At 71.7% G+C, this 57671-nt stretch carries 48 protein-coding genes and 1 pseudogene (1 of these 49 running past the window's edge); 19 read left to right on the forward strand and 30 right to left on the reverse strand.

Annotated elements, in window-relative coordinates:
• Together AB0B86_RS22265 and AB0B86_RS22270 are read left to right on the forward strand one after the other, a co-directional pair.
• Positions 1–3573, forward strand: a 3573-nt coding sequence (locus tag AB0B86_RS22265) for a DUF6531 domain-containing protein (RefSeq protein ID WP_357408359.1), incomplete at its 5' end; no start/stop codon positions are given.
• Between the two features lie 39 nt (positions 3574–3612).
• Positions 3613–3990 carry a hypothetical protein gene (locus AB0B86_RS22270; RefSeq protein ID WP_357408357.1) on the forward strand — a complete coding sequence of 126 codons (378 nt, stop codon included), beginning with the start codon at positions 3613–3615 and terminating at the stop codon, positions 3988–3990.
• Between the two features lie 7 nt (positions 3991–3997).
• On the opposite strand, the gene AB0B86_RS22275 is transcribed toward AB0B86_RS22270, so the two are convergent.
• Genes AB0B86_RS22275 through AB0B86_RS22285 form a run of 3 tightly spaced genes read right to left on the reverse strand, consistent with a single transcriptional unit; the run spans position 3998 to position 9766 of the window.
• Positions 3998–7372 (reverse strand): S8 family serine peptidase, encoded by a 3375-nt coding sequence (locus AB0B86_RS22275; RefSeq protein ID WP_357419732.1) that lies wholly within the window; start codon positions 7370–7372, stop codon positions 3998–4000.
• 34 nt (positions 7373–7406) lie between these two features.
• Complete coding sequence (locus AB0B86_RS22280) at positions 7407–8609, reverse strand: hypothetical protein (protein WP_357419733.1); 1203 nt, start codon at positions 8607–8609, stop codon at positions 7407–7409.
• On the reverse strand, positions 8606–9766 hold the full coding sequence (locus AB0B86_RS22285; protein ID WP_357419734.1) for a ThiF family adenylyltransferase: 1161 nt from the start codon (positions 9764–9766) through the stop codon (positions 8606–8608). Before AB0B86_RS22285 ends, AB0B86_RS22280 begins: the two co-directional genes overlap by 4 nt.
• A gap of 419 nt (positions 9767–10185) precedes the next feature.
• Here AB0B86_RS22285 and AB0B86_RS22290 point away from each other — a divergent pair, with 419 nt between their 5' ends.
• On the forward strand, positions 10186–12825 hold the full coding sequence (locus AB0B86_RS22290) for a tetratricopeptide repeat protein (RefSeq protein WP_357419735.1): 2640 nt from the start codon (positions 10186–10188) through the stop codon (positions 12823–12825).
• A 74-nt stretch (positions 12826–12899) separates the two neighbouring features.
• Here AB0B86_RS22290 and AB0B86_RS22295 read toward each other — a convergent pair whose 3' ends face one another.
• The 7 genes from AB0B86_RS22295 to AB0B86_RS22325 all read right to left on the reverse strand — a co-directional run bounded on the left by AB0B86_RS22295 (position 12900) and on the right by AB0B86_RS22325 (position 18529).
• The gene (locus AB0B86_RS22295) at positions 12900–13760 is read right to left on the reverse strand and encodes an oxygenase MpaB family protein (RefSeq protein ID WP_357408348.1); all 861 of its coding nucleotides are present in this window, start codon (positions 13758–13760) and stop codon (positions 12900–12902) included.
• The gene (locus AB0B86_RS22300; protein WP_357419736.1) at positions 13757–14971 is read right to left on the reverse strand and encodes an MAB_1171c family putative transporter; all 1215 of its coding nucleotides are present in this window, start codon (positions 14969–14971) and stop codon (positions 13757–13759) included. Before AB0B86_RS22300 ends, AB0B86_RS22295 begins: the two co-directional genes overlap by 4 nt.
• Positions 14972–14978: 7 nt before the next feature.
• Positions 14979–15551 (reverse strand): hypothetical protein, encoded by a 573-nt coding sequence (locus tag AB0B86_RS22305; RefSeq protein WP_357408344.1) that lies wholly within the window; start codon positions 15549–15551, stop codon positions 14979–14981.
• Positions 15552–15553: 2 nt separating this feature from the next.
• Positions 15554–16069: a hypothetical protein gene (locus AB0B86_RS22310; protein ID WP_357419737.1), complete on the reverse strand. Its 516-nt coding sequence runs from the start codon at positions 16067–16069 to the stop codon at positions 15554–15556.
• A gap of 293 nt (positions 16070–16362) precedes the next feature.
• Positions 16363–16794, reverse strand: coding sequence for a hypothetical protein (locus AB0B86_RS22315; RefSeq protein ID WP_357408340.1), 432 nt, complete (start codon positions 16792–16794; stop codon positions 16363–16365).
• Positions 16795–16900: 106 nt separating this feature from the next.
• Positions 16901–17761 carry an ATP-grasp domain-containing protein gene (locus tag AB0B86_RS22320; RefSeq protein ID WP_357408338.1) on the reverse strand — a complete coding sequence of 287 codons (861 nt, stop codon included), beginning with the start codon at positions 17759–17761 and terminating at the stop codon, positions 16901–16903.
• Between the two features lie 123 nt (positions 17762–17884).
• Positions 17885–18529 (reverse strand): methyltransferase domain-containing protein, encoded by a 645-nt coding sequence (locus tag AB0B86_RS22325; RefSeq protein WP_357408336.1) that lies wholly within the window; start codon positions 18527–18529, stop codon positions 17885–17887.
• Between the two features lie 150 nt (positions 18530–18679).
• On the opposite strand from AB0B86_RS22325, the gene AB0B86_RS22330 reads away from it, so the two are divergent.
• Positions 18680–19276: an XRE family transcriptional regulator gene (locus AB0B86_RS22330; protein ID WP_357408335.1), complete on the forward strand. Its 597-nt coding sequence runs from the start codon at positions 18680–18682 to the stop codon at positions 19274–19276.
• Here AB0B86_RS22330 and AB0B86_RS22335 read toward each other — a convergent pair.
• From AB0B86_RS22335 to AB0B86_RS22365, 7 genes are all read right to left on the reverse strand, one after another.
• Positions 19273–21957 carry a bpX6 domain-containing protein gene (locus AB0B86_RS22335; RefSeq protein ID WP_357419738.1) on the reverse strand — a complete coding sequence of 895 codons (2685 nt, stop codon included), beginning with the start codon at positions 21955–21957 and terminating at the stop codon, positions 19273–19275. The two genes, AB0B86_RS22330 and AB0B86_RS22335, sit on opposite strands and share 4 nt — an antisense overlap.
• A complete protein-coding gene (locus AB0B86_RS22340) occupies positions 21954–23609 on the reverse strand; it encodes a hypothetical protein (RefSeq protein ID WP_357419739.1) in 1656 nt (551 codons plus the stop codon). Before AB0B86_RS22340 ends, AB0B86_RS22335 begins: the two co-directional genes overlap by 4 nt.
• Entirely contained in the window at positions 23606–24016 is a 411-nt protein-coding gene (locus AB0B86_RS22345; RefSeq protein WP_357419740.1) for a hypothetical protein, read from the reverse strand. The genes AB0B86_RS22340 and AB0B86_RS22345 overlap by 4 nt, the downstream gene beginning before the upstream one ends.
• Positions 24013–25164, reverse strand: a complete 1152-nt coding sequence (locus AB0B86_RS22350) for an AAA family ATPase (RefSeq protein WP_357419741.1) — start codon at positions 25162–25164, stop codon at positions 24013–24015. Before AB0B86_RS22350 ends, AB0B86_RS22345 begins: the two co-directional genes overlap by 4 nt.
• Before the next feature lie 66 nt (positions 25165–25230).
• A complete protein-coding gene (locus AB0B86_RS22355; RefSeq protein WP_357419742.1) occupies positions 25231–25872 on the reverse strand; it encodes a hypothetical protein in 642 nt (213 codons plus the stop codon).
• On the reverse strand, positions 25869–26618 hold the full coding sequence (locus AB0B86_RS22360; protein ID WP_357419743.1) for a hypothetical protein: 750 nt from the start codon (positions 26616–26618) through the stop codon (positions 25869–25871). Before AB0B86_RS22360 ends, AB0B86_RS22355 begins: the two co-directional genes overlap by 4 nt.
• Positions 26615–27328: an ATP-binding cassette domain-containing protein gene (locus tag AB0B86_RS22365; protein ID WP_357419744.1), complete on the reverse strand. Its 714-nt coding sequence runs from the start codon at positions 27326–27328 to the stop codon at positions 26615–26617. The genes AB0B86_RS22360 and AB0B86_RS22365 overlap by 4 nt, the downstream gene beginning before the upstream one ends.
• A gap of 112 nt (positions 27329–27440) precedes the next feature.
• Between AB0B86_RS22365 and AB0B86_RS22370 the strand changes: the two genes are divergently transcribed.
• Entirely contained in the window at positions 27441–28289 is an 849-nt protein-coding gene (locus tag AB0B86_RS22370) for a histidine kinase (protein WP_357408319.1), read from the forward strand.
• Positions 28286–28951, forward strand: coding sequence for a response regulator transcription factor (locus AB0B86_RS22375; RefSeq protein WP_357419745.1), 666 nt, complete (start codon positions 28286–28288; stop codon positions 28949–28951). Before AB0B86_RS22370 ends, AB0B86_RS22375 begins: the two co-directional genes overlap by 4 nt.
• Before the next feature lie 42 nt (positions 28952–28993).
• On the opposite strand, the gene AB0B86_RS22380 is transcribed toward AB0B86_RS22375, so the two are convergent.
• Positions 28994–31174 carry a UvrD-helicase domain-containing protein gene (locus AB0B86_RS22380; protein WP_357419746.1) on the reverse strand — a complete coding sequence of 727 codons (2181 nt, stop codon included), beginning with the start codon at positions 31172–31174 and terminating at the stop codon, positions 28994–28996.
• Between the two features lie 191 nt (positions 31175–31365).
• Here AB0B86_RS22380 and AB0B86_RS22385 point away from each other — a divergent pair.
• Positions 31366–31833: pseudogene (locus tag AB0B86_RS22385) on the forward strand (NADAR family protein); the annotation flags it as partial.
• Here AB0B86_RS22385 and AB0B86_RS22390 read toward each other — a convergent pair.
• From AB0B86_RS22390 to AB0B86_RS22410, 5 genes are all read right to left on the reverse strand, one after another.
• The gene (locus AB0B86_RS22390; RefSeq protein WP_357408314.1) at positions 31817–33409 is read right to left on the reverse strand and encodes a serine hydrolase domain-containing protein; all 1593 of its coding nucleotides are present in this window, start codon (positions 33407–33409) and stop codon (positions 31817–31819) included. The pseudogene AB0B86_RS22385 and the gene AB0B86_RS22390 sit on opposite strands and share 17 nt — an antisense overlap.
• Positions 33410–33427: 18 nt before the next feature.
• Positions 33428–33703, reverse strand: coding sequence for a hypothetical protein (locus AB0B86_RS22395; RefSeq protein WP_357408312.1), 276 nt, complete (start codon positions 33701–33703; stop codon positions 33428–33430).
• A gap of 3 nt (positions 33704–33706) precedes the next feature.
• Complete coding sequence (locus AB0B86_RS22400) at positions 33707–34045, reverse strand: winged helix-turn-helix domain-containing protein (protein WP_357408310.1); 339 nt, start codon at positions 34043–34045, stop codon at positions 33707–33709.
• 664 nt (positions 34046–34709) lie between these two features.
• Positions 34710–34856, reverse strand: coding sequence for a hypothetical protein (locus tag AB0B86_RS22405; RefSeq protein ID WP_357408308.1), 147 nt, complete (start codon positions 34854–34856; stop codon positions 34710–34712).
• Between the two features lie 585 nt (positions 34857–35441).
• Positions 35442–36506, reverse strand: coding sequence for an SMP-30/gluconolactonase/LRE family protein (locus tag AB0B86_RS22410; protein ID WP_357419747.1), 1065 nt, complete (start codon positions 36504–36506; stop codon positions 35442–35444).
• A 344-nt stretch (positions 36507–36850) separates the two neighbouring features.
• On the opposite strand from AB0B86_RS22410, the gene AB0B86_RS22415 reads away from it, so the two are divergent.
• A complete protein-coding gene (locus tag AB0B86_RS22415) occupies positions 36851–37234 on the forward strand; it encodes a hypothetical protein (RefSeq protein ID WP_357408365.1) in 384 nt (127 codons plus the stop codon).
• A gap of 78 nt (positions 37235–37312) precedes the next feature.
• On the opposite strand, the gene AB0B86_RS22420 is transcribed toward AB0B86_RS22415, so the two are convergent.
• The 4 genes from AB0B86_RS22420 to AB0B86_RS22435 all read right to left on the reverse strand — a co-directional run bounded on the left by AB0B86_RS22420 (position 37313) and on the right by AB0B86_RS22435 (position 41673).
• Positions 37313–38398, reverse strand: coding sequence for a glycosyltransferase family 2 protein (locus AB0B86_RS22420; protein WP_357419748.1), 1086 nt, complete (start codon positions 38396–38398; stop codon positions 37313–37315).
• 54 nt (positions 38399–38452) lie between these two features.
• The gene (locus AB0B86_RS22425) at positions 38453–40237 is read right to left on the reverse strand and encodes a hypothetical protein (protein ID WP_357419749.1); all 1785 of its coding nucleotides are present in this window, start codon (positions 40235–40237) and stop codon (positions 38453–38455) included.
• Positions 40238–40409: 172 nt separating this feature from the next.
• On the reverse strand, positions 40410–41165 hold the full coding sequence (locus AB0B86_RS22430) for an enoyl-CoA hydratase/isomerase family protein (protein ID WP_357419750.1): 756 nt from the start codon (positions 41163–41165) through the stop codon (positions 40410–40412).
• Between the two features lie 52 nt (positions 41166–41217).
• Positions 41218–41673, reverse strand: a complete 456-nt coding sequence (locus tag AB0B86_RS22435; protein WP_357419751.1) for a MaoC family dehydratase — start codon at positions 41671–41673, stop codon at positions 41218–41220.
• A gap of 260 nt (positions 41674–41933) precedes the next feature.
• On the opposite strand from AB0B86_RS22435, the gene AB0B86_RS22440 reads away from it, so the two are divergent.
• The 11 genes from AB0B86_RS22440 (at position 41934) to AB0B86_RS22490 (ending at position 53755) form a co-directional block, all read left to right on the forward strand.
• Positions 41934–42785 (forward strand): SDR family NAD(P)-dependent oxidoreductase, encoded by an 852-nt coding sequence (locus AB0B86_RS22440; RefSeq protein ID WP_357419795.1) that lies wholly within the window; start codon positions 41934–41936, stop codon positions 42783–42785.
• A gap of 53 nt (positions 42786–42838) precedes the next feature.
• Complete coding sequence (locus AB0B86_RS22445) at positions 42839–43099, forward strand: acyl carrier protein (RefSeq protein WP_357408296.1); 261 nt, start codon at positions 42839–42841, stop codon at positions 43097–43099.
• On the forward strand, positions 43096–44298 hold the full coding sequence (locus tag AB0B86_RS22450; protein ID WP_357408294.1) for a beta-ketoacyl-[acyl-carrier-protein] synthase family protein: 1203 nt from the start codon (positions 43096–43098) through the stop codon (positions 44296–44298). Before AB0B86_RS22445 ends, AB0B86_RS22450 begins: the two co-directional genes overlap by 4 nt.
• Positions 44299–45324, forward strand: a complete 1026-nt coding sequence (locus AB0B86_RS22455; RefSeq protein ID WP_357408292.1) for an AfsA-related hotdog domain-containing protein — start codon at positions 44299–44301, stop codon at positions 45322–45324.
• A complete protein-coding gene (locus AB0B86_RS22460) occupies positions 45321–46301 on the forward strand; it encodes a beta-ketoacyl-ACP synthase 3 (protein ID WP_357419752.1) in 981 nt (326 codons plus the stop codon). The genes AB0B86_RS22455 and AB0B86_RS22460 overlap by 4 nt, the downstream gene beginning before the upstream one ends.
• Before the next feature lie 65 nt (positions 46302–46366).
• Positions 46367–47860 (forward strand): radical SAM protein, encoded by a 1494-nt coding sequence (locus AB0B86_RS22465; protein ID WP_357408288.1) that lies wholly within the window; start codon positions 46367–46369, stop codon positions 47858–47860.
• A 130-nt stretch (positions 47861–47990) separates the two neighbouring features.
• Positions 47991–49361 carry an FAD-dependent oxidoreductase gene (locus AB0B86_RS22470; RefSeq protein ID WP_357408286.1) on the forward strand — a complete coding sequence of 457 codons (1371 nt, stop codon included), beginning with the start codon at positions 47991–47993 and terminating at the stop codon, positions 49359–49361.
• 75 nt (positions 49362–49436) lie between these two features.
• Entirely contained in the window at positions 49437–50546 is a 1110-nt protein-coding gene (locus AB0B86_RS22475) for a thiamine pyrophosphate-dependent dehydrogenase E1 component subunit alpha (RefSeq protein WP_357408284.1), read from the forward strand.
• Positions 50547–50599: 53 nt separating this feature from the next.
• Positions 50600–51568 (forward strand): alpha-ketoacid dehydrogenase subunit beta, encoded by a 969-nt coding sequence (locus AB0B86_RS22480; protein WP_357419796.1) that lies wholly within the window; start codon positions 50600–50602, stop codon positions 51566–51568.
• Positions 51565–52191, forward strand: a complete 627-nt coding sequence (locus tag AB0B86_RS22485; RefSeq protein ID WP_357419753.1) for a biotin/lipoyl-containing protein — start codon at positions 51565–51567, stop codon at positions 52189–52191. The genes AB0B86_RS22480 and AB0B86_RS22485 overlap by 4 nt, the downstream gene beginning before the upstream one ends.
• A complete protein-coding gene (locus AB0B86_RS22490) occupies positions 52184–53755 on the forward strand; it encodes a succinic semialdehyde dehydrogenase (RefSeq protein ID WP_357419754.1) in 1572 nt (523 codons plus the stop codon). The genes AB0B86_RS22485 and AB0B86_RS22490 overlap by 8 nt, the downstream gene beginning before the upstream one ends.
• 66 nt (positions 53756–53821) lie before the next feature.
• On the opposite strand, the gene AB0B86_RS22495 is transcribed toward AB0B86_RS22490, so the two are convergent.
• The 3 genes in view from AB0B86_RS22495 to AB0B86_RS22505 are tightly spaced (at most 10 nt apart) and all read right to left on the reverse strand, a layout consistent with a single transcriptional unit that may run on beyond the window.
• Positions 53822–56140, reverse strand: coding sequence for an acyl-CoA dehydrogenase family protein (locus AB0B86_RS22495; RefSeq protein ID WP_357419755.1), 2319 nt, complete (start codon positions 56138–56140; stop codon positions 53822–53824).
• Positions 56137–56445 carry an acyl carrier protein gene (locus AB0B86_RS22500; RefSeq protein WP_357408276.1) on the reverse strand — a complete coding sequence of 103 codons (309 nt, stop codon included), beginning with the start codon at positions 56443–56445 and terminating at the stop codon, positions 56137–56139. Before AB0B86_RS22500 ends, AB0B86_RS22495 begins: the two co-directional genes overlap by 4 nt.
• A gap of 10 nt (positions 56446–56455) precedes the next feature.
• On the reverse strand, positions 56456–57671 hold the 3' portion of the coding sequence (locus AB0B86_RS22505; protein ID WP_357419756.1) for an acyl-CoA dehydrogenase. 485 nt of this gene lie beyond the right edge of the window; only the last 1216 of its 1701 coding nucleotides appear in the window; its start codon lies off the right edge, out of view — the gene reads right to left on this strand; its stop codon occupies positions 56456–56458.

The raw sequence follows: 57671 nt of genomic DNA on the forward strand, positions 1-57671 counted from the left end.
CCCAGGGTGCGGGCGGCGCTGCCGAACCTGCCGCGTCCGAGCATCCCCATGGGTGCGCGCAAGGTCGCGGCCGACCCGATCGACGTGGCCAGCGGTGAGGTGGTGCTCACCCAGACCGACGCGGAGTTGCCCGGCCTGCTGCCGCTCGTCCTGGGCCGTAGTCACCTGTCGTCGTACCGCGCCGGCCGGTGGTTCGGGCCGTCCTGGGCATCCACCCTGGACCAGCGCCTTGAGGTCGACGACCAGGGGGTCTGTTTCGTCGCCGAGGACGGCATGGTCCTCACCTACTCGACACCCGCGGGGGTGCCGTTGATGCCGGAGACCGGCCCTCGCTGGCCGCTCACGACGACCGCCGACGGCTACCGCGTCGATCAGCCCGACCTCGGCCGTGCCCTGCACTTCCAGGCGGTGCCCGACCTGCCCGAGCCGGCGGGCGAGGGTGAGCCCGTCGAGGTGCTGCCGCTGGTGGCGGTGACCGACCGTAATGGTCATCGGATCGATCTGGACTGGCGCGACGGTGTGGTCGTCGAGGTGCGGCACAGTGGTGGGTATCGGATCGCTGTCGACACCCTGCACGGGCGGGTCGCGGCGTTGAGTCTGCTCGACGCGGAGCCCTCGGGTGCGGCCCGGACGCTTGTGCGGTTCGGTTACGACGAGGCCGGTCACCTCGCCGAGGTGGTCAACTCGTCGGGGTTGCCGTTGCGGTTCGGCTATGACGACGAGGGTCGGTTGGTCCGCTGGCAGGACCGCAACGCGCAGGAGTACCACTACACCTACGACGAGCAGGGCCGCTGCGTGGCCGCCACCGGCTCCGGCGGGCACCTCTCCGCGCGGCTGCACTACCACAAGGCCGACCGCAAGACCAGCGTGGTCAACTCGCTCGGCCACACCACGATCTATGACCTGACCGAACGCGGCCAGATCGAGCGGGTCACCGACCCGTCGGGCCGCGCCACGGCCTTCACCTGGGATCGTTTTGATCGGAAGTTGTCCCAGACCGATGCTCTCGGGCGGACGACTCGTTGGTCCTACGATGACGACGGCAACCTGGTCGAGCTCACCCGCCCGGATGGGGCGCGGGCGTCCGCGTCGTACGACGAACTGCGTCAGCCGCTCGTGGTCACCGACGTCGACGGTGCGGTCTGGCGACGTGAGTACGACGAGCGCGGCAATCTGACGATGGTCACCGACCCGATCGGCGCGGTCACCCGCTACCGGTACGACGAGGCCGGCCACCTGGCCGGGGTGACCGACGCCCTCGGCCACACACTGGCGGTGGCCACCGATCCGACCGGGTTGATCAGTCAGGTCACCGAGCCCACTGGTGCGGTGATGACCTACCGGCGGGACTCGGCCGGACGCCTTGCCGAGGTGATCGACCCGCTCGGGAACACCACCCGGCTGGGCTGGACCGCCGAGGGACGCCTGGCCTGGCGGCGGGGTCCGGACGGGGCGAGCGAGGAGTGGACCTACGACCCGGAAGGCAACCTGGTCAGCCACACGGACCAGACCGGGGCGACCACCGAGTTCGAGATCGGGGCCTTCGATCGACCTGTGGCGCGAATCGGCCCGGACGGCGGTCGACTCGCGTTCGCCTACGACACCGAGTTGCGCCTCACCACTGTCACCAACCCGCAGGGGCTCGTCTGGCGCTACGACTACGACCCGGCCGGGCGGCTGGTCGCCGAGACCGACTTCAACGGCCGGACCCAGACCTACACGCACGACGCCGCCGGTCAGGTGGTGGCCCGCACCAACGGCGTCGGACAGAGCACCGAGCTGGTCCGAGACCTCCTGGGCAACGTCGTGGAGAAGCGTACAGCCGAGGGCGTGACCACCTTCGGCTACGACCCGGCCGGCCGGTTGCGGCACGCCACCTCACCCGAGGTCGATCTCCAGTTCGAGCGGGATCCGGTAGGCCGGGTGCTGGCCGAGATCCGCGACGGCCAGGTGGTCACCTCGACCTACGACCTGCTCGGTAGACGGACGCACCGGCGTACCCCGTCGGGAGTGGAGAGTGTCTGGGAGTACGACGCGGGGCATCAGCCGGTGGCGCTGCACACCGGTGGTGCGACGGTCAGCTTCACCCACGACGCGGCCGGCCGGGAGACCCGGCGCGCGGTCGGCAGCCTGGCGCTGACGCAGACCTGGGACGCCAACCACCGGTTGCTCTCCCAAATCCTCACCGCGAGCCCCACGGAAACAGCCGCGGTCCCGGATCTGGTCGCCCACCGGTCCTACCAGTACCGGGCCGACGGATACCTGACCGGCGTCGACGACCAGCTCACCGGTCAGCGTCGGTTGGAGCTGGACCGGGCCGGCCGGATCACCGCAGTGCAGGCCGCCGACTGGACCGAGCGGTACGCCTACGACGACGCCGGCAACGTCGCCCACGCCACCTGGGCCGGCGCCGGAGTGGGCGGCGACAACCGGCCCGGCGCCATCGGTGGCAACCTGGACGGCGATGTCCTCGGCGAACGGGAGTACACAGGCACCCTGATCCGCCGGGCCGGGAACATGCGCTACGAGCACGACACCGCAGGCCGAGTGGTGCTGCGGCAGCGCAAGGAACGCTCGACCAAGCCCTCTACCTGGCGTTACGCCTGGGACAGCGAGGACCGGCTGGTCGCTGTGACCACGCCGGACGGCACCCGCTGGCGCTACCGGTACGACGCGCTTGGCCGCCGGGTCGCCAAGCAGCGCCTCGGCGTCGACGGTGCCGTGGTCGAGCAGGTCGACTTCGCCTGGGACGGCCCACGTCTGGTCGAGCAGACCCGGCGCGACAGCGACAGCGGCGCTGGCGGTGGCGGTGGCGGCAAGACCAGCACCTGGGAGTACCTCCCCGGCACCTTCACCCCGATCAGCCAGAGTGACGCGCTGAGCGATCAGGACGAGGTGGACCGCCGCTTCTACGCGATCGTCACCGACCTGGTCGGCACACCCACCGAACTCGTCGATCCGGACGGTGCGATCGCCTGGCAGCAGCGGACCACCATCTGGGGCATCCCGACTCACCAGAGCACGGGCGGCGTGGATTGTCCGCTGCGTTTTCCCGGCCAGATTCACGACCCGGAAACCGGCAGCTCGTACAACTACCACCGTTACTACGACCCGGACACCGCCCGCTACGCCTCCACCGACGTCCTGGGCCTCAGCCCTGGTCCCAATCCGCACAGTTACGTCGCGAATCCTGGCACTCAATCCGACCCGCTGGGCTTGGCACCGTACACGCACGTCACCGGCAAGGGCGACGATCCGTTGGTCCCGGACCTTGTCGACGCCATAAACGCCCGCTATCCCGGGCATGTCAAGGCGCAGGGGATAGAAATAATAGGGCCCGACGGTAAGGCCCTGACCGACTTCGACATTGTCACGCGGAATGCCGTCATTCAGGTGAAATCCGGCAGTGGAAAGGGCGCGCTCAAGCAGGCACTGACGACACAAAGCCTTACCGACTATCCAGTAATAGCGTACCTTCCGCAAGCCCGCGGCAGTGTTATCAAGAGTCTGGAGGCTGCCGGAATCATGGTCACGCGAGACAAGAATCTGCTGCTCGATGTGCTGGCACCCTAGCTGCCCGTCCCTGCGTCCGCCGAGAGGAGAGCGACTGCTGTGCGCCCCACAATTGTGCTCCTGACCCCCACCAGCAGGAGCGCCGAACTGATCGCGCGGCTCCGGACTTCCGGCTCGTACCAGCCGGGAGAGATTTTCGACTACCTCGATCGGGCGACGTGCCGCTTCGGGCTGGACTTCTCTGGCGACGTCATCCAGGAGTTCGAGGAGGAAGAGATCGCCCAGATCCAGGACGCACTCGGGGACTTCAATGGCATAGTTGTCGAATACTCGGGCGTCTCCTGCATCCGTGATCTCCTCGACGAGGTCACGGAGGGAATCGACGGTATGATCGACACGAACTTCGGCGAGATTCTGCGCTTCAGTGAGGTTCGCGAACGGTTTGCCGCAGATCCTTCGTGGGACTGGCGGCACTGACAGCGACCTATCGCGCCGTGTACGAGTAGGGCACCGCCGCAACCTCCGTGCCGAACCCGGTACGTGCGTCGAGAGTGGTCACCGTCAACGACCCGGTGACCTGTTCCCCCTCCGGTTCGTCCGCCGCGAAGGTTACCGTCACGGTGCCACTCTGCCCCGGCGCCAGCGTCAGCGGTGTGGACGGCTCGGATGATCCTTCGACCACCCGCCGCCAGTGACTGCCCGTGGACGAGGTGATCCGCTTGTCGACGAGTCGGGTCAGGGCTGTCGCCGCGCAGTCCACCCGGGCCGGCGGTTGGGGAGCGCTGCCGAACGGGCCGACCCGGTTGGCGTTGCAGATCCAGGTAGTGGCCGCCACCTGCGCGGAGGAGACCTCCACCTCGGAGCGTCGACCCGCGGTTCCGGCCAGGTCCGGGTCACCGACGTAGTAGCCGTTCTCGCCGTACGGCTGCGTGTCCAGCACGTGCGGCACCGCCGAGTCGGCCGTCATCCGCAGCCGGGTCGTGCCGGTCGGAACCGCGAAGCGCGGGTAGACGTCGACTGCGGACACCGGTGTCTGGTAGGTGGCGGACGCCACAGGTCGCAGCGGCACGTCGCCCATGGCGTCCAGCCGGCCGTCCACCAGGTACGACGCCGGTGCCGTACCGGTGTTGGTGATGGTCAGGGTGGCCTCGGCCGGGCGGCCGAGCGGCAGCACAGCCCCCGCCGGCACACCTGTCGCCACCACCGACGCCGGGGCGAACCCCACCCGGCCGTGGAACGGTTGGCTGGTCCTGGCCGTGGCGTTCGGCGCGGTGAGCACCAGCACCACGCTCCATCGACCTGGCTGCGGAGCACGCCGCACCAGGTCCAACCGGGGCGCCGCCGCAGTCCCCGCGTTGCGTGAGCTGCTGGCCGCGAGTGGCATCCCGGCCGGGTCGACGAGCAGGCCCCACACCTCAAGCCCCGGGTCGTCGCCGGCCCGCACCGACACGGCCAGCGCCGGCTGCCCGGCGGGCACGTCGAACTGGAAGCTGCGCCGCTGCCCGAGCAGCGCCCACCCGGCGAGCGCGCCGTTGCCGCCGGAGAAGGTGCCGGCGAAGCTGCCGCCGGCGGGACCTGTCGCCACCAGCGCCCGCAGTCCCAACGGAAGCGCCGCGTCGCCGGTCGCGCCGGCGGCGACGGTCACGGCGGCCGACGAGTCACCTGCCGCGTTCGGCAGGCGGACCGGTAGCCGTGCGGTCCGCGTGGCGCCGGGCGGCACGACGATCGACGGGCCGTTGCGCGTGGTCAGCCGCAGTGCGGTGACGTCGTACCGAACCGCACCCACTGCCGGTGACCCGTCGTCGCGGGTCCAGATCGCCACGCTCCAGCGACCCGGCTGCGGCCGGGCCACCGTCACCCGCCCGTACCCCCCGTTGCCGAGCGGCAGTGAGTAACCAGCGAGCCGGCCGGCGGGGTCGAAGATGCTCACCGCGACCGGCGCGGCATGCGACCGGGGGTCCCAGGCCACCGCGGCCTGGAGCTGGTCGGTCCCGCCGGGCACGGTGACCGGCACCCGGCGCGCGTTCGCCGGTACGCCGTCGGAGTCGACGAAGGTCGTGCCCGCTCCTGCGGCCGGCGGCACCTGGCCGGCGGCGAGGCTGCGGGCCGGCGCGGCGGACCGCAGGCCGACTGTGACGCGACGGGCGTGGCCGCCCGGATTGGTGAGGCGCACCGTGACCGGCGTGTCCTGCCCCGTCGCGCCGGTCACGCTCGCCGTCGAGGTGGCGACGAGCAGCCCCGTCGCATCCCCCGGGGCCGGCCTGCCAGCGGATCCGGCACCGGTGCCGGCGGGCCGGGCGGCGGAGTCCGCGTGGTCGGTCAGGGCGGCGGCCAGCCGCACCGCGGCGAGGGTGTCCACCCGCCCGGCGCCCTGCTGGTCGGCCGGCTGCCGCAGGTCCGTCGCGGTGCTCAGCAGGATGCGTTTGACCTGTTCCGGGGTCGGTGTGCCGCCGGTGTGCCGGCGTACCGTCTGGATCACCAGCGCCGCCGCCCCGGCCACGAACGGTGCCGCCGCGCTGGTGCCGCCGAACAGGAAGAACGGGCTGGGGGTGCCGCCGTCGAAGAAGGAGACGCAACTCTGGTAGCGCGCGGTGTCGGTCGAGCAGGCCGCCCACCCGGTGTCGCCGGGCGCCACGAGGTCGACGGTGCGCGGCTGCTCCTGCGCGGTGCCGCCGGAGCTCAACGCGGACACCGAGTCGGAGCGGTGGCCGCCGTCGCCGAGCGGCGACCCGCCGTACCCGAGTTGGCCGTACGCGCGTAGTTGCGTGCTCGCGCCGACGGCGATGACGTCCGGGTCGCTGGCCGGCGAACCCAGGGTTCCGTCCGGGCCGGCGTCCCCGGTGGCCACCACCACTGTCACTCCCGCCGCGACGGCCGCGTCGTTCGCCAGCCGCAGGGCGTTGGCGGCCGTGTCCGGATAGCCGAAGCCCACAAGCGACTCGTTGAGCACGTCGACGCGTTCGTGCAGCACCGCCCACTCGATGCCCTGCAGGACGACAGACGTGGGCGCCGCGACGTTGCTGAACACCTTGGCGACGTGCACGGTGGCGGCCGGTGCGACGCCGAGGATCCGCATCGGGCACGGTCCGTCGGGGCGGTGCGCCGGGTGCGCGTACCGGCCGGCGTCGTAGACGCCGACGCCCTGGGCCGCCACGACGCTCGCGTCGCCGAAGGATTCCAGGATGTACGAGGGGGCGTCCAGACCGTCGCCGGTGAAGTCGGCGTAGCCGGCCACCACCGACCGCCCGTCGCGGACGAACTCCGCCGCCATCGGGTCGATCGCCCCGCCGAGCACGCCGACCCGCACCCCCGACCCGTCGGCCAGGTCGTGCGCGCCGGGTCCGTGGGCCGATCCGACGGTACGCGTCAACGCCAGCCCTTCCGGATCGGTGAGCGGCGGCTCGTCCGGCCCGGCGCAGCCGCGGTCCCCCGTCGTGGCGCTGCCGGCCGTTGGCGCGGGTGGGTTCGGGGCGACCGGTTGGCGCAGGCGCAGCGGGGTGTCGGGCAGTACGGCGCGTACCCCGGGTCGGGTCGCCAACTCCGCGACGGCCCGCTCCGGCACTGTCGTGGCGATGGCGTTCACCAGGCGCAACGGCGCCACCCGGGTGGCGCCGACGCGGCGCAGGTCGGTGAGCACCGGCTGCTGGTCGGTGGTGATCCGGGCGGCCCGGTCGGTGCGGCGGCCCCCGGCGGTGGCGTCGTGCTGGTCGGCGAGGACGACGATGACGGCCCGGTCCGGACCGGCGGCGACCGGCGTCGGGGCGGCCACCACGGCGACCGGTGTGGTGGCCAGGGCCGGTGTCAGGAGGGCGGCCAGGAATCGGTGCGGCGCGGTCAGTGGCACGGGAGGCGTCCTCACGTCGTGGTGTGTGGCGGTGTGGTGGACGAGCCGATCAGGTGGCGCTGCGGCGTTCGGTGACGAGGACCCAGCCGAAGGTGGCGAGTTGCAGGGCGACGAGCGCGAGGAAACCGACGCCGTTCCAGAAGGCGAGCCCGTCGACGGGAGCGTCGAGGCCGTCGATGGCCAGCCGGACCATAGTGGCCATGGCGGGCACCGTGAGGGCCAGCAGCGCCGCGGTGACGGCGAGCGAGCCCAGCAGGTAGAACGGCGCGTACCAGCGGATGATCCGCAGTTCCCGGGCCGGCACCCCGCCGAGGTCGGATCCGGGGTCGCGGCCGACCAGCCGCCGCACCTGGTTGGCCAGCCACCGCCGGGTGTCGCCCATCAGGTCGCCGAGGCGCAGCCAGTTGCCCAGGACGTAGTAGATGTCGGTGCGCATGAACACCAGAAACTGGTAGACCACCGACAGCGTGAGCGTGTAGACGACGCCGCGCACCAGCCGTTCGTGCACCCCGGCGAGTTGCAGCACCAGGCAGGCCGACATGAGCAACAGGTCCCAGGTCAGCCCGGCCAGGTACGGGGCGTAACGGCGACGCCGGGGCACGGAGCGGACGGCTGACATCTCCGTCTGCGCGACCAGGAACCACAGCCTTCGGCTGATGGAGAGCCGCCCCGTGACGTCCAACGCCCGCACGGTCGCCGCGTGCGCCAACTCGTGCAGCAGCACCAACACCCAGGCCACCATCGCGACGACCAGGGCGTTGGCCAGCACCCCGTCCAGCAGGAACGCGTCGGCCGGGGTGGGCCGCAGCGAGGGGACGAGCGCCAGCAGCAGCGGTGCGGTCAGCCAGCCGCCGACGTAGAGCACCCGCATCGGTGGTGCGAGCAGCCAGGAGACCCGCCGCGGCGACAGGTTCGCCAGCACCGCCACACCCCGGCGGGGCGCCTCGGCCCCGGTCGCCGGTGCGCCTCCGTCTCCCGTCGTGGCGTCCAGCCGCAGGAAGCCGCAGGACGCGATCCCGTCGAGGAAGTCGGCGAGGTCCGGCTCGGTGCCGTACCGGTCGGTGAACCGCCGGCGGACCTCGCCGAGCGGCAGTCCCGCGCCGAGCCACCGGACGAGGTCGACGCCCTCGGCCGGCAGCTCGACGAATTCGCCGGTGTCGACCCGGCCCACCTCGCACACACCGTCCTCGCTCTCGCCGATGTGCAGCGGATACAGGCGGACGACTGTGGTGTCGGCGAGCGTGCTGGTCACGGCGCGGACCCGGACGCGACAGTGGCCCGCAGGTCGTCGGGGCGGGGGACCCGACCGTCCGGGCCGCAGGCGGCGCAGTCGTCGAGCATCGTGCCCTCGGCGAACTGCGTCTCCATCCGGTGCACGTCGACGACGAGCTTCCGGCCGACGATGACCGGCTCCGCCATGCCGGTGAGGTGCTTGACGGCCTCCAGGGCGGCCAGATTGCCAATCATCCCGGCCATCGGCGCGTTGCACGGGTTGATGGTCCGGTCGCCGATCACCCCGACCACGTACTCGGCCATCGGCGTGTACTCCGGGTGGTTGGCCGCGGCGTCCTGCTCGACGCACTGGAAGCAGGCGGTCTGGTAGGGCACGTGCAGGAAGAGGCTGACCGTGAGCCCGTCGTTGGAGCCACGCATCCACGCGGTGCCCTCCCGCAGGGCCGCCTCGTTCAGCCACTGGTAGAGCGTGAGCCGGGGCCGGTCAGCAGCACAGATCACCAGGTCTCGGCCGGTCATGCAGGCCCGGGCGGCCTCCACCCCGTCGACCCGCGCGTTGCGCGCGCTGATCCGCACGTGCGGGTTGATCTCGGTCAGCCGACGGACGGCGGCGCTCACCTTGGGCTGCCCGACGTCGGCGTCGGTGTAGAGCACCTGACGGTTGAGGTTCATCAGTTCCACGTCGTCGTCGTCGACGAGCAGGATGTCGCCGACCCCGATGGCGGCCAGGCTCATTGCCACGTACGACCCGAGGCCGCCGATCCCGAGCACCGTGACCCGGGCGTCGCGCAGCCGTAGCTGGAAATCGGCAGCGGTCAGTGGCGGCTTGTGGAAGTAGGAGAAGAACTCCAGGTTGCGCCGGTACCGCTCGCGCTCCACCGCCGGCAGCCGGTCCGGCGGGGGTACGGCGGCATCCTCCACGAAGCCCATGTCGACAAGCGCGTCGACGGACTCGTCGACCTCGGCGGCGGTGATGCCCGGAGCGTGCTCCGCCATCGCCTGCGCCAACTCGGGCCGGGTCCGGGTACCGTCCAGCAGGTTCAACAGGTGCCAGGTGTTGCCGTGCTCGTCGTCGACCATCTCCGAGGCGATGCCGTAGTCGCCGCCGCCGATGCGGATGCGGCCGTCGCCCAGCGGGATGGGGGGAAACACGCTCTTGATTCGGGGTCGCCTCATCCGTACTCGCTCCTTCTGGTCCTGGGGGTCGACAGTCGCCCCGGTCGTCGTGGCGGTCCTGGTCACCGCCCGGGCGGGCGGTGACCAGGACACTCGGGTCAGCAGTCCGTGCAGGGGCTGCAAGCGCAGATGACTGTGGTCTCGATCTTCTCGAGACGACGGATCTGGATCTTCATGGCGACACCTCCCTCCCGGGTCTCACGGCCGACCTGACCGCGGCCGGCGGTGCCCGGACCAGCACCTCGGTGAAGTGTGTGACGGGCCGCCGGGCCGTTGGTGAATCCCGGACGATCCCGGACGGCAGCCATCGGTGTCCTCCGTGTCCACTCGGCGGATCAAGGACAGATCCGGTGACCCTGCCGGACAGCAGGGGTCTAGTAGGAGCACAAGCCCGAGATCAGCACCGTCCAGGAGCCGCCGTGACCGAGTCGCCGTCGAGTGGAAGCGGGATGGTGGCACCGCCGGATCCCGGGCTGGCCGGCTCACTTGACGAGGTGGCCCAACGACTACGGCTGTTGAAGCTCTGGGCCGGTGACCCGTCCTACGACACGATCAAGAATCGGATCAACGCGGTCGGGAAGGCGACGGGCCGGCCCGGTGGTGTGACCGCCAGGAGGACGACTGTCGCCGACTGTTTCAAGGGCGGCCGAAGGCGGCTCAACACCGATCTGGTGATCGCCGTTGTCGAAGCGTTGCATCCGGACGTCGGATACGTGGCGCAGTGGCGGCAGGCGCTCCGAGTCGTCGGCGGGGAGGCCCGGGCGGCGTCGCAGGTGCGGGTCCAGGACAACCTGCCGCAGGATCTGCCTGGCTTCGTCGGTCGGAGCGCCGCGCTCGACTGGCTCCGACGGGAGCTGGACCGGGGCGACCGGGCCGGCGAGCGGGTCGTGTTGGCGATCCAGGGCATGGCCGGCGTCGGCAAGACCCAACTCGCCGTCCGGGCCGCACACGCCCGGCACCGGCGGACACCGTTCGACCGGATCCTCTTCGTCAACCTGCGGGGATTCCACCCGGACCCCGGCCAGCCGCCAGCCGACCCGGCCTCGGTCCTGGAAGGCTTCCTGCGCCTGCTCGGCGTCGCCGGGCAGCAGATCCCGTACGACCTGCCCGCCCGGGTCGCCACCTACCGCCGCCTCCTGGTCGGCACCCGCACGCTTGTGGTGCTTGACAACGCCAGCGACGCCGAACAGGCCCGCCCGCTGCTGTCCGACACCCCGGGCTGCCCGGTGCTGATCACCAGCCGGCGCGATCTCAGCGAACTGCCGCACGCCACACCGCTCACCGTCGACCTGTTCACTCCGGACGAGTCGGCTGCGCTGCTCGCCGGGGGCGGGCCGCCCCTACCCGGCGGCCCCGACCCGAACGCGGTGGCCCGGATCGCGCACCGGTGCGGCCATCTCCCGCTCGCGCTCGGGCTGGTCAACGCGCACCTCAGAAGCACCTCCGGCTGGACCTTGACCGATCACGCGGACCGGCTCGACGAGCGTCACCACCAGCGGCGACTCGACCTCAGCGTGGAACTCGCCTTCGATCTCTCCTACCGGGAGCTGTCCACCGAGCGGCGACGGCTGCTGCGTTTCGTGGCGGCACACCCCGGCGACGATTTCGACGCCCGCGCCGTTGCCGCCCTCACCGGCATCGACGCGTCCGACGCGGCGGTCCACCTGCACCACCTGCACCGGGACCACCTGCTGCAACAGGCCACCCCCGGCCGGTACGCCCTGCACGACCTCATTCGCGCGTACGCCGCCAGCCGGTGCGGTGACGAAGACCCACCACCCGAACGGCGGGCCGCGCTGACCCGGCTGTTCGACTACTACGTGGACACCGCTGCCGCCGCCACTGACGTCCTGTACCCGGCCGGGTCGGACCGTGCGGCGTCACCAGGTGCCGTGCCGCTCGCGGCTCCGCTCGAACCGGACGCCGCCCGCGACTGGCTGGACACCGAACGTCCCGCGCTCGTCGCCGTCGCCGCGTACACCGCCGCCCACGGCTGGTCCGCCCACGCCACCCGACTGTCGGCAAGCCTGTTCCAGTACCTGCACGGCGGGTATTCCACCGACGCCCTCGCCATTCACGAGCACGCGCGTACCGCCGCCCGCCGTGGCGGGGACCCCGCCGGACAGGCCCACGCCTCGACCAGCCTGGGCGCCACCTACGCCCAGCTCGGCCGATACGGGCCGGCCATCGAGCACCTCCAGCAGGGCCGGACCCTGTTCCGGCAGGTCGGTGACCAGGTCGGCGAAGCCCGCGCGCTTGTCAACCTCGGCGTCATCGAGTCGCAGCTCGGCCGCAACCGGTCCGCTGCCGCCAGCTACGGGCAGGCCCTGGCCCTGTTCCGGCGCGCCGGCCACCAGGCCGGGGAGGCGCACGCGCTCAACAACCTCGGTGAGGTCGAAGCGCACCTGGGTCAGTACGGGCTGGCCACCGAGCACGTGCAACGATCCCTGACGCTGTTCAAGCGGATCGGCGGCCGCACCGGCGAAGCCTGGACGCTCAACACCCTCGGCGACATCGAGATTCGGCTGGGTCGGCACCAGGCCGCCGGGATCCATCTGGAGCGGGCCCTGGCCATGTACCGCCAGCTCGGCAACCACACAGGTGCGGCCTGGACCCTGAACAGTCTCGGCACCCTGCACACCCGACTCGGCCAGCTCAGCTGCCACCACCAGCAGTCGCTCGACATCTTCCGCGAGACCGGCGAACGGTACGGGGAGGCCAGCGCCCTCAACGGGATCGCCGAGGCCGCCCGCGTCGCGGGCAACGTCGCCGACGCCCTTGCCCAGCACAGCGCGGCACACGCGATAGTGGTCGAGATCGGCGCGTACCACGAGCACGCCCGCAGCCACGCCGGCCTCGGTCACGCCCACCGTGTCCTCGGTGCCATCAGCTCCGCCCGCGATCACTTCCAACGGGCACTCGCCCTCTACACCGACCTCGACATGCCCGAGGCCGAACAGATTCGTGCCCACCTCGCCGCCCTGGACAGCAACGGCGCCGGGCACCCGAGCCCGGACCTGACGGCACAGCTGCTGGTGGGCACGATGAGCTGCGGGTGACCGTCGGCCCCCGGGCTTTTCCGCCGCGCCGCGCGGCCGGCGAGGCGACCGACCGGCCGACGCCTCGGTACGCGTTACCCGGGCCCGCCGCCGGGCCGCGGACCGAGCTGACTGATCTCGTACCCGTCGGGGTAGCTCTTGGCGTTGATCCCGTCGGCGAACAGCGCCGTCCTGCGGGGCGCGCCGAACCACAGCTGCGCTCTCGCCCGCGTCTTCAACGCCACGTGCAGGCCCGCCCGGATCGGCCACCCCGGCGGGTCGACCCGCATCGCGCGGCGCAGTGGCGCGTCGTACATCGCGCTGACAAGCGCGTTTCCCAGCGGTGCGAGCGGCCGGGGGAGGCGGGCGAGCATCAGCATCCGGGTGGCCCGCTCGATGGCCGCCGCGTCGTCGTTGGGCTGTAGGTGTGCGGTGTCGTGGGCGTCGAACCAGGTCTCGAAGTCGTCGTACGAGCCGGGGATGTCGGTGATGCCCATCCGTCGGCCCAACTCCCGGTAGAACAGGAAGGTGGCCTGCCGCTCGTGGCAGCAGGGCGGTCGCCAACCGTAGCTCTGCAACCACCGCGTCGGGATCACCACGAGGCAACCGAGGACGTAGCGGAAATCGTCGTTGCTGATGTCGTAGGGGCGGTGGATCTGGTTGACGCGCCGCACCGCGTCCCGGCCGCGGGGCTGCTCGAACCCGTTGAGCACCATCTCGTACATCAGCAGGCCGGTGTCGTCGAGCCGCTTCTGGGTGCGGTCGGTCAGCTCACCGGTGGCGGTGTGCACGGCGGCGATGGCGGGGATGGAGAAGGACCTGTTGAAGGCCAGGTTGAGCCCGAGTTTCAGGTCCCACGGAAACTCGTACCGCAGCATGGTCTGGTAGATGTCCAGGTAGTCGCGCTGCGGGTCCAGCGCACGGATACGCGTCAGGTTCGCGTGGCGGCCTCTCATCGGCGGGCGTCTCCAGTGGTGCGGTTGCGGGTCGCGGCGAGCGTCTGCGCCACCACCGGCGAGCGGGCGTAGGCGTCGGTGACGAGCGTCAGCCACGCCACCTCGCCGGCGTAGCCATCGTCCGGGCGGTGCAACTCGTCGGCGGGCTGGGGGGTGTCGGCCGCGAGCCCGGCGTCGTGCCGGCGCAGCGCGCAGGCCAGGTGGGCCGCCTCGATGGTCGCCCGCCGCTGCTCGGCGGTCAGTCCGGCCCGCTCGGCGAACTGCTCGGCAAGCGCCGTCACGCTGACGTCGCTGTACGGACGCAGCGCCAGACGGCCGTCGCGGATCTCGGCCACCCGGCGGGTCAGCGCGTAGTCGATGTCGCGCGCCGCCGTGAGCGGCCGGCGCAGGGCGCTGTCGAGTTCCAGCTCGGGCAGGGCCGCGACGAGGTCCCGCCAGAGCGGCTCGAGCCGCCGGTAGGAGTGCAGATCCTCCCACCGTCGCGTGATCCGCAGAGTGGGCCCCCAGGCCGGCATGGTGAGGCCGACAGTGATGAGCAGCGCGCCGATGGTCACCAGGACCGCGGCGATCTGCCGCTCGCCGGTGGGTTGGTAACCGGCCCAGTAGGCGACGAGATACACGATCTTGTTGGTGCTGTAGAGCAGTGCGAAGGCCGCACCAACCGCCGTGATCCGTAGGCCACGGCGCAACCAGGGCCGACCGCAGATCTTCGCGAAGCCCCAGCACAGCCGGGCGATGTCGAAGCAGTAGGCGAAGAAGCCGAGCACCAGGAAGACCAGCAGGTAGGCGGTCACGACGGGGTCGGTCGCGTACTCGACTGTCAGCAGCACCGGGTCGTCGTAGCTGAGGGTGTAGGCGAAGAGGCCGGCCATGACGAGGAAGGCGAGCCCGGTGACCCGCACCCAGACGCGGGCGCGGGCGGCGGCCCTCGCCGGGGGAAGTGCGAAGTGCAGGAGCATGATCTCGGCATTCGCCGAGATGGTGAGCGCACAACCGTGAGAGATGACCTTCGCCAGATTGGGCAGGCCGGACGCCTCATCGACAGCTGTCGCGATCGGCGGGATGGCGGCGGTGATCCCGGCGGCGAACGCCCCGAGGCCCACACAGATCGCCCGGCGGGCCCGGCTCGGGTGGCGGCGCTGCAGGCGCACCATGTAGCCGAAGGCGACCCAGCCGGCTACGGCGCACAGGGTGTACAGGGCGGCTTCCATCGCTCGACTACCAGTGGGGTTGCTCGAGGGAGTGCCGCAGCCGGCCGTACAACTCGGCGTCCTGGCCGTCGAGCGGTTCGTCGTCGACGTCGCCGCGCCGGCCGCGGAGCCGCCGCAGGAGCAGCGATCCGATCATCTCGGCTTCGCGTTCCTCGGCCGCGGCATAGTTGCTGCGGCCGAGGCTGCGCTGGACCAGCTGTGGGTCGAGGTCCGGCAGCAGCAGTCGGGACGCGTCCGCGTCGAGCACCTCGGTCGCCCGGTGTCCGGCGAGCAGATGACCCAGTTCGTGGCCGATGATCAGCTGTTGGTGCAGCGGTGAGGTGTCCTGCTCGAAGAAGATGGCGTCGAAGTCGCGGGTCGGCACGCACATCCCGCAGACGGTCTGCGCCGGCAGCCTGATCGGCATCAGGTGGATGGGTCGGCCGCGACGGGCACCGAGTGCGTCGCACAGCGTCTGGATGTCGAACGGCTCCGGCACCTCGAGCTCGTCGAGAATCCGCTCGCAGCGCCTGCGTAGTCGGTGCAACTTCACGTAAGCGTTCTCCTGCTCGTCGGCGTACTCCCACCGGAGGATGTGCACTGTCAGCTGCGATCGTCGGGCGCGGAACCGGTCGTAGCGGTGCCCTCGGCCACCGCCCGCAAGCGGACCACCATCTGCTCGATGAGCTGCGTGTCGGTCGCGGAGAGTCCGTTGTCGGTGAGCACCTGACGCAGCGCCACCTGCTTGACGTCCATCCGGCGCAGTTCGCTGAGCAGGGTGATCTGGTCCTGTATCCGGCGGGCCGCCGCGTCGTCGACGAAGTAACCCGAGTTGACGCCGAAGGCGGCGGCCAGGGCACGGACGTGTGAGGTACGGGGATCACTCGCCACACCGCGACGTAACTCGCCGATGTAGGCGGCGCTGATCGTGACACCGGTCTCCGCCGCCGCTTCGTTGATCTTGTCGGCGATCTCCCGGTTGGTGTACTTGCGCCCCGGCTCGTCGGAGTCGCCGAGCTCCTCCCGGGTGGGGCGGATCTCGTCGAACAGATATTCGAGCCGCGCGGCCAGGGTGTCGAAGGGCGGCAACGCCTGCTCCGTATGCCGATCGTCGGCCATGATTCTTCACCCTCCAAACACCGAAACGACAGTGTCGCAGATGCATGCCGCAACGAAACAGATGTTGACACGGGCACGGAACGTGAGCGTATGCTCGCTCCTGTTTGGAGCAACGCGCGTTGAGCGGTCAGCCAATCTGCTCAACGCCCGTTGCGTGGCGGGCAGCCCCGAGGTCCGCCGGCCGAATGGGGAGGAGCCGTGGGAGGGGTCAGCTCCGCAAGGAGCACGACGGGGGGACTCCTCCTGCAGCACTGCCACCGCGGCAGCCCGCCACCCCGCCCGGCGGCCGGGCGTCAGATCCACCGCCAGGGGCGGACCGCCCTCCGGACCCGTCCGCGCCACCGGGCCCGTCGCGGGTGCAGGAAACTCCGGACGTCGTCGAGCGCATCATCGGCGGTGCCGCTGACGTGCGGCAGCGCGCGAGCGCGGCGCAGGGCGGCGACCACCCGGCGTTCGTCCAGTTGACGGTGGACCCTCGCGAGGTGCCCCAGGCAGATGGCAGCGACAGCGGAGACGTCGTGGTCCTCGTGTTCGAGCAACCGCAGATGCAGCTCCTGCGCCTCTCGCCAGTCTCCGTCGCCGTACAGCGCGGTGCCGACCATGGCATCCAGCGCGGCGGGCAGATCGCCGCGGTCGAGCGCGGCCCGCACCTCGGCCGGTGTCGACGACGGCGGGTTGCCGAAGACGCGCTGCGGCGGCACCGGGGCGTCATCAGTTGATGTCATCCACGGCACCCTACTGGCGGCCGGTGGCCTCGGACAGCGGCGCAGCCTCGATCGGTTCGGGTTGCGGGAAGGCCGGGGTCGCGCCCGGGGCGACGGCGGGCTCGGTCTACTGCTGGCCGGACGGCCCGCCGGCCCAGAGCGCGGTGACGAATTCGTCCGCGCCGATGCTTGTCGGTCGGTCGCTGACCTGGCCGTCGCCAAGTTCGATCACGCGCCAGACGCCGTCGTCGCGGCGGGCGAGGTCGACGGAGACGAACGGCAGGTCGAGGGCGGCGACCAGCGGGGTGAGCGTGGTGAGGTCGAAGCTGGTGGGTGAGAGGTCGTCGGGGCTGTCGGGGTGCGCGCCGATGAGCACGCAGGTGCCCCCGATCCACCAGGTGCGGTATTCGGCGGTGGTGAAGCGCTCGAAGGTACGCAGGACGAAGCCGCCGGTGAAGTCGTCGGCGCGCAGTTCCCGGAAACGGCTGGCGACCCGCCAGGCGGGGGAGGGGTCGGTGAGGTCGGGGATGAAAGCCGCCTCGTGCCAGTGGTGTTTCATCGACTTCGTGTAGTCGCGCAGCACGGCGGCACCGCTACCGAGCCGGATCCGGGCCTGGTCGAACGCGGTCCGCTCCGCGCTCGTCGTCCAGGCGGAGGTGGGGGTGACCGGGGCGAGGCCGTCGTACCAGCCGGGGAGTTCGTGGGCGCGGCGGTACTGCTCGGCGCTGGTGCGCAGGGTGACGCCACGGGCGGCGAGGGCGTCGGCGAAGCCCGCGTACTGGTCGCTGCGGAGCATCCACCCGCGGTAGACCGCGACGCCGCCGGCGGGCACGGCCCTGACCGCGGCCTGCGGATCGCCGCTGGCCAACGCATCGTGGTCGACCACCGCGACGTCGAGCCCGGCGGCGCGGGCCGCGTGCGCTTCGGGCGCGAAGTGGTCGTCGGGCCGGCGCGGCCGTAGCGGATTCGCGGGGACCAGCAGCATCATCCGAGCATCCTGCCGCAGCGACGTCAAAGATTTCCGCCCCGATAGTCGGATCTGCGGGGCGCAGTTCGTGTTCTTCCGTGCGGGTGAGTCCGTCGCCCAGGTACTGGGCGTCAGGTGGTCGGGTCAGCAACGGCGGCTGGCCCTGACGACCACGTCGTGCATCGAGACGGCTCGGCCACCGTGACCGGTCAGCGCCCGGTGTGACTCCCGAGCGGTAGTGACGTCCCAGCGGAGCGGGTCGAGGCGTGCGGTGATGTCGGCGGCCGTCACCGAGGCTGCGGCGGGCGGCACGGACTCGTCGTGCCCATGCCCGGTGGCGCGGGCGTGGTCCTGGTGGTGGAGGTGCCCGACGATGAGCAGGGTGCCGGCGGGGGCGACCCAGGTCGCGATGCGGTCGTAGAAGTCCAGCTGTGCCATCGCGGGGTGCGCGTAGTGGGTGGTGACCAGGTCGTACTGTGCGTCCGGCTGCCATGTTGACAGGTCCGCCTGGACCCAGCGCACCCGATCCGCGACGCCGCTGGCGGCGGCGCGTTCGGCCGCGTGGGCGAGCGCCGCGCTGGCGATGTCCGCCGCGGTGACCTGCCAGCCAGCGGTGGCGAGCCAGATGGCCTCGGCCCCGGCGCCGCAGCCCGCGTCGAGGGCCGTTCCGGGCGCCAGGTCGCTGACCTCCCGCACCAGGTGCGGGTTGGGCTGGCTGGTGGCCATGGCGGTGGCCCGATCGCCGTCCCAGATCTGGTCCCAGTAGTCCCTGTCGAACGAGTGCGTCATCGAGCGCCTCCCTTGTCGGCAGGGGCACGGCCACAGCCGCCCCCGGCCCGCCACTGCCGATCATGGCTACCCGGAGGGCAGCCGGCTGTTCAACAGTGACCAGCGGTGGACGCGACCGCAAAGTTCTTTGCCAAATGGCAAACTGGCACCATGGACGAGGCAACGGACCGCACCCTCGACGCCGTCGGGCCGCGGCTCAAGCAGTTGCGGCAGCGGCGCGACATCACCCTGACCGACCTCGCCGGGGAGACCGGCATCTCCACGAGCACCCTGTCCCGGCTTGAGTCCGGGCTCCGGCGTCCCACCCTCGAACAGCTGCTGCCGCTGGCCCGCGCGTACGGGGTCACCCTCGACGAACTCGTCGACGCGCCACCGACCGGCGACCCACGGATCAACCTGCGTCCGCTGCCCACCAGCGACGGTTCCACGATCCTGCCGTTGACCCGCCGGCCCGGCGGCATCCAGGCCTACAAGTTCGTCCTCCCCGCCGGCCGCGACGACGCCGAGCCCGACCTGCGCACCCACGAGGGCTACGACTGGGCCTTCGTCCTCAACGGCCGACTCCGCCTGGTGCTCGGCGAGCACGACCTCATCCTCGAACCGGGCGAGGTTGCCGAGTTCGACACCCGCACCCCGCACTGGTTCGGTGCCACCGGTTCGGGTCCTGTGGAGTTCCTCAGCCTCGTCGGCAAGCAGGGCGAACGCGCGCACGTCCGGGCCGCACCCCGGCGGCCCGAAGCCCGTTAGAGACGGGTCCGCAGCCGGGCGACGGCTTGACGGCGGGTGAGGTCGACCACGACCAGCCGGCCGTTCTCCTCCCACACGGTGAGGGTGTCGGCGTGATGGCGCATGCCGATCGCCCCGGCGGCGGCCGGAAACACGACGCGCAGGTGGCTGCCGCCGATCTCCACAGTGGTGTCGGTGGGCCGGTCGATACGCACCGCGGACATGGTCCCGCCGGTCAGCAGGGTCGGCTCCGCCGCCACCGTTCGGGCCGCCGCGTAGTTTTCTTTCACCCGGTACGTGTCGGTGGCCTCGTCTCGGCTGGTGGTGATCAGCGCCGAGGAGGCGAGCAGCACGACGCTGGCGAGGCCGTCGAGTTCGGCAGGTCGGCGCGTCCGCAGCATGAGTCCGGGCAGGTCCCAGCGCCACACCTCGGTGTGGTCCGCGTCGGAGCCCGGTTGACCGGTGATCCGGAGCAGTGCGGCGAGGCTGGTCGGGCTCCGGGCGATGTCGAGCACCGCGACGTCGGAGTCCAGTTCGCGCCACGCGACGCGGGGTACGTCGGCGCTCAGGTCGACGAACGCGATGCCGTCGTCGTCGACCACGGTGAGCAACGCGCCGTCGTAGCTGGGCAGCACACGGTGCGCCCTGATCGCGACGGTCGGCCGCAGCCGGCGGGTGCTCAGGTCCAGGCCGCGGACCGTGCAGGCGGAGCCGCGCCGCGCGACGAGCAGCACGTTCGCGCCGTGATCGGCGACGACAAGCTGGTGTGCGGGCACGTCCCAGCTGGCCCGGGTCTGGCCGTCCAGGCCGATCAGGCGTACCCCGAAATCGCCGTGCGCGGTCAGGATGGCGCGGCCCGAGAGCAGCACTGCGTCGTGGATCGGCAGTTGTCCGGGCTCGCCGGCCGCCGAGATGTCGACAGGGGTGTCCGGGCCGGCGATACCGCTCGCGGGCAGTGGTGGCAGGTCGGCGGCGGCCAGCCGGTCGGCCCGGTCCCGCAGCCGGCCGGCGAACCGCCAGCGCTCGCCGGCGTCCGGGCCGGGACCACCCGCCGGGTCGCGGACCAGGAGCCGCAGCGCGGCGGTGCACAGCCGCCGGTCCGTTGCCCGGTCGGTGCAGCGCAACCCGGCGAGCGCCGCCACGAAGCCGCGCTGGGCCGGCGCCAACTCCTTGTCGCGACCGTCGAGCAGGGCTATCGCGGTGCTCACGCTCGTGCTGCTCGGGCGCCAGGTGACCAGGTGTGCGAGAAGGTGACCCGCGGTGGGGCCGCCGAGCGCCATACCGGCCTGGATGTTCGTCACCACAAGCGGACGCAGCGTGTCGTCGGGCCAGGCCGCCTCGACGGCACCGAGATGATCGTCGGCGGCCTGCCGGGCGCGTACCCACTCGGCACGCAACTGCCGGGCCGCCGCAGCGTCGACGCGGGCAAGGCGCTCGACGGCGGCGGCGAATGCCCCCCGGGTCCGCGCCACGAGCAGCGCGCGGTCCCGGTCGCCGGCCCGCCACCACAGCCGCACCGCCATGCCCGGATCGAGTTCCCGTCCCTCGGCGAGCGTCGCGGCGAGCTGGTACCTGCGGTGTCGCTCCAGCAGCGCGACCGCCTCGGCCGGCAGGTCCAGCAGATCCGCGAGGACGAACGCGGATTCCGCGACCCGGCCGGCCCGGTCGAGCTCGGTGGCCGCCCGCCGGTAGAGCGTCCGTAGGTGTTGCTGGGCCCCGACGTCGAACGGGACCCCGGCTGCCCCCGGCAGCTGCGGGTGCGGCACCAGATCACCGGTGCGCGGCCGGGGGAGCCGAAGGGTGGGACGCCCACCCGGTCCACCCACCGCGATCGCCGCCCGCAGGGCACGGTCCCAGTCCCGACGCTCGAACGCGGCGGTGAGTCGCCGGACGTAGCGGTGCTGCGCGTTGCGGGCCAGCCGGACGGCGCTGCTCGCCCGCACGAGCCGGGCGAGCAGCGCGTCCCACCAGCCCCCCGACGACCTCCCGCGACCGGACTGCCCGCCACCACCCGCCGCGCCTGCGGTGCTCCGGGCGAGCATCGAGTTGATGACCCAGAACAGGCCCGTACCGAGGGCGAGCACAAGCGTCGGGTGCGGTGCCGCGACGAGCGCGGCGAGGCCGTACCCGACGATGGCCGCGACGATCTTCGCGACGAGGGTGTCGGGGAGCCGGCGCCGCCGGCGCGATCGGGTGGCGGCGGACCGCAACCGACGGGTCCGCCGCGGCGGTGGCCCGACAGCGGCCACCGCCCGCAGGTCAGGTGCCGGTGGGGGTGGCTGCCAGGGTGCCGGCGTCGCCGCGGCGACGACCGCGCGGTCAAGTGCCGCGAGCGGCTCGATCCGCAGGTCGGTCAGGTCGAGCCACGAACTCCGGTCGACGCGGGGCAGCGCCGCCCGGCTGAGCCGGGTCGTCGTGCCCGCTGTGGGAACCAGCACGTCCCCGGGCTGGGCACCCTCCACCGAGGTGCCGTGTGGGTGCAGGACGCCACCGGTCTCGACGAGAACGAGACCGGCAGCCAGCTCCGCGCGTACCGCGACGGCCTGGTCGAACTCCAACAACCACGCCCCGGTGGGCAGGTCGAACAGCGCCGCACCCGACTGCCAGGTCTCGACCACCCGCCGGCGTGCCTCGACCTCCCCGACCAGGGGTACGTCGACAAGCAGGGCGCGGGCCGGTAACTGGCCGCGGAATGCGCTCATCCGCTGCTCCGGACCGTGCCCAGAACCTGGTTCGCGGCCAGGTCGGCGATCTCGATCAGCCCGCCCGGCCGTGGCACGGCCAGCCACGGCTGGTTCGGGTGCAGCGCCGCCGCGCCCACGCCGCCCGACCAACGGGTCAGTGTCTGGGTCCCGGCCGGCGAGACCAGGCGGACGATCAGCCCGCCGCCGGACAGGGTCACCAGGTGCGGGCCGTCGAGGTCGACCAGACCGATGACCGTCGTACCCCTGTCGATCGTCACATCGCCCACCAGCCCGGACGCCCCGTGGATGCGCCAGGTGGTGTCCCCGAGCGACCAGGCCGTCCTCGCCCCGACGCCGAGGACCACACGGGCGGTGGCGGGGATCCGCACCGCGTCGGGCAGACCGGTGCCCCAGATACGGGTATCTCCCCGCCGGGCCAGCCGCGGCTGGCCCGGTTGCCGGCCGGGGGCGACCGTCACGACGTCGGGCAGCGGGCAACCGGCGGACAGGTTCCACCAGCCGCCACCGAACTCGCACAGCAGGTTGCCGCCCTGAAAGTAGAGTGGCGACAGCGGTCCCGTCGTCGCCGCGTCGACAGCGGAGACCGACAGTCCGAGGGTGGCCAGCGGCACCGCGAAATGCTGCGTCTGGCCCAGCGGTTTACCGATCACGACCGGCCGCAACGTCTCGTCGACACAGGTCACCATCACGAGTCGGCGACCGAACCGGGCGGCGGCCACGGCCGGGCCGGGCAGGTGATGTCGTCGCGGCCGGCCGGTCGGCACCCGCACCGAGACGACCTCGGCCGGTCCGTCGCCGCGGGCGATCAGGTACGGCGCACCGCTCGGGAACACCGGTGCCCGCAACGGCCCCGCGCCGGTGCTGGCCGGGGCCGCCCGCAACGCGGTGCCGCGCAGGATCCGCAGCGCGATGTCACCAGGCGGCAACGGGAGATCAAGGTGTCGGTCGCCGACGCGGGCCCGTACGACGCTGGCGCCGTCGACACCCCACTCCTGCTCGTGACTCACCAGCACCCGGTGCCGGTCGGGCAGCTCGCTCGCGAGGTGTGGTCCGGTCAGCACCCAGGCCTGATCGGCGGCGTCCAGCTTCTCGGTCCACTCCCGTACGGTCGACGGGTCCGGTTCGGTGGTCCGGCGGGCGACCAGCCAGCCGGCGAGCTGTCTACTCAGGTCACCGTCGCGCCAGCCGCCCGGTCGTTCACCAAGCACGCCCAGCACCAACGACCGCCCCTGGCCCGCGGCCCGGCGATGCAGCACGACGAGCGCGGCGAGCTGCACCAGCCGGGCGGCGCCCAACTGCCCCGGGCCGGTGTCCACGAGGACGACCACCCGGCCGCGGGCCGCCGGGGACCGGGTCGCCGGCGCCAGGTACAGCAGCTCCCCGTCGGCGGCGCGGCGGACGAACTCGTCAGGTAGTTCCTGCCACAGCTGCAACTGCGAGGGAAGTAGCCGCTCGATGGTGCCGCGCGGGGCCAGTCCGTCGTAGCCGTCGGGTTGGCCGCCGTCCGTGCCGCTGTCCTCCGCCCCGGCGAACAGTTCGTCGATCCGTCGTACCAGCGGACCGATGGCGAGCGCGACGTCACCCGTCAGCGCCGACAGTGCCGACGCCCACGGCACCAGCGACGTCGGGAGGGTCCGGTGGTCGCTCATGCGGGCGCCAACCATCGGGCATCGACCGGCTCCCGCGGCAGCGGGCCGGCCAGGACCAGCCCGGGCAACAGGGCGATCAGTCCGGCCCGCTCGTCGGTGAGGTGGCGCAGCGGCTCGCGCAACAGATCGGCGCACGGCCAGGGCTGGGCGAGGGTCGGAACGAGCACGCCGCAGTCCCAGCCGAGGTAGACAGCGCCATCGGCCCACGGCAGATCCGCCCGGTCACCGAGCACGATCAACCAGCGCTGCAGCCGGCCCGCGCAGGCGCGCAGGCGGGCCCCGGCGGCCACCCGCAGCAGCGTGTCCGCGCGTAACTCGGGCACCACCGCGTCGGCCGCGACGACGGCGGCGGCGGGCAGCGGGACGTCGCGCTGCCGCCACCGCAGGGACATCCGCGGTGCGCTCACCGCTTGATCGCGGCGACCAGGAGGCCGCGGATGTCCCGCACCGCAGGCGGGGCATCGGCCAGCACGAACCCCGCGTCGATCTCCCGCAGTGTCGCCTCCAGGCGCAGCCGGTCCTCCTGCGTCAGCGGCGCGCTGCCCACCTCGTCGAGCAGTCGACGGCCGGCGTCGACAAGCCGGGCCGCCTGGGCCTGCCGGCCCCTGGCGAACTCCTGCGCCGCGTACACCAGACTGCCGTTTCGTCCCTGCGCCAGCAGGTCGGAGAGCACCTCCCGGGCCGACGCCTGGGCGTCCAGGGTCGGCGCGATCAGCGGAAGCACCCAGAGGTCATCGGCGCTCGCCGTGGTGCGTCCGTCCAGGGCCGCCGCGGCGGCCACCAGCCGCTGCGAGCGCACCACCCGGCGGTCACTGAGCGGTACGCCCGCCTGGCGCAGTTGGCGGATCGCGGTGGCCAGTGGGCCGCGCACTCCCTGGAGGTCACAGCCACCGGCCGCCCGGGACAGCCGGTCCACCGCCGCCAGCAGCGATCCGGGCGGCTCGGCCGGCTGGGCACCCGTCTGCCAGCCCACCTCCAGCAGCTCGTCAAGTCGCGCGTCCGGGACCGGAGTGACGAAGACGCGGGCCAGGAACCGGTCCGCGAAGGCGGCAAGCGCCGGATCATCGGGCAGACTGTTGGCGGCGCCCACGCAGACCCGCAGCGGGCACGGCAGGAGGGTCGAGCCCCGTCGGAACACCCGCTCGTTGAGGATTCCCAGCAGGGTGTTGAGCACCGCCGTCGAGCCGAGGAAGACCTCGTCGAGGAAGGCCACCTCCGCTTCGGGCAGCATGCCCGCCGTCTCGAACTCCACAGTCCCCTCGCGCAGCCGGCGCAGGTCGACCGGGCCGAAGATCTCGCTCGGCTCGGTGAACCGTCCGAGCAGGTACTCGAAGTACCGGCCGCCGAGCTGGTCGGCGGTGCGCCGTACCGCTTCCGACTTGGCCGTACCGGGTGCGCCGATGACGAGCACGTGCTCGCCGGCGACGGCGCTCAGCGCCACCACCTCGGCGACCACCTCCCGGCCGACAAGACCGGTTCGGGCCCGCGCGACGGCCTCCCGCACGACGGCCGCGTCCGTCGACAGGGGAGCCAGCTGCCTGGAGATCGTCTGCACCGGCGAAGTCTACGAAAACAGCACGTCCACCGCCCTCCCCATGTGATGCCGTTCGAGCCGCGGGACTCACGCGTCGCGGTAGCGGAACGTCAGTGCGGCAAGCGTCAGGGCGGCGAACGTCCACGCGACCGTGGCGACGGCGCCGTGCGCCGGGTCGAGGACGGCGGTGTCCGGCAGGTACGCGGCGCTTGCGGTGGACCCGGCCCGCAGCAGCGGGCCGGCGACGAAGTACAGACCGAGCAGCAGGATCGCGGCGGGCACGGCGCTGCGGACGACGGTGGCGAACGCCGCCGCCAGCACTGTGGTCAGCGTCAGGTACGCGGTCGCGGCGGGCGTCCAGGTCGCCCCGTCGGCCGGCAGGGTGCTGGTCGCCGCCGTCGCGGCGGCCACCGGGAGGGTCAGGGCGGCCAGCGCGAGGGCTTTCGCCACCTGTAGGGGCAACCGACGGGGCATCGCGAGCACTGTGGTCCGGATCTGGTCGCCCTCCTGGTACTCGGACGTGGCCGCCAGCACGCCGAGCACCAGGAAACCGGCCTGGGTGTAGCCGAGCGGGGCCAGGGCGGCGTCGTCGCCGAGCGGCTCACCGTGGGACTCGGCGGACGCGTACGCGTACGTCAGCAGGACGGTGGCGGCCCAGGTCAGCAGCGCGGTCCGGCGCAACGACGGCAGGGTCAGCAGTTTGCGCAGCTCGGCGCGGGCGGTGTTCACGCGTCGCGCCGCTGGAACAGGACGGCGCCGACCGCGAGCAGCGCGACGATCCAGGCCGTCATCACCAGGCCGGCGGTCACCGGGGGGACCTCGACGGGGAAGTCGGTGCCACGGATGAACATCTGCGCGCCGACGATGTCCGGCAGGTAGGAGGCGAGGTCGGTGACCTTTGTCAGCAGGTACGACACGGACACCACGGAGCTGTTGATGATGAGCAGGGTCAGCGGCACGATGCCGTTGCGGGTGATCAGCGTGATCGCGTACGCGAGCAGTGCGGTGAGCGTCCAGTAGAGGATCGCGGCGGCGATCCGCGCCGGGGCGGGTAGGGGAGCGTGTGCGCCGTGCAGCAGCTGGGTGAGGGCCAGGGTGGCGGCGGTGGTGACAGCCGCCTGTGCCGCGACCACAAGCACCAGCGCGGTGGTCTTCGCCCCGAGCAGACGCAGCCGGTGCGGGACCGCGACGAGCGTGGCGGTGAGCTGGCGGGCGCCGGGGGCATCCCGGGCGGTGGACGTGTACTCGCTGCTCACCACGATGACACCGAGGACCATCGGACCGATCAGTCCGATCCCCAGGTCACGCAGACCCAGGTCGGACAGGTCGGTGAGGGTGCCGTCGGCGATCGCGCGGCGGGTGTACGGCGCGTTGAGTAGGACGATCACCGGTGCGACAAGCGTGCCCAGCACCAGACCGACCCAGGCGGTGGGCAGGCCGAGCAGCTTGCGTAGTTCGGCGCGGACCAGGTTCACCACGGGCCACCCGCCTCGGTGGCGGTCAGTGCGAAGAAGGCGTCCTCCAGGGTGCGGTGGGCGCCGGTGACCTCGGCGAGTCCACCGTGGGTCACCACCCGGCCCTTGTGGATCACGACGACGTCGTCGGCGATCTCCGCCAGTTCGCCCATCAGATGGCTGGAGAGCAGCACCGTGCGGCCCTGCTCGGCACTGTCGCGCAGGAATCCGCGTATCCAGCGGATTCCGGCCGGGTCGAGCCCGTTCACCGGCTCGTCCAGGACCAGCACCGCCGGATCACCGAGCAGCGCGGTGGCGAGCCCGAGCCGGCGGCTCATGCCGAGGGAGAAGCGGCCGGCGCGCTTGCGGGCGTCGCCGGTCAGGCCCACGGCCTCGAGGACCTCGTCGGCGCGTGAATCCGGCAGGCCGTTGCTGGCGGCCACCCAGCGCAGGTGGGCGCGGGCGGTGCGGGCCCGGTGCGCCCCGCTGCCGTCGAGGAGGGCACCGACTGTCGTCAGCGGGCGGTCCAGTTCCCGGTACGGGCGTCCGCAGATCAACGCGGTTCCGCTCTGCGGGCGGTCCAGGCCGAGCAGGATCCGTAGCGTCGAGGTCTTGCCGGCGCCGTTCGGCCCGAGGAAACCGGTGACCCGGCCGGGTCGGGCCTCGAACGTGACGTCGGACAGGGTCCGCGTTCTGCTCCTGGTCTTGTTGACGCGATCGATGGTGATCATGCGTCGAGTCAACAGGTGCTCCGACCGGCACACATCGGACCGTTCTCGGATCCCGCCGGCCGGCTCGGCCCACGGACCGTCAGACCCTGGTCTGAGAACTACAGTCGGGCTGATGAACGCCCACCCGCGCCCCTGCGGGCGGTCCAGGACCGTGCCGGTGGCCGCCGTGGTGGTCAGCGTGCTGGTGATGTCCCTGTGCACCGTCGGCACGCAGGGCCCGCTCGCGCTCATCCTGCCGCCGCTGATCGTCGGCGGCGCTGTCGCGACAGCGGTGTGGGCGGTGCGGCGGTCCCGCGCCGACCGCATCGCCTACGAGTCGCGGCTGACCGCCTGGGCCGCCGCCGAGGCGGTGCTCGCCGAGCGGCTACGGATCGCCCGCGACCTGCACGACATCGTCTCGCACGGCCTGGGTCTGATCACGGTCCGCGCGGCGGCCACCCGGCACCTGCCCAAGTCGACCGAGGTGCAGGCGGCGCTCACCGACATCGAGGACGCCAGCCGGCACGCGACAGCCGAGCTGCGCCGCATGCTCACCGTCCTGCGTGAGCCGGCCGCCGACGGCCGCCGTGCGCCGGTGGACAACCTCGACGACCTGCCCGGCATCGTGCACGGGGCGTCGCTGGCCGGGATCCGGGCCCGGCTGACTGTCGAACCGCTCGGCGCGGTGTCGCAGGGCGTGCAGGTGGCCGTCTGCCAGACCGTGCGGGAGGCGCTCAGCAACGCCGCCCGGCACGCGGGACCGACTGACGTGCGGGTACTCGTGTACCGGGACGGGAGCCACGTGGTGGTCACGGTGGCGGACACCGGCCCGTCGGCCGACGGGTGGCGGGCGTCACCGGGCGCCGGACACGGGCTGGCCGGGTTACGGGAGCGGGTCGGCAGTCTCGGGGGCACCCTGTCGGCGGAGCGCGTCGACGCGGGTTTCCGGCTCACCGCGCGGATCCGGGACGAGGCGGCGTGAGCGTCATCCGGGTGCTGTTGGTGGATGACCAGGCGCTGCTCCGACACAGCCTCGCCATGATCATCAACAACGAGCCGGACCTGGCCGTCGTCGGCGAGGCGGGCGACGGCGCGCGGGCCGTGGCGTGCGCCCGTACCGCCCGCCCCGACGTCGTGCTGATGGACGTCCGGATGCCGCACCTGGACGGCCTCACCGCCACCCGGCGCATCTGCGCCGACCCCGCCCTGTCCACCGCCCGCGTCCTGGTCCTGAGCATGTTCGAGCTGGACGAGTACGTCTACGAGGCGTTGCACGCGGGAGCGTCGGGGTTCCTGCTCAAGGACGCCCGCCCCGAAGAGTTGATCGAGGCGATCCGGCGCACCCACCGGGGCGAGTCGCTGTTCGCGCCGTCGATCCTCACCCGGCTCGTCGCGCACTACGTCACGGCGCCGCGACCGGACCGGCCGACACCGGCACTGCGTCGGCTGACCGGACGTGAGGTGGAGGTGCTCACCCTGATCGGCGGAGGCCTGTCCAACGACGAGATCGCCACCGCGCTGGTGATCTCGGTGAAGACGGTGAAGACGCACATCACGCACCTGATGGCGAAGCTGGCCGTGCGGGACCGGGCGCAACTCGTGATCGCGGCGTTCGACGCCGGCCTGGTCCGGCCACGCCGCTGAACCCGACCACGGCGCACGCGGCTCGCCCGGGTGCTCCGTCAGCTACCGCGCCGGGGTGAGGATCACCTGCCCCAGTTCCTGGGTGCAGCGGGTGAGCGCGACGTAGAGGCCGTTCCAGCCGCGCGGTTCGGCCGCGATGCCCTGCGGGTCGACCAGGAGCGTCGCGTCCCACTCCAGGCCCTTGGCCTGGGTGGCGGTGAGCACCGGAACGTCGCTCAGCACGGCCAGGAGCACGCCGACGCGCTCGGCGGGGGCGATGACGCCGACCGTGCCGCCCCGCCACCGTTGCTGAAGCTCGTGCACCGCCTGGGCGGCGGTGCCGGCGAGCTCGGCGGCTGTGGCGCGGAGCTCCCAGGGGGTGATGCCGGTGGAGCGCACCGCCCGTGGTGGCGCGTTGTGGCTGCCGGCTCTCTTCAGGACCGGTTCGGTGAGGGCCATGACCTCGCGCGGGGTCCGGTAGCAGATGGTCAACTCCGCAGCGGTCCACCGGTCGCCGAAAACCGCCTGCACGGCCTCTGCCCAACTGCGGTGCCGGTGTGCCGCCTCGGCCTGGTCGATGTCGCCGACCGCCGTGATGGAGCGACTGGGACAGCGCCGTACGACCATCTGCCACTGCATCTCGGAGAGCTCCTGCGCCTCGTCGATGACAACGTGTCCGTACACCCAGCCGCGCTGGCGGCGTGCGCGGTCGGCGACGAACTCACCCTGTGGTTGCGGGGCTTCGTCAGTGCCCAGCAGGTCGGCGAGCGCGTCGAGCAGGGCGATGTCGCTCGACGCCCACGCTGTGGGCTCGGCCGCGACGGCGGTGATCTCCGCCGGGGACAGCAGCGGGGCGAACCGGGCCAGCCGGGCGTGGTCGGTCAGCAGGGTGCCCAGCAGGGTTTCCGCGTCGAAGGTGGGCCACCAGGACTCGACGAACCGGGCGATGCTGGCGCTCGCGGCGATCCGCGAACGAAGGTCCTCGACCTCCTCCTCGGAGAGCAGGCCGTCGACGTCACTGCCGGTGGGGGCCCTGCCGACGTGCTGCTCGCGCGTGAGGTCCCGGTCGACGCGGGCGAGGATGTCCTCGAAGCCCTCCTCCATCTCGGCCATCAGCGTCTCGCGCTGCTCGACCACTGCGTCGGCGAGGAGGTGGTGCAGGTGCTCGGCGAAGACCGCGCGGGCCCGATGGTACGGCCGTCCCTGCACCGCCGAGGCGAGCGCCTGTGCCACCAGGGCGGCGGGGATGGCGTAGAACTCGCCCTCCCAGCGCAGCTTCAGCTCGCGGGGCCGGGGGAGCAGCGAGGTGACGTAGCTTTCCAACGCGGTCTGCCAGAGGGCCCGACCCTTGATCTCGGCGAGTTGCCGGCTCTCGTCGCGGCCCACCCGGACCCCCGGCAGCAGCGTGTCGCACGTCGCCGAGACGACTGCCGTCTCACCGAGCGCCGGCAACACCTGGGCGATGTACCGGAGGAACCGTGGTGAGGGGCCGAGGACCAGGACCGCCTGCTCGGCCATCGTCCGGTGGGCGAACAGCAGGTACGCGACGCGGTGCAACGCGACCACCGTCTTGCCGGTGCCCGGGCCGCCCTGCACGATCAGCGGGCCGGTCGCCTCGGCCCGGATGATGTCGTCCTGCTCGCGTTGCAGCGTGGCGATGGCCGTCGACATGCGGCCGGTGCGTCGCTCGTCGAGGGCGGCCAGCAGGGCGCCCTCGCCGACGAGTTGCGCCGACAGGGCCCCGTCCAGCGGCTCGTCGTCGACGCCGACGACTGTCGGTCCGGTGGTGCGGATGTGCCGGCGCCGGGCCTGACCCTGTGGGTCGACAGCCGTCGCGGTGTAGAACGGCCGAGCCGCGGCGGCACGCCAGTCCAGAAGCAGGGGCTCGCTGTCCATGTCGTCGTCGCGCAGACCGATGCGGCCGATGTGGCGCACCGTGCCGTCGCGGCCGTCGAGGCGGCCGAAGACCAACCCGTCAGTTGCTCGCCGCAGCTCCTCGTACTGCTGCCGGAGCATGCGCTGGCGGGCCTGCTCCACCGGGTCCAGGACCACTGCCGAGAGCTCCGTTCGGAGGTGGTCGGCCACCCTGTCGCGGCGGGCCGTGGCCAGGTCGAGAAACGCCTGTTCCTCGGCGACCGCGGACTGGCGGGCGGCATCTTCTGCGACAACGGTCGGGCGCTCGCCGTCCGGTGCTCCTTCGCTGACGCCAGCAGTGCCGTCGTGCAGAGCAGAATCCTGTCGCATTCGCAATCCCCGTGCTTGTGGTCCCCCGGGGCCACGGCGGAGCCGCGGCCTATTCCCGGGCGAGCATAGAACCCATTCTTGTCATCGGCCACAAAACCTGTCGCCAGAGGTGGGAATCTCAATGCCTTGCGAATCCGGGCCACTCGTGACGACCACCGATCCCTATTGCTTATTGAAAACTGCGGTCCTTCCTGAGCCAGTGGTGGCCCGTGCCCTTCAGTGTGGACGGGCGGGAGTTCCGTACCGCCGAGCACTACATGATGTGGCGTAAGGCCGTCCTGTTCGGCGACGAGGCGACAGCGTCGAGATTCTGACGGTGACGCACCCCCATGCGGCGAAGACCCTCGGACGGCAGGTCGACGGTTTCGACGAGCAGGTGTGGCAGGAGCATCGCGACGACATCGTCCTCGCGGGCGCGGTGGCGAAGTTCGGCCAGCACCAGAAGGTACGCGAATACCTGTTCGGCACCGGGACCCGGGTGCTCGTTGAGGCGAGTCCGCTGGACCGGGTGTGGGGCATCGGGTTGGCTGCCGATCGCCCGCACGCCGTGGATCCCCACCAGGTGGCGCGGGTTGAATCTACTCGGCTTCGCACTCATGCGGGCCCGCACGATGCTCGGTGTCGAGGAACCGACGCCGCACGTCAGGTTGCCTGAATGACCGGCTGCCGACTGAGCGTCGGGTCAGCGGCCGGCGGGCGGGCGATGGCGACGCTGCGCAGGCCCATGGCCAGTCGGGTCAGGGCGAGTGCGGTTGCCAGGGTGACCACGGCGATGATGGCGTGGCCGATGTCCGGGGCCCACAACCGAAGTTTGGCAAGGTCGGCGCCCTGCCAGAAGGTTGGCAGGAGCCAGGCGGTGCCGGCTGCCACAGCGGCGGACCCGCCGGTCCAGGCGATGGTGGTGATGAGAGATCGGCCGCGCGAGTGGGTCGACATGCTGGTGCCCTGCCGGACACTGCGGATGAGGCGGATCCAGGATCGGGCCAGAACGACGATCAGCAGCACGGCGACGCCGAGCAGTCCGGCCAGGACCCAGACGTGAGCCGGGTCGGCGGCGGCGGTCGTGGGTGTGCCGCCGTGCAGGATGCGGGCGAGATTGAACGCTCCGGAGCTGAGCGGCGCGTCCATCGTCAGGCCGTAGATGTTGGTCATGATGATGACGGCGAGGTTCGAGTCGGGTACGAGCACGAGGTGGGCGAAGTAGTCCGGGGTCGCGCCGGCGTGCCAGACGATGCGGGCGCCGACGCCGTCGAGTGTGCTGTTCCGCCAGCCGAACCCGTAACTGCCGTGACCGGTGGACACGGTGCCGGTGTGCATCTGCTTCGTGCTGTCGGCACCGAGGACCCGGGTGTTTCCGTAGCGGCCACCGTTGAGTTGCGCTGTCGCGTAGTGGGTCAGGTCGTCGAGGCTTGCCGCGAGGAAGCCGTACGGCACTCCGGCGGTGTCGAACGGCGCCGCGAAACGCTGCGGTTGGCCGAGGTAGTAGCGGTGTCCGGCCGGAATCCCGACCGCACGAGCCTCGTCGACGGTGGCCGCCGCATGTGTCATCTGGAGTGGATCGAGCACGTGCCGGCGCAGGTAGGTGCCGAAGGTGTCGCCTGTGACGTTCTCGACGAGCGCGCCGAGAATCATGTAGTTGGCGTCGCTGTACTCGTGGCGCTGTCCCACGGCGGCGGTGGGTCGCAGGGTGGCCAGGTCACGCACGGATCGGGTCAGACCGCCAGGCCGATTGTCGTACCGGTCGGTCAGGCCGGTGCTCCAGACCTGCGGTAGGCCGCTCGTGTGAGTCAGCAGTTGGCGGACGGTGACCGTCCGGGCCGTGTGCGCGTCACCCAGGGTCAGCCATGGCAGGTATGTGGACGCCGGGGTGTCGAGGTCCACCCGGCCGGCCTCGACCAGTTGCGCCACCGCGAGCGCGGTGAACGACTTGCTCGTCGAGCCGAGCAGGAACGGGGTCTGTGTTGTCATCGGTCGACCGTCACCGTCGACGCCCCAGGCGCCGCTGCGCAGCACCTGGTCGCCGCGTACCACCGCGTACGCCAACCCGGGGGCGTTGATCTGGTCCAGGTAGGTGTGCAGGTATTCCTCACCGGCGGTCAACTCGTCGCCGGGCACGACGCGGTCGATCGCCGGGTCGGCGGCGACCGGTGCGGCCGTCGTGACCAGCGCGGTCAGGCAGCTGGCCAGCGCGGCCAGCCGACGCGCCCGCCATCGTGATCGGGTCCATCCACTCATGTCGTAGGTCCTTTCGCGTCAGCCGATTTGGCTCAGCAGCTTTTCCAGCGCGGCCAGCCGATGCGTGACCTCGCCGAGCTCGGCGCGTACGCGCTTGAGTTCGTCCGCCATGGCCTGGCCACCATCGGCGCTCCGCTCGGCCAGCAACCGGTAGCCCTCCTCCCGCGCCGCCTCGTGACGGGCGCGGTAGAGGCCGAATCCGACGAACCCGGCGACGACGATCACCGCCGTCACGATGACCGTCAAGGCGATGGTGGACGTCTGCGCCAGGTCCGACGCCAGCTGATGGGTCATTGCTCACTTCTCCTGTTCTCCGGCCGGCCCCGTGCCGGTCAGGGTCTGCGCGGCCAGCGCGACCGCCTCCAGGTCCAGGGCCACCGTGAACGGCGTGGCCTGGAAATACTTCACCGAGCTGCCGTCCGGCGCGGTGACCAGCTCGCCGGTCACCAGCTCGGCGGCCTCCAGCTTCTGCAGGTGCATGTAGAGCAGCGGCCGGTTCATCTGCAGCCGCCGGGCGAGTTCGCTGACGTAGGTGCGGCCGTCGCTGAGGGCGGCAAGGATCCGCAGGCGGTGCGGGCTGGCCAGCGCGGCCATCAGCGACACCAGCTCGTCACCGGTGCGCGGGGTGCCGCTCATCCAGGGAGCCTTCCTTGGCGCGGGCGTCAGAAATTCCTGACGGGGGGGTGTCAGGAAATTCTTACACCACCCTTCCATGGTGTCAACGCCGCCCCTGGCGACGCGTGAACTGTCCGCCCACACTCGTCACTCACTCGCGGTGTCGCGACGGACCGGTGGTGTCAGGAACAGGTGAGCCGCCCCGGCGGCAGCAGGTGACCGCGGATCGGACGGGCCCTGCGTTTGCGATACCCTCCAGAGGCCCACGCCGGCGTCGAGCAGTTCGCGTCCGTCGGTTGTCGATGGTCCACGGGGCGCCTGAGATCCAGGGAGATGCCGATGCCGGAGCCCGAGCCCGAGCCCGAGCCCGTTCACGACGATCACGAGCCGGCTGCCGACGCCACGGTCGAGGCCGAAGGCGACCAACCTACCGCTCCCACGAATCGGGCGGCCCGACGCGCGAAGGGCAGGGTCGCCTCACCCCAACCGCACGGCAAGGGTCAGCACTTCGGCGGCCGGGGCTCGGTCCAGAGCCCGCGCCAGTGGGGTAACCGGCGAAGCGGCTGACCGTCGGCGGAGCCTGGTCTGAGTGGACGGCTCTCCACCACACCCACCTCGTACCCGGAATCTATGTGGGGTGGTCGACCGCTGGCGGCGGTGCGGAGCCGGCGGCGAACCTCGCTGCCTAACCTGCTTCCTCGTCGCGGGCCCGCTGCTGGCTTTCTCGCAGTCGCAGGTAGTGGTCGGTCAGGTGATCGGGGTCGATGTGCGCGGCGGCGGTGACGGCGGCGTCCAGCACGCCGTCCATCCAGAGCCGGGACACGCCGTGCATCTGCCGCGCACCCTCATCCATGAGTTGCGGGGCGAGACCGGGTTCGGGGCCAGCGGGACGAGCCGGAAGTGCGCACGGACGAAGTGGCGTCAGAGTCCCGCCTCCTTTCAGTGGGGGTCGGTGGGCATGGCCTCCCGCAGCCGCACAGCGCCTGTCGTGCCTCGGCGAAGTGTCCCGCCCTGCGGTGCAGTCCGGTAAGCGTGAGCAGGGCGTGGGCCCTGTCGAAGCCCGGTTCGGCCAGGCTCGCCGCCTCAGTCTGGATGCCGACGGTGCCGTCGAGGAAGCCCAGTTGAGCCAGGTGGAACTGCGGTTCGTTGAGCGTCTGCCGGGTGCGGGGCTCGGTGGCGGCCCAGTCGAGCAGGAAGCGGCGCGATGCCTCCCGGTCACCCTGGCGCGCGGCGTGGTTGGCCCGAACCAACTGCACGCCCAGCGCGCCGCCCGTCCCCGACTGCTTCGGCTGACCATCTCCTCACTCGGAGCGTCGAGCGGCACGACAGGCACCGACAGCGGTCGGGGACATCCGGTCCCGCTTGGGCTCGATCAAATGATCGGGTCCGGGGCGGGACCGGACGCGTGCGACGGGTGTCAGTACGGGTATCCGGGAATGTTCAGATGCACGCTGTACAGGCCGGAGTCGTTGCGCTGGCCGGAGGTGATGTAGAGGGTCTGCCGGTCAGGCCCGCCGAAGGCCACGTTTGTGGTGCCGGAGTTGGCGGCCCGGATCGTGCCGAGCTGCGTGCCGGAGGGGGAGTAGACGTGGACCTGGCCGTCGAAACCCGACGTCCAGTACACGTTGCCGGCACAGTCGATCGTCCCGCCGTCCGGACCGCCGATGTAGTTCACGAAGACACTGCGGGCGCCGGTGCTGCCGTCGGGCGCGACCGCGTACTTGTAGATCTTGTTTTCGGAGTACGCGCCCACGTACAGCGCGGTCCCGTCGGGTGAGAGCGAGATGCCGTTCGGCTGGCGCAACCGGTCATCCACAAGGGACACCTGGCCGCCGGAGACGCGGAAGACGCTGGTGCGACCGTTCATCTGGTCGGCGCGGTTGCCGCGCTGGAAGTTGGGGTCGGTGAAGTAGACGACGCCGTCCGAGCGCACCGCGACGTCGTTTGGTGAGTTGAACGCCCGGCCCTGGTAGTTCGCCGCGACGGTGCTGCGGGACCTGTCGCTCAGCCGGTACGCGGACACGCTGCGCTGGTCGTGGGTGGCCGCGATGAGCTGCTGGGCGTCGGCGCTGAGCGCCACGCCATTGCTGCCCGCGTTGGCGATGAACGTGTCGAAGGTCGCCGGTGGGGTGAACCGGCGGATGGTGGACGGCTGGACGTTGTACGGCCCGGTGCCGGCGGCCATGTCGGACATCAGCAGGTAGCCGCCGTCGGCGACCCAGACCGGCCCTTCGAGGAACGAGAATCCGCCCTGGATCCGGGTGGCCGACAGGGAACTCGACGGCAGCGGCGAGCCGTATCCGACTCCGTCCGGACAGACCCCGGCTGGTGCGCCGGGCGGACCGGCGAGCGCGGCGTGAGCGTTAACATGGGCCGTGTCCGCTGCCGTCGAGGATGCGGCGGCGGCCCCGGCGGCGAATGGTGCGGAGCCGACCGCGAGGCACAGCCCGGCGAGTGCGGCAATGGTGGGACGCCAGGTCATCGAATGGCTCCAATCGGCGTCGGCCGTGGTGCGGACCGGCGGTAGGTGGGGTGCGAGGACGTGGGGGATACCGGCACGTCAGGGGATGCGGGACGGCGCTGTTCCACCCGGCAGCCTAGGTGACGAACGAGAGCGTCGCGACATTTTCCGGAAGGCCGACCTACTCGACATTACAAAGTCGCTGGTCAATGCGTAAAGGATGGGTTAAATCTTTGTCCGGTCGTCCCGGTGCCGCGGCGGTCGACGGCGTCGCGTCTGGCCGCGCACGGGATCGTTTCAACCGGCCGGGTCCGTGGGTACGCTCCCACCGCTGATCCCCCGATCGACGGAGACCTATCGTGATCATGGCTTTGCTGCTCGACCTCGCCAACATCGTCGGCGGCTTCCTGCTCGCCGTCGCTGTGCTCCGGTTGCTGCCGCGGGTCGGCGACGACCTGGGCCGCCTCGCCGGTCGGGCCGCCCCGATCGCGTGGGTGGTTGGCGTCGTGGCGCTGGTGACCGGTGGCTATTACCTCATCGTCCACCTGGTGTCCGGCCCCCGGGTGTTCCACTTCGAGGTGGTGGGGATCGGTGTCGGGCTCGCCCTGCTCTGGGGACGGCTGACCGGACGGCCGGCGCCACGTGACGAGCCGGCGGCCGGAGCGACAGGGGTCCGCCTGTTGCTCGCGATCTTCGGTCTCATCGCGATCGTCGTCGGCATCCAGGGGCTGTTCACCCCGGACGGCTGAGGACGCCACCCACCTCCGTCCGGATGGTGCCGCCCGGGGAGCCGGCCGGCACCGTGAGCCCGGTGGTCGTCGAACGGTTCAGTTGGCGTCGCCGGTGGTGGCCTCGCCGGCGGCCGGCGGCTGGTGGGGCCGGCGGAACCGGTCCTCCCGGGCCGGCGCCGCCGGTTGGCCCCGGTCGGTCGACCGCGTCGCGGGCTGGTGCGGCACCCGGGACGCCTGGCCCGCCTCGGTGACCAGGCGCTCGGTCTCCTGGACCAGATAGTGCGGTCGGCGCTTCGTCTCGTAGTAGATCCGGCCGATGTACTCCCCGATCACGCCCAGGATGGTCATCTGGATGCCGCCGAGCCCGATGACGCTGACGATGATTGTGGTGTAGCCGGGAACGTCGATGCCCTTCTCGATGGCATCCGCCACCACCCAGGCCATGTAGGCGATCGCGATGAGGGTGAGGAACAGGCCGCCGTAGATCGCCAGTCGCAGCGGCCGGTTGTTGAACGACAGCAGGCCGTCGAACGCGTAGTTGAACAGTTTGCCGAGCGTCCACCTGCTCTGGCCCGTCTGCCGGGTCTCGTTGCGGTGGGCCACCACCACGGTGCGGAAGCCGATCCAGGAGAACAGTCCCTTGGAGAACCTGTTGTATTCCGGCATCGCGAGTATCGCGTCCACGGCCAGCCGGGACAGCAGCCGGAAGTCACCCGCCCCGTCCTGCAGGCGTACGTCGATCCACCAGTTGATCATCCGGTAGAAGGACCGCGAGGCGACCATGCGGATGAACCGGTCGCCCCGCCGGTCGCGACGGGCGATCACCTGATCGAAGCCCTGGCGGTACAGGGCCACCATCTCGGGCAGCAGCCGTGGCGGGTGTTGCAGGTCGGCGTCCATGATGACGACCGCGTCGCCGGTGGCCCGCTGTAGGCCGGCGAGCATTGCCGCCTCCTTGCCGAAGTTGCGGCTCAGCGACGTGTAACAGACCGCGGGGTCGGCGGCGGCGAGCCGGCGCAGCGCCTCGAGGGTGCCGTCCTCACTGCCGTCGTCGACGTACACCACCTCGACGTCCAGGTCCGACAACTCGGCGAGCGTGGCCGTGACGGTCTCGTGCAACCGCTCCACCGACGATTCCTCGTTGAAGCAGGGCACCACGATGGACAACCGCACTCTGCTCACCCGGCCCGGCCCGTACCCGGGCATCCGGCGCCGGTGCCCGCGGCGCTGCCCCGGTCAGAGGCGGTAGAGCAGCGTGCCATCGAGGTCCTCCCGAGTGATGCCGAGCCCGTCGACGGGCCGGGCCGCGATGCCCTCCCAGGGCGTCCCCACCGTGCGGTCCGGCACGGCCAGCACCGACCGCACGCCGATGCCCCGCAGGTACGCCACGCTACCGGCGTCCGGGAACGACGCCACCGCCATCCGGGTCTGCGCCTGGCTGACCGGCTCGAATCCGGCCAGCCCGTTGGTCACCCGGGGGAACCCGTCGGTGGTCCACAGCATGTACGTCAGATCGCCCACCCCGCCCGCGGGCAGCACCAGGATCGGGTCCTGGGCGGCCCGCATCGCGGCCGGCGGCGGAGTTACCGTCGGGTGGGGTGTCCGGTTGACGCCCTCCAGGGTGACCAGGGCCAGCGGCACCAGCAGGACCATCGGCATGAAGACCCGTGTCCAGCGCCGGTCCGGGCTCTGGCCCGACGATTCGGCGAGCGCCGTCACCGCGCCGGCGGCCAGCAGCGCCAGCAACAGGCTGGTCCAGTGCATCATCCGGCCCGGTGTGCGCAGGGCGTCCCAGCCCGGCAGGTGGGTGGAGAGGGTCAGATAACCCGGGTCCCCGTCACCACCGAGGGTCGAGCCCAGACCCAGCAGCACGGTGCCGAGCACGCCGAGACCCAGTGCGACCCGGTGCCGAGCCGGGTACATCGAGATGAACAGGCCCGCCGCGGCCAGCGCGATGAGCGTGATGCCCGGCAGCAGCGCCATCTCCGGCGGCCAGGACAGCTGTTCGCGGGCGGCGGCGTGCCGCTCACCCCACAACCACGAGTCGCCCGGCGCGGTCACGAAGCCGATAAGTGGCGGGGAGAACATCTTCGTCCACTCGAGCCCTCGTTCGGCCTGCGGGTTGAGGTCGACGACGCGCAGGTAGACCAGGCCGAGCAGCACCGTCGTCAGGCCGAACACGGCGCCGCCGGCCAGATCCGCGAGCAGCAGACGCCTACCGAACGGCGGGCGTTCCCGCTTGCGCCACCAGGACCAGCCGTAGCAGCCGGCGGCCACCAGCACGGCGGCCAGCAGGAAGTAGACAAGTGGCAGCCCGATGCCGAAACCGAGCGTGACCTGCCAGGCGGCGACGAGCCAGCCGGCCAACGCCCAGCCGGGCCGCCGGCGCTCCGGCCGGTAGCCGTCGCGGAACGACCAGCCGTGCCCACGGGCCAGCATCGCCAGGCACAACGCGATGCCACCACTGGACAGGATGTTGAGGTGACCGGCGTGCGCCAACCGCCAGGGCGCGAACGCCCAGGCGATCCCGGCGACCGCCCCGCCCCACCGGTTCGCGCCGAGCTGCCGCGCCAGCACGTACGCCCCGAAGGCCGCGAGCGCGTGCAGCAGCACGTAGAGCACGTTGTATCGGACCAGGGCGGCCTCGAAACCGGAACCGAGCATCCCGATCGGGGCGTACCCGAGCAGGGTGTCGCTGTAGGCGTAGGTGTACTTCTCGGGGAAGAAGGTGTTCGAGTGCCAGAGGTCGGCCGGGCTGCTGAGCAGGGCGTGACCCGACCAGGCGACCTGCCATGCCTGCAACGTCGGGTCGCCGAGGTCGTTGGGGATCGTGCTCGCCGGGTGCCGCAGCGTCGGCCAGGTCAGCACCGCCGCCAGCAGCAGGCTGCCCAGTGCCGCCAGGGTCCACTCGGGGCGGGCCCAGCGCCACCGCTCCCACCGGCTCGGCGTCCGGTCGTCGGACGTCTCTTCTGGGCTCGTGTTCTCGGCGGTAGCTGCGGCGCCGGTGGACCGGGTATTCACGGGATAGATCCTCTCCGATGGTGCCGACCTTGTCCATCAGCAGTCCGAAGCGTGGGTCCGCGTGGCGCCGGGTGTGGGCTGGTCCGAACGGGTCGGCGCGCCGGTGTGGGTGGGCCGTCGGCGGCCGACGACGGAGCCGTCGGCATCGCTTCGGTCCGCGCCCTCCGGGGGTTCAGTCGCCTTCGAACACCGGCACGTCACCCTGTCGGTGGGCGGCCAGGCCCCGCCGCATGTCCCGGGTCCGCAGCCCGTCGGCGAAGAGGTCGTGCTCCACCGCCAGGTGCTCGGTCAGCGTGTTGCGGTGGCTGGCGTCGACGAGCCGCTTCGCGGCGGCTACCGCGTGCGGTGCGCTCGCCGCCAGGTGCCCGGCGGTGCGCACTGCCCGATCCAGCAGGTCGGTGGCCGGCACGACCTCGTTGACCAGGCCCTCCCGGAGAGCCCGGGGTGCTCGCATGATCGGTTGTTCGAGCAGGAGGGCGAGCGCCCGCGCGGGCCCGACGACACGGGGCAGGAACCAACTCATCCCCCCGTCCGTCGACGCGCCGAGCGCTCCGTAGGCGAAGTGCAACACGGACCGCTCCGCGGCGATACGCATGTCGCAGGCCAACGCCAGGGCGAACCCGGCACCCGCCGCCTGCCCGTTGACCGCCGCGATCACGCAGGCCCGCATCTCGCGCACTGTGCGGACCACAGTGCCCAGCGCGTCGGTCAGGGGGCGGCTGTACGCGGCCGGGTCGCCCACCTGGCCGGACAGCGCCCGCTCGAAGTCCGCCAGGTCACCGCCGAGCGAGAAGGCCCTGCCCGAGCCGGTCAGGACGACCGCGCGCACCGTCGGGTCGCCCGCCAGCGCGGTGAGGTGCCGGAGCAGGTCGCCGAGCATCTCGGCGTCGAGCACGTTGCCGGTGTCCGGGCGGTCCATCGTGAGCACGACCACCGGTCCGTGATCCGTGCGGGAGACACACGGTGTGGTGATGCGGTGGTCACTCATTGAACACGAGGACCCAGTCGCCGACGCAGGCCGGTTTGGTCTCGCCCTCGATCTCCACCCGCATCTGCACCACGACCCGGCACGCGCCAGCCATCCGGCGGGCCTCCAGGAGGGTCGCGGCGCCGCGCACCCGGGCACCGACCGGCACCGGGGCGCGCATGCGCACCTTGTTCAGGCCGGCGTTGATGACCAGGCGGACGCCGTCGACCTCGATCAACTCGGCCAGGAAGGTGGCGCAGAGCGAGAGCGTGAGCATGCCGTGCGCGATCGTCGTCCCGAACGGACTCTCCGCCGCCGCCCGCTTCTCGTCGACGTGGATCCATTGTTGATCACCGGTCGCGTCGGCGAACGCGTTGATCCGGGCCTGGTCGATGAGGTGCCATCCGGTGGTGCCGAGCTGCTGGCCGGTGTGCTCGAGCAGCGCGTCGATGGTGTCGTATCGGCTCACCGCGTCCACCTTTCCGGCATCGATGGCAGGTCCGCAACCCCACCGGCCGATAACGGCGGCGTGTCTGTTGCGGCTGAGTGATCTTGCGGCGCTCGTCCCAGCCGTCGAGCGAAACAGATGTTACCGAAGAATAAATAGGTGCGACAGTTTCAGGACCCTTGATTGAATCGTCGACATTCTATATGTTGACGGGGTCCGTGTGGCCGCCTCGACCATCTCCTTCAGGCCGGGATGGAGGTCGTCCGTGCGGTCTGAACGCCATGGATGCCACGGGGGGTTCGCGGGTGAGTGTTGCGCTTACCAACATCGAAATTGATCGAAGTCAGCCGTCCGCCACACGCCGTCTTGAATTCGCATTGCCGACCACCGGGTGTGCCCTGGTCACCGGAGCTTCGCGAGGGATCGGCCTGGCGGTCGCACAGGCACTGGCCCGGGGTGGCCTGCCGGTGGGGATCAACTTCCGGTCCGACGAGACGGCGGCGCGGGCCGCCGCGCAAGCGATCACAAATGCCGGCGGTCGTGCGGTCGTGGTGGGTGCCGACGTGTCCGACGCAGAATCCGTGGACCGCCTTTTCAATGCACTCGAAGACGAGTTCGGTGCGGTAAGCGTGCTCGTCAACAACGCCGGCGTCCGCGCTGACGGTTTACTGGCGAACCTCGACGACGAGCAGTGGCGAACGGTGCTCTCCACCAACCTCACCGGCTCCTTTCATACAATGCGGCGCGCTCTGCCGAGCATGATCAGGGCCAGATTCGGGCGGATCGTCAACGTCGCCTCGGTGCTCGGCGCCCACTCGATTCCCGGCGTGGGCAACTACGCCGCGGCGAAGGCGGGTCTGGGTGCGCTGACCAGGTCGGTCGCGGTAGAGGTGGCGAGAAAGGGCGTGACCGTCAACGCGGTCGCGCCGGGGTTGGCGCGTACCGACATGACCCACGACGTGGCACACCTCGACCAGTCGGTGCGCCGCCACGTGCCGATGCGGCGAGCCGCCAGCCCGGACGAGGTGGCCGCCTGCGTGTGCTTTCTCGCGTCGACGGCGGCCGGATACGTCACCGGCGCGACGCTTGCCGTGGACGGGGGGCTCTCGGCCGCCGCGTTCCAGCTCTCCTGATCCTCGCCCCGGTCATGCGGGGCCCGTGTAGACCGACATTCCTGGAGGGCGATATGTCCCAGAACTCTCAGCACAGCCAGGTGGAGATCGAGGAGTTCGTACGCGAGCAGGTGGAGGCCATGGGCGCGGACGCGGCCGGCATCAGTGCCGGCGCCACGCTCGAAGAGATGGGGCTCGACTCGCTTGACGTTGTCGAGTTGAGCCAGGGCGTCCGCAAGGAACTCGGCATCCAGGTTCGGCCCAACGACTTCGCCGAGGTGAAGTCACTTGCCGACGCGCTCCAGGTGATCTATGAGCGGGCGGGCTGCGCATGACCAGACGGGTCGTGGTGACCGGCATGGGAGTGGTCAGCGCCCTGGGGGTGGGAGCCCAGGCGCTCCACGAGCGGGCCGTCGCGGGAGACTCCGGCCTGGACGGCGGCGTCGGCAGGTGCGACTCGTTCGACTGGCGCGGGGTGCTCACCCGACGGGAGGCGCACCGCACCGACCGGTTCTGCCAGTTCGCCATCGCCGCCGCCGACGAGGCGCTCGACCAGGCCGGGTGGGGTGATCAGCCGCCGTACCCGGCGGAGCGGGTGGGCTGCGTGATCGGCTCGGCGATCGGGGGCATCGCGACGATCGAGTCGCAGGTGGAGGCGTTACGCCGCGACGGCCCGGACTACGTGTCGCCGTTGTCCGTACCGATGCTGATGGCCAACGCGGCCGCGGCCCAGTTGGCGATCCGCTACCAGTTTCGCGGTGAGGCGTCGTCCATCGTCGCGGCCTGCTCCGGAGGCGCGCAGGCGATCGGAGCCGGGCTGCGCGCGATCCGGGCCGGCGAAGCCGACGCGGTGGTGGTCGGCGGGGCCGAAGCCGCCCTGACGCCGTTCACGGAGGCCATCTTCCGCTCGGCCGGCGCGCTCTCGCCGACCGGCCGTTCGGTGCCGTTCGACCAGAAGCGCGACGGCTTCCTGCTTGGCGAGGGAGCGGCCGTCCTGGTGCTGGAGAGTGCCGACGCGGCCGAGCGTCGGGGCGCGGTGCTCCTCGGCGAGGTGCTCGGGTACGGCGCCACGACCGACGCCTACCACCTGACCGCTCCCGAACCGACAGCGTCGCTCGCCGCGAAGGCGGTCACCCTCGCTTTGGCCGACGCCCAACTCCCGGCGGCCGACGTCGACTACATCAACGCGCACGGCACCGGGACGGTGCTCAACGACCTGGCCGAGACCAGGGCCCTGCGCACCGCGTTGGGCGCGGCGCTGACCAGCATCCCGATCTCGTCCAGCAAGTCCTACCTGGGGCACCTGTTGGGTGCCGCGGGGGCGGTCGAGGCCGTCGCCACGTTGCAGGCGCTGCGGCACCGGACGGTCCCGCCGACCCACGGGCTGACCGAGCCCGACGAGCGCCTCGGGCCACTCACCCACGCCGCACGGGCCGTGTCGCTGGCGGTCCGCGAGAGCGGGTCGGTGGGCCTCTCCACATCCTTCGGGTTCGGCGGCCACAACGTGGCCCTACTGTTGCGGGCGGCGAACTGAATGGCCACGAACATCGACGCGACGGCGCGGCCGGCGGCCGCGGTGCAGCCGCCGGTGCCCAGCTCGCTCGGGCTCACCACCGACTCCACCGTTCCACGACGGTTCGCGCACCGACGCAGCACCGAAGGGGTCTTCGTCACCGGCGTCGCCCGGGACGGGGAACGGCTGGTAGCCGTGGGCCACCTGCCGAGGTTGCACCGGCTGTACAACGACACCGCCGGCCGCCACCACGACATCCTCCTGATCGCCGAGGTCCTGCGGCAGGGCGTCGAGGTGATCGCGCACGCGCTCCTCGAGGTGCCGTTGGACAGCCAGTTCGTCCTGCGTTCGGTGGACGTCCGGGTGGTGTCGACCCAGGCGACCATCGTGGGGGAGGACACCGCCGAGATCGTGATCGCCGTACCGGTCGACCGGGTCCGCCGCAACCGGCGCGGCGCGGTGTACGCGATCGACGGGCCGGTACGCGCCTGGATCGACGGGCGGCCCGCCGCGACGATGACGGGTTCGGTGGCCTTCCTCGCCCACGACGGGTACGCGGAACTGCGCGCCGACAGTGCCGGGCGGGTCCTCAACGTCCGACCTGGGTTGCTCGCGATGGCGGCTCCCGGTGCCGTCGTCGGCCGGTACTTTCCCGGCAACGTGCTGATCACCACCCCGTCCGGACCACCGCGTGACGCGTCCGCCGAGGTGTTGCCGCTGCGGCACCCGGCCTTCTTCGACCGTCGGCTCGACCACTATCCGGGCATGCTGATCGCCGAGGCGTCGCGCCAGCTCGCGGTCGCCGCAATGGTGGTGCACGCCGACGTCGACGCCGGCTCGCTGCGCACGGATGCGGCGGCGATGGACTTCGTGTCGTTCGCGGAGCTGGACGTCGCGCTGTCCTGTCGGGTCGCCGGCTGGGACACCGACACCGACGGTGGCGGCCAGGCCGTGACGATCTGGGCCGAACAGAACGGGCAGGTCGTCACCCGCTCGCGATTCGTGCTCAGTCCGGCGGATACCCGCGGACCGGAGTTGGCCTCGTGACCGCCGTCGTCGCCGGAGCGGGCGCCGCCCTGCCGGCCACAGTGGTCGGCAACGACCGCTTCGCCCACCTCGGGGTCAGCAGCGAGTGGATCACCAGTCGGACCGGGGTCGGCCAGCGATACCGGCTCGGCGACGGCGAACGGCTCGGCGCCCTGGCCGCACAGGCGGGTGCCGCGGCGCTCGCGGACGCCGGGGCCACACCGGCCGAGGTCGACTTCGTGGTCGCCGCGACCTCGACCGCCGACCGCGTCTCCCCGGGGCTCGCCCCGGGGGTGGCGCACCTGCTGGGGACCGGCGCACCGGGCGCGGTGGACCTCAACGGAGCATGCACCGGTTTCCTCTACGCCCTCGACTACGCCATCGGCCGGATCGAGACCGACCGGGCCGACTGCGTGCTCGTGATCGGAGCCGACGCGATGTCCCGCCTCACCAACCAGCAGGACCGGTCGACAGCCGTGCTGTTCGGCGACGCCGCAGCGGCGGTCGTGGTGCGGGCGGCCCGGGGGACCCGGCGGGCCCGGTGCCCGCAGTACCTCTCCTTCGGGTCCGCCGGCGAGCACGGGGATCTCCTGTACGTCGACCGGGACGACCAGGTGGTGCGCATGCAGGGCGGCGAGGTCTACGAGTTCGCAGTGGAAGCGATGGTCAACGAGGTCAAGGCCAGCTGCTACGCCTGTGAACTCGCCGTCAGCGACCTCGACGTGCTGGTCAGTCACCAGGCGAACGCCCGGATCGTCGGCGCCGTGGCCCGGCGGCTCGGCTACCCGGCGGATCGGGTCGCGATGTACCTCGACCGCTTCGGCAACACCTCGGCGGCCTCTATCCCACTGGCTCTCACCGAGGCCCAGCGGGAGGGGCTGTTGACGGCCGGGGCCCGGGTCGGGCTGGCCGCCTTCGGCGCGGGTCTGACCTGGGGCGCCGGAGTCATCAACTGGAAGGGCTGCGCACACCTGGTGCGGGGCACGGACTGTCCGTGACCGGTGCCGGCCGGCTGGTCGGCCGGGAGGTGCGCGGTACGACACGCACGACCGAGGGAGCAGAGATGGAAGTCAAGTCAGCCGCACCCCGCCTCTACGTCGGCGAGCACGCCACCCGGCCGATGCCTTTTCCCGGGATCGTGACGGCCTCGCACTACGTCATGCCGAACTTCGCCACAATGGACTGGCACCAGGTCGAGCCCGCGCAGGTCGAGGCCAACATCGCCAGCCTCGGCGATCCCGGTGGCAACCTCAACGACGAGCTCATGTTGTACATCCACGTGCCGTACTGCAAGTCCTTCTGCCACTACTGCAACTTCAACCGCTACCACTACCCCAAGCAGGACGAGGATCGTCTGGAGCGGTACACCGACTACCTGATCAAGGAAATCGACTGGTACATGCGCCAGCCGTACGTCCAGGCCCGCAGGTTCAGCGCGATCTACGTCGGTGGTGGCAGCCCGTCCACGCTGCCGCTGGGCGCGGTGGACCGGCTCTCGGCCCACCTGCGCAAGGTCGTGCCGGGCTACGACACCATCGAGAAGTCGTTCACCGGAGAGCCCCGGACCCTACGCCGGCCCGGGATGATGCAGCTCCTGCAGGGCCACGGCTGGAACCGGATCACCTTCGGGATCGAGACGCTCAACCCGACGATCCACCGCAAGATCGGTCGCCTGGACACCCGCGAGGACGTCGATTCGGTCTTCGACCAGATGCGGACGCTCAACTTCGACGCCGAGTCGTGTGTGGACATCATGTACGACCTGCCCGGCCAGACACTCGACGGCTTCGTCGACGAGTTGGCGGAGCTGGTGTCGACGTACTCCCCGTCGGAGATCGACGCGTTCTCCACCATCTACCTGCCCTACCGGCCGCTCCACAAGCTGATCATGGACGGGCGGGTCGAGCAGCCGGGCACCGCCTGGCAGTTGATGGCGATGCGGGAGCACCTGTACGACTACCTGCTCTCGCAGGGTTACCACAACACGCTCGCCGAGACCTACTCCAGGAGCCCGGTACGCAGCCAGTACCAGACCGCGCACTGCGCGCGGCAGGACATCATCGCTGTCGGTTGCGCCGCCCGGGGCAACGTCAAGGACATGGTGTCGATCAACCCGGACAAGGTCGACGACTGGCAACGCAACATCGACGAGCGGGGCGTGTCGACCGAGACCATGCAGTCCATCGGGCGCGGCGGCGTCCTCGACCGGATCATGGTGATGTTCCCGCGGTACAAGGAGCTCACGAAGGACCTGCTGCACCGCTTCGCCGACCTGCCGGACCACGAGCGGGTGCTCGGCGTGCTGCGTGAGCACATCGAGGCGGGTGTGGTCGAGGAGGAGACGGACCGCTACCTGGTCAACAAACTGGGCGTGCTGTGGCACGGCAACCTCCAGACCGACTACCTGCGGCACACCCTGAACACCAACGGGGAGCAGATCATGGCCCACCTCACCGAGGTGTCCGACAACTTCGACAACGAGAACAGGTTCGCCGTCACGCCGCAGACGGTCTACATCAAGGAGCACGACGCCGAGTTCCCCCGGCTGATGAAGTAGGTGCCGCGGGTCACCGTCGTCGGATGCGTCTCCCCGACCGGCCCACCGGACGCTCGACCACTTCCGCTCGGCGAAACGCCCGGGTGCCGTCCTCTGACCTGCCCCTCCGACACCACCGATGGGATGGATCGTGACTGCTGAGACGAGCCGGCGGGACACCCCCGCCGGACTGCCGCCGCGCCCCGCGACCGCGATCGTGGTGGGCGGTGGGTGGTCGGGCATCGCCGCCGCCTGGTACCTGCGTCGGTGCGGCGTGCGGGTGACCCTGCTGGACGACCAGCACCGCCTGGGTGGACGCTCGTCCGGAGAGAAGTTGGGCGAGCGGGACGTGACCCTCGGCGGTAAGAACATCGGCACCCGGTACACCGAGTTCCGGTCCTTCGTGCAGGAGTTGGGCGGCGGGCCCTTCGAGCACTTCGGGATCAACACGTCCCGGGTGGAGGATGGGCGGCTGCGTACCGTGGACGGGCAGTCCCGGGCCGCCGGCATCGCCGGCTTCCTCCGGCGCACCCCGCCCCGGGACGTCGTCCGCTTCTGGCGGATGACCCGATGGGTACGCGGAGACGACCGGGACCGGTTCCTGGGCAGCCCCCGGTTCCGGGACCTCAGCCGGGCGCACGACGACCCGAGCATGGACGGCTACTTCGGCCGGTACCTGCAGAACGCGCTGGTCCGCCCGATGACCGTGCGGATGAACGGTGCCGAACCCGATGAGCTGCACCTGGCCGACTTCGGCGCGAACCTGGGCATGCTGCTCGACCGGTTCGAGCAGCTGACCGACGGGTTCGAGCCGGTGTTCGGCGAGTTCGCCGCAACCGTGTCGGTCCAGCTGGGGACGCGGGTCGAGGAGCTGCTCGGGGACGGCTCCCGCACCACCGGCGTACGGGTGCGGACGCGCTCGGGCGACTCCGAGACGCACCTGGCCGACCTGACCGTCCTGGCCGTGCCGGCCAGCGCGGGTGCCGCGCTGCTGCGGCCGGGCCACCCCGAGGTCGCCGCCGAACTGGACCAGATCCGCTACTTCCCGGCCGCCGTGGTGATCGCCGAGTACGACCGGCCGGTGTTCGACGTGGCCGCCCGGGCGATCTTCTTTCCGCCGGGCAGCGAGGTCAGCAACGCCGGCGCCTACGGCCGCGACGACCGGCACATCGTCCGCTACACCTTCAGCGGCCGGCCGGCTCGGCGGAACCTGCTCTCGGCCTCCCTGGAGGAGCTGCGGGTCCGGGCCGAAAGCCAGCTCGCACCGCACTTCCCCGCCATCGCGCAGGCTCGGCTGCGCCACCAGGTGAGCCGCCGGTGGCAGCAGGCGTTCTGCGCCTACAGCCGACGGCATCCCGACCGGCTGGAGCGCATCGACAAGCTCCTCGGCGGGTCGGACGGTCTGCTGGTGACCGGCGACTTCCGCCGGGGCACGTCGATCGAGGCGTGTTTCCGGGCCGCTCGGGAGCAGATCGGGTCCGTCGTCGACAACCCGGCGGACCGAAGCCCCGCGGTGACCTGACCGGCGCCCACCGGGCCCGTCGGCGGCGCCGGCGCCACGAGGACAACGAGCACCTACGCACGAGGGAGGTGGCGCATGGCCACCACGGACCAGAGCGGTCAGGTTCGGTCGAACCACGACATACGGGCACCGGGGTCAGATTTCGACCCGCCCGGCCGGCCCGCCGGCACGTCGGAGACCGTGGACCTGGCCACGGCGCTGGCGGCGTACCGCGCCATGGTCATCGGGCGTCGCTTCGACGTCCAGGCGACCGTCCTTGCCAAACAGGGCTCCCTGTCGGTGTACCCGTCCTCGTACGGGCAGGAGGCGTGCCAGGTCGGTGTGGTCCTGGCGCTGCGGCCGACCGACTGGGTCTTCCCCACCTACCGCGACTCGGTGGCCGTGGTGACCAGGGGAGTGGATCCGGTCGAGACGCTCACCCTGCTTACCGGGGACTGGCACTGCGGGTACGACCCGATGGCCAGCCGCACCGCGCCGCACTGCACACCGTTGGCGACGCAGGCGCCGCACGCGGTGGGCCTCGCGCTGGCGGCGCGTTGCACCGGCGACGACACCGTCGCGCTGGCGCTCTGCGGCGACGGGGCCACCAGCGAGGGCGACTTCCACGAGGCGCTCAACCTCGCCGCGGTGCGCTCCGCCCCTGTGGTGTTCGTGGTGCAGAACAACGGCTACGCCATCTCGGTGCCGTTCGCCAAGCAGACCCGGGCCACCTCGCTGGCGTATCGGGCGGTCGGCTACCGGATGCCCGGCGTCCGGGTGGACGGCAACGACCTGCTCGCGGTCCATTCGGCGGTGACCGCCGCGGTGGACCGGGCCCGCCGGGGGAGCGGGCCAACCCTGATCGAGGCGGTGACGTACCGGATCGCCCCGCACACCAACTCCGACGATCCGTCGCGTTACCGCGACGCGGCCGAGGTCGAGTGGTGGCGTGGCCACGACCCGATCCGGCGGCTCGCCGCGCACCTGCGCCGGCACGGCGTTCTCGACGACGACGTGCAACTGCGGATCGACGCCGACGCCGAGGCGTTCGCCGACCGCACCCGCCGGGGTGTGCGCGGCCGCCCCGCCCCGGACCCCGCCGACCTCTTCGCCCACGTGTACGCGACCCCCACCCCGCAACTGGCCAGACAGGCCCGGCAGTTGGCCGCCGAGATCGCCGGCAACGCCGAGCCCGAGGAGACGTGATGACCGCCCCGGCCCAGCCCGACCCGACCGGCACCATCGGCATCGCCCCAGGCATGACGTTGGCGAAGGCGTTGAACCGGGCGCTGCACGACGAGATGTCCCACGACGAACGCGTGGTGGTCTTCGGAGAGGACGTCGGCAGGCTCGGCGGTGTCTTCCGGGTGACCGACGGTCTGGCCGCCCGCTTCGGCGACCAGCGGTGCTTCGACACCCCGGTCGCCGAGTCGGCGATCCTGGGCATGGCCATCGGCATGGCCCTCTACGGACTACGTCCGGTGGTGGAGATGCAGTTCGACGCCTTCGCCTATCCGGCGTTCGAGCAACTGGCCAGTCACCTGGCGAAGATGCGCAACCGGACCCGGGGAGCGGTGTCGCTGCCGGTGGTGGTCCGGGTGCCGTACGGCGGAGGTGTCGGCGGCGTGGAGCACCACAGCGACTCCTCCGAGGCGTACGCCGCGCACACGCCCGGTCTGCACGTGCTCACGCCGGGGACCGTCGAGGACGCGTACGGCATGCTGCGCGCGGCTGTCCGTGGCGCCGACCCGGTGGTGTTCTTCGAGCCCAAGCGGTTGTACTGGAGCGTGGCGGATCGGGCACTGCCGGCCGAGGTGGCGCCGGTGGGCCGGGCGTTGATCCGCCGCGCCGGCACCCACGCGACGCTCGTGGCGTACGGCCCGACGGTCCCGATCGCGCTGGCGGCGGCGGAACTCGGCACGGCCGAAGGGTACGACCTGGAGGTCATCGACCTGAGGTCGCTCGTGCCGTTCGACGAGCAGACCGTCCACGAGTCGGTACGACGGACCGGCCGCGCGATAGTCGTGCACGAGGCGTCCGGCTTCGCGGGGTTCGGCGCGGAGGTGGTCGCCCGCATCTGCGAGGAATGCTTCCACCACCTGGAAGCGCCGGTGCGGCGGGTGACCGGGTTCGACATTCCGTATCCGCCGCCCCGACTGGAACGGTTCCACCTGCCGTCGGTCGATCGGGTGCTGGACGCCGTGTCGTCGCTCTGGCGGGACCAGTGACCGGCCGGGCCGGGACGACCGGCGGGGTTCGGCGCACCTTCCACCTGCCCGATCTGGGGGAGGGACTGGTCGCTGGCGAGATCATCGCGTGGCGTCTCGCGGTGGGCGACCGGGTCGACGTCGACCAGGCGGTGGTCGAGGTCGAGACGGAGAAGACAGTCGTCGAGCTGCCCTGCCCGTACCGGGGGGTGATCGTCGAGCTGCACGCCGCAGCCGGTGCGGTGATCCCGGTCGGCGCGCCACTGGTCACCGTGCTGGTGTCGGAGGAGTCCGATATGGACGGTCCGACCGAGCCGGACCGGCCGGTGGCACCGCCCGCGGCGGGGCAGGCGACGACCGGCGGCGTGCTCGTGGGTGCCGGACCGGACCCGCACGCGTCGATGCTCACCCGGCGTGCGGCCGGGCGGGAGCGGGGGACCGGTGCGGCCGGCCCGCCGGTGCCGCCGCCGACGGCGCGGGCGGCGGCCGCTCCGGCGGTCCGCCGGATGGCCCGGGAACTCGGGGTGGAGCTGCACCGCGTAGCCGGCACCGGACCGGGTGGGCTCGTCACCCGCGATGACGTCCTGCGGGCGCACGCCGCGGACGGGACCGCGCAGCTCGAACCCGGCGACGACGATGACTGACACGACGACCTGGTGCACCGCCCGGGTGGCGGCAACCGTCGACGAGTTGGGCCGGCTCGCCGCCGACGGTCCCCGTCTCGGTACCCGGCACGTCGTGTCGGCCCCGTTCACCGGTGAACCGGTTGCGGAGATCGGGTTGGCCGACGAGGGCGACGTCCGGTCCGCCTTCGCCGCCGCGCGTACGGCTCAGCAGACATGGGCACGACTGGACCACCGCACCCGAGCCCGCCCGTTCATCGCCCTGCACGACGCGTTGTTCCGGCGGCAACGGGAGATCCTGGACCTGATCCAGGTGGAGACCGGAAAGGCCCGCGCGCACGCCTTCGAGGAGCTGCTCGACGCCGCCGCCATCACCCTGTATTACGCCCGCCGCGCCGGTCGGTTCCTCGCACCCCGGCGGCGCTTAGGCGCGATCCCGTTCTTCACCCGCGCCCGGGAGGTGCGACTGCCCCGGGGCACCGTAGCGGTCATCACCCCCTGGAACTACCCGCTGGCCCTGGGCCTCGCCGACGTGGTGCCGGCGTTGCTGGCCGGCAACGCGGTGGTCCACAAGCCGGACACCCAGACGACGCTCAGCACCCGATGGGCGTGGCGGGTCCTGGTCCAGGCCGGGCTGCCGGCCGACGTGTGGCAGGTGCTGCCCGGCGACCCGGCCGAGATGGGTGAGGCACTGATCGCCCACGCCGACTCGGTGTGCTTCACCGGATCGACGACCGCCGGACGGGCGGTGGGGCGGATCGCCGCCGACCAGCCGGTGCCCTGCACCCTCGAACTCGGCGGGAAGAACGCCATGGTGGTGCTGCCCGACGCGGATGTCCCCGCCGCGGTCCGGGGCCTGCTGCGGGCGGCCTTCACGTCCGCCGGGCAGCTGTGCATGGCCACCGAGCGGGTCCTCGTGGCCGCACCACTCATGGACCGCTTCCTGCCGGAACTGGTGTCGCAGGTGCGGCAGCTGCGCGTCGGCGCCGGGTTCGACTTCGACGTGGACATGGGCTCGCTGACCACACCACGACAACTGGCCCGCGTGATCGACCATGTCGAGGACGCCCGGTCGCGGGGCGCGACGGTCCTGACCGGTGGCCGGGCCAGACCGGATCTGGGGCCGCTGTTCTACGAGCCGACGGTGCTGACCGGGGTGGTGAGCGGCATGAAACTCCACCGGGAGGAGACCTTCGGCCCGGTGCTGTCGGTGCGGTCCTTCCGCACCGAGCAGGAGGCGATCGACCTGGTAAACGACACCGACTACGGGCTCACGACGAGCATCTGGAGCCGCGACGTCCGCAGTGCCCGGCGGCTCGCCGGGGAACTGCGCACCGGTCTGGTCAACATCAACGAGGGCTACGCCGCGGCGTACGGCTCGCACGACGCGCCAGCGGGCGGGATCAAGGGCTCCGGAGTCGGTGTCCGCCACGGGCGAGACGGCCTGCTCGCCTTCACCCGCCCCCAGACGGTCGCCAGCCAGCACGTCATGACGTTCGACCGGCCGGCCCGACTCACCGCCGAGCACCACGCGCGGCTGCTGACGGCGGTGTTCCGGACGTTGAAGGCGACCCGCGTGCGGTGACCACAGCAGGGGGCACGGCGGGGCCGGCCGGTCCGTGCCCGGCCCGCCCCGAGCGCCCCGGCCCGGCTACCGCTCCCGGCGGGACGCGACGAGCTGGACGCCGAGGTTCGCATCCTGCCAGAGCCACCTGATGTGGCCCAGCCCCGTCCCGCGCAACAGATCCTCGACAATGCCCCGGGCGACCGGCTGGGCACCCGCCAACGCCAACTCCAGGCCAAGGACCGCCGCGCCGAGTTTGCGCTTCGGCGGCAACGGCAGGACCACCACCAGCCAACCCCCCGGCACCAGCGCGCGGGCCGCGGCCTCGACGCGCCGTTCGAGGTGCGTGTGCGAACATCCGACGGCCGGGACCCAGGCCAGGCACAGCCGGTCGTCGGGTGCGAAGGAGTCGAGGTCGCCGACCCGTACCTCCGGAGCCCGGCCCAGCGGGTGCCGGGTCTGCCCGGCCTCGTCGACCGGAACGCCATCGGGCTCGATGGCCAGCACCGGAGCGATCGGGAACTCCCGAGCCAGCGCGTCCATCGACCGCCCGCCGTCTCCGGCCGCGCAGCCGATCCGCAGCTCCGGCCGGTCGAGCAGGTCCTCCAGGCCCTCCAACCGGCCGAGCAGTTCGTTGGCGAACACGTCGGCCAGCAGCGGCGCGTCGTCGCCGCGGCCGGCGTCGCGTACGTCGGGTCCGCCCACGCTCCCCGCGCGCAGGCCGGTGCCGCCGTCGACCGCGCGCCGCAGGCGGGCCGCGAAGGCTGCCGTCCGGGGACCGCCCACGAGCAGCCGTTCCAGACCGGGGTTGACGACGTAGCTGTCCTCGGGCAGCGGCTGCACCAGCTGGGTTTCGCCAAGCGCGCTCAGCAGCTCACGCGCGCTCTGCGTGGCCAGGCCGGCCTGGTCGGCCGCCGCCGCGACGGTGGGCGACCGTAGCAGCGCCGCCAACAGGCCCGTCCGTACCGCCGTCGCGCACGCCTGGAAGGCCGTCGCCTGCCTGGTCAGCTCCGCGAGCCGGTCGTCCGTCCCCTCCGGCGAGCCCACCAGGCCGGCCGCGAGCAGCACGTCGTCGATGGCCGCGGACACCTCGGGACGCTGCGCCCCCGCGCCCTCCCTGGCCGCCAGCGCGGACACCGCCCACCAGGAGTCGGCGAGCCGGGTCACGGTGCGCTCGGCCACGTCCTGCTTGAGCCGGCGGCCTTCCAGCCCGACGATCGACCGCTGCCCGAGCTGGATGAGCAACATCTCCTGCGAGCCCTGGCCACCGATCAGCCCCAGGATGTCGCGCATGTACTGCTCCCAGGGGAAGGCGCTGATGTAGCTCTCGCCGCCCTGAAGGGTCATCACCAGCTGGCCCACCCGGATCGCGGCCTCCGAGACCTGATGCTTGGCGGTCGTTGCCAACGCGTCGAAGTACGGGTCGCGCTGGTCAGCCCTGGTCCCGTCGAGAGCCCGGTAGAGGGTGGACCTCGCGGACTCCAGCAGCATGCGCATCTCGCCGATCGACCGCTCGACGTTGGGATAGTCGAGCACCCGGCGCCCACCGCGTCGTCGGGCCGAAAGCGACTCGACGCAGGCTTCGACGATCCCCTCGATCGCGCCGAGGACACCACAGCCGCTCATCGTGCGCCGGTTGCGGGCGTAGGTGTTGAGCTCGCTGAGCGCGTCGGAGCGCCAGACGAGCCGCCACTCGGGCAGCCGGACGTCGTGCAGCACGAGCTGGCCCATGCCCATGGTGCGCATGCCCATCGTCTCCAGGCGCACCGGTGTGACGCCGGGATCGTCGCGCTCGACGGCGAACGCGAGCATGTCGTTCGACGCCTCGTCGCGTACGTAGCAGATGAAGAGGTCCGCGAACACGGCACCGGCGATGAACCGCTTCGCGCCGTTGAGCACCCAGTGCCCGTCCTCGAACCGTGCAGTGGTCTGGTAGTCGTACGGGTCGCGGCTCTCGTAGGCACCCTGCACCGCGAAGCGGCGCCCGGCCACGAGGTCCGGCACGTAGCTGTCGATCAGCTCCTGGCGGCCGCTCGACAGGATCATCTCGGTGTTCTCGACGGTGATGTCGAGCAGCACCGGGAAGCCCGGGTCCCGGGAGATGCGGGCCAGCTCCGTGATCACCACGCCCCACTCGAACTTGTCCCGTCCAGCGCCACCGATCTCCTTCGGCAGGCCGAACCGCAGCAGGCCTATCTCGCTGGCCTCCTCGAACAGGCGACGATCCAGGGGCTGGCAGGCGCGGTTGCGAAAGCGCGCCCCGGGGTTCGCCCGGTCCAGCAGGAACCCCTCGAAGCGGGAGACCGCCTCGCGGCGCAGCGCCTCCGCCTCGGCGTCGATTGTCAGTCGGTAGGCACCCCCGGCCGGGCGGTCCATGATGTCCGCGGCCCGCAGGCGGCTCGTCACGGGACGTTCACCCCCTCCTCGTCGGTCCGCGCCTTGGTCAACGCGGCCAGCTCAGCCGCGACATCGGCGAGCGTGTGGTCGCCGAGGAAGCGGTCCAGCGGCGCGGTCGCGCCGGTGCTCTCCTCGATCTCGTAGGAGAACTGCGCGGCGGTGAGCGAGTCGATCCCCAGCTCGCTCAGCGGCTGATCGGTGGCAACCTCGTCGACCGGCACGCCGAGCAGGTCGGCGAGCAGCGACCGTAACCACCGGAGGGTCGACTCCGCGTCGCTCGGAGTGTCCAGGGTGTCGATGAGGTCCTCCTTCATCCGGCGGGGCCTACCTGCGGTACTGCGCTGCGAGCCGCAGCGGCACCAGGGAGAACGCCCGATCGTCGTCGTCCAGCTCCTGCAGTCGTGTGACCAGTCGGTCCTCGGCGTCGCGGTCGGGTTCGACAGGCAGGCCGAGCCGCTGGGCGATCCGCCGCAACGCGACGGCGAGCCACGCCGGGTCGGCCGCCACACCGCCGAGCACCAGGCGACGTTCGTGCCACAGGTGCAGACAGCAGGCCGCGGCGTGGACCAACGCGTGCCGGCGGGCGTGGTCGTAACCGCTGTGGGTGCGGTGCGCCGCGTGCCGGCCGAGGGCCGCGCGGGTCTCGTCGCGAACCGCGATCAGTTTCCGGCCGAGTGCGGCGAGCTCGTCGTCGGCGAGCCGCTCGACCGCGACGTCCAGCAGATCCACCACCTCGTCGGCCTGGCCGTAGACGATCGGGGGCCGAACCGCCCGTGGAGCCCAGGCGGTAACCGGCTCGCCGAACCCGAAGAGCAGGTCCAACGGGAGCTCGGCCGGCCCTCGTCGCCGGGCGCCGCTGGCGAGCTGGGCGCGGATGGTCTCCAACTGGACCAGTTTCGTGCCCTCGAACACCGGCGTGATGGCGGCGTCCCGGGCGATCTTCTGGAACGCGCCGTCGGCCACGTTCTCCCGCAGGTACGCCCGGGCGCTGAGCACCTCGCCGCAGGCATCGACCGCGTCGACGCAGAAGTCGGGCACCACGTACTTGGCCACCGCCGACCACAGCGGCATGCGGTGCGGTGCCACGTCGAGGGCGCGTGCGGCGGCCAGCTGGGTGGCCTCGGCGGCCAGCAGGTCGGCGAAGGCGGTGGCGAGCAACGCCCGCACCGGGGGCAGGGCCAGCGCGGACCGGCCGTACAGGATGCGGCCACGGGCGTGTCGCAGGGCGATCCGCAGCGCGGTGTCGGCGGCACCGAGGGTCATGCCACCGACCATGGTCCGGGTGAACTGCAACATGCCGGACACCATCTCGATGCCGCGCCCCGGGTTGCCCAGTGTCGCGTTCGCGTCGAGCTGACAGTCCTGGAACTCGAAGCCGCTGAGGTCGTGAGCGCGCAGGCCGACCGAGCGCACCTTCGGCAGCCGACGCACCCCCTGCTCGCCGAGGGCGGCGAAATCCACAAGGAACAGGCCGAAGGAGGGCTCGGAGGCGGCCAGCACGGTGGCGAACGATGAGCGCCGGCCGTTACCCACAAGCCAT

The sequence above is a fragment of the Micromonospora sp. NPDC049047 genome (assembly GCF_040649135.1).
Taxonomy (GTDB): Bacteria; Actinomycetota; Actinomycetes; order Mycobacteriales; family Micromonosporaceae; genus Micromonospora.

What these genes read in the sequence shown, in the direction of transcription:
- AB0B86_RS22285 (WP_357419734.1), bottom strand. Translation starts at nt 9,766, where the DNA reads ATGAGGCGACCCCGAATCAAGAGCGTGTTTCCCCCCATCCCGCTGGGC.
- AB0B86_RS22295 (WP_357408348.1), bottom strand. Translation starts at nt 13,760, where the DNA reads ATGAGAGGCCGCCACGCGAACCTGACGCGTATCCGTGCGCTGGACCCG.
- AB0B86_RS22300 (WP_357419736.1), bottom strand. Translation starts at nt 14,971, where the DNA reads ATGGAAGCCGCCCTGTACACCCTGTGCGCCGTAGCCGGCTGGGTCGCC.
- AB0B86_RS22310 (WP_357419737.1), bottom strand. Translation starts at nt 16,069, where the DNA reads ATGGCCGACGATCGGCATACGGAGCAGGCGTTGCCGCCCTTCGACACC.
- AB0B86_RS22315 (WP_357408340.1), bottom strand. Translation starts at nt 16,794, where the DNA reads ATGACATCAACTGATGACGCCCCGGTGCCGCCGCAGCGCGTCTTCGGC.
- AB0B86_RS22320 (WP_357408338.1), bottom strand. Translation starts at nt 17,761, where the DNA reads ATGATGCTGCTGGTCCCCGCGAATCCGCTACGGCCGCGCCGGCCCGAC.
- AB0B86_RS22325 (WP_357408336.1), bottom strand. Translation starts at nt 18,529, where the DNA reads ATGACGCACTCGTTCGACAGGGACTACTGGGACCAGATCTGGGACGGC.
- AB0B86_RS22330 (WP_357408335.1), top strand. Translation starts at nt 18,680, where the DNA reads ATGGACGAGGCAACGGACCGCACCCTCGACGCCGTCGGGCCGCGGCTC.
- AB0B86_RS22335 (WP_357419738.1), bottom strand. Translation starts at nt 21,957, where the DNA reads ATGAGCGCATTCCGCGGCCAGTTACCGGCCCGCGCCCTGCTTGTCGAC.
- AB0B86_RS22340 (WP_357419739.1), bottom strand. Translation starts at nt 23,609, where the DNA reads ATGAGCGACCACCGGACCCTCCCGACGTCGCTGGTGCCGTGGGCGTCG.
- AB0B86_RS22365 (WP_357419744.1), bottom strand. Translation starts at nt 27,328, where the DNA reads ATGATCACCATCGATCGCGTCAACAAGACCAGGAGCAGAACGCGGACC.
- AB0B86_RS22370 (WP_357408319.1), top strand. Translation starts at nt 27,441, where the DNA reads ATGAACGCCCACCCGCGCCCCTGCGGGCGGTCCAGGACCGTGCCGGTG.
- AB0B86_RS22380 (WP_357419746.1), bottom strand. Translation starts at nt 31,174, where the DNA reads ATGCGACAGGATTCTGCTCTGCACGACGGCACTGCTGGCGTCAGCGAA.
- AB0B86_RS22390 (WP_357408314.1), bottom strand. Translation starts at nt 33,409, where the DNA reads ATGAGTGGATGGACCCGATCACGATGGCGGGCGCGTCGGCTGGCCGCG.
- AB0B86_RS22395 (WP_357408312.1), bottom strand. Translation starts at nt 33,703, where the DNA reads ATGACCCATCAGCTGGCGTCGGACCTGGCGCAGACGTCCACCATCGCC.
- AB0B86_RS22400 (WP_357408310.1), bottom strand. Translation starts at nt 34,045, where the DNA reads ATGAGCGGCACCCCGCGCACCGGTGACGAGCTGGTGTCGCTGATGGCC.
- AB0B86_RS22405 (WP_357408308.1), bottom strand. Translation starts at nt 34,856, where the DNA reads ATGCACGGCGTGTCCCGGCTCTGGATGGACGGCGTGCTGGACGCCGCC.
- AB0B86_RS22410 (WP_357419747.1), bottom strand. Translation starts at nt 36,506, where the DNA reads ATGACCTGGCGTCCCACCATTGCCGCACTCGCCGGGCTGTGCCTCGCG.
- AB0B86_RS22415 (WP_357408365.1), top strand. Translation starts at nt 36,851, where the DNA reads ATGGCTTTGCTGCTCGACCTCGCCAACATCGTCGGCGGCTTCCTGCTC.
- AB0B86_RS22440 (WP_357419795.1), top strand. Translation starts at nt 41,934, where the DNA reads ATGGATGCCACGGGGGGTTCGCGGGTGAGTGTTGCGCTTACCAACATC.
- AB0B86_RS22445 (WP_357408296.1), top strand. Translation starts at nt 42,839, where the DNA reads ATGTCCCAGAACTCTCAGCACAGCCAGGTGGAGATCGAGGAGTTCGTA.
- AB0B86_RS22450 (WP_357408294.1), top strand. Translation starts at nt 43,096, where the DNA reads ATGACCAGACGGGTCGTGGTGACCGGCATGGGAGTGGTCAGCGCCCTG.
- AB0B86_RS22455 (WP_357408292.1), top strand. Translation starts at nt 44,299, where the DNA reads ATGGCCACGAACATCGACGCGACGGCGCGGCCGGCGGCCGCGGTGCAG.
- AB0B86_RS22465 (WP_357408288.1), top strand. Translation starts at nt 46,367, where the DNA reads ATGGAAGTCAAGTCAGCCGCACCCCGCCTCTACGTCGGCGAGCACGCC.
- AB0B86_RS22475 (WP_357408284.1), top strand. Translation starts at nt 49,437, where the DNA reads ATGGCCACCACGGACCAGAGCGGTCAGGTTCGGTCGAACCACGACATA.
- AB0B86_RS22480 (WP_357419796.1), top strand. Translation starts at nt 50,600, where the DNA reads ATGACGTTGGCGAAGGCGTTGAACCGGGCGCTGCACGACGAGATGTCC.
- AB0B86_RS22490 (WP_357419754.1), top strand. Translation starts at nt 52,184, where the DNA reads ATGACTGACACGACGACCTGGTGCACCGCCCGGGTGGCGGCAACCGTC.
- AB0B86_RS22500 (WP_357408276.1), bottom strand. Translation starts at nt 56,445, where the DNA reads ATGAAGGAGGACCTCATCGACACCCTGGACACTCCGAGCGACGCGGAG.